Raw genomic sequence first — 57,671 nt, forward strand, 5'->3', positions numbered from 1 at the left:
CCACATTTTTCGAATCATTATCTTACGCCAAACCAAATGCACAACCAGTCTGAATTGAAAATGAAAACATACAAAACAAAAAACCAAAGCAAAAATGTTTTTGCTTTGGTTTAATTATCTATTTTTGACCTATAATCTGTATCGCATTTTTAGGACCAGACATTTATATATTCAAAATAGGCCTTCAAAACATCGGCACTATTTTTACCATACGTATTCACTTCCAATATTTTAGGTTGTGCATCCGGTTTAAAGAAATTATCTAACACACGGTCAAGCGTTGCTTCATCTTCCACTCTTGTGTAAGAGAATCCGAAATGCTTGGCAAGGTGCTCAGCATTTTTACGGTGCTTCGTTGCAATAAATTCGTCTAAAGTATTTGGGTTAGCATTTCCAGGTCCCGGAATGATTTTAAAAATATTCCCTTCTCCATTATTGAAAATCATAATTCTTACAAATGGCGGAATATATTGATTCCAAAGACCATTAATATCGTAGAAGAAACTTAAGTCTCCGGTAATTAACAATGTCGGATTCGCATTTTTAATAGCAAAGCCCATTGCTGTAGATGTAGAACCATCAATACCGCTTGTTCCTCGGTTACAGTATATTTTTCTTTTTCCAAAATCAAATAACTGCGCATATCGTATTGCCGAACTGTTAGTGACATGAATATTATAATTCTCAGGAACCGTTTGCGAAACTCTATTAAAGAAATAGAAATCAGAATACTCTACGGTATTTAAAAAACCTACATGTTTAGCATCTTTTTTATCACGTAAAACATCCCAGAGATTAAAATAAGGTTTTGGCTCTAGATTAATAAATTTCAACAATTTAGAAAAAAACAATTCTGGCTTTATTTCTATCTTCTCCGTTAAAGAAAAATAAGTATCAGGCTGCCAAACTTCATCCAAATGCCAATGCTGTTTTGGTCTTGCACTTCTTAAAAACTGTTTTACTTTTTTGGAAACTACATTTTGCCCAATGGTTATTAATAAATCAGGAGCATAGGTTTTATAGTCTTCCTCCGTAAAATTAAAGATATAACGATCAATATGTCTAAAAAATTTATCGTGATGTAAGTTAGAATTCGCTTCACTCAAAACCACAACAGAATGATTTTTAACCAATTGAGAAAGTTGATTTTCCAATTCAGGGCTGTAATCTTTTGTTCCCACCAAAAGAAGTATTCTTTGTGAAGTATTCCAGTCTGCAATTAAATTAGATGGAATTTCATATTCCTTGTGCTTAATTGTTTTTTCAACCGTAGGAAAAGTGGGTAGCTCGGACACCAATTCATACAATGGTTCCTCTAACGGGATATTAATATGAACCGGACCTTGTTTTTCAAAACAAAGCTCAATTGCTTTTTTAATAATATCAAAATTAATTTCCTCGGCGTTTTCCTTACTGTCTTCTAAGAGCTGGAAATCACCATAAGAATGCTGATGAAAAATATCTTTCTGCCTAATTGTCTGTCCATCAAAAATATCTACAAAATCTGTTGGTCTGTCAGCACTTAATATCAAAAGTGGAACATTCTGATAAAATGCTTCCGTAACGGCAGGATAATAATTTGCTACAGCCGAACCACTTGTACAGGTAATTGCAACTGGCTTTTTCTCACTTTTTGCCATTCCTATCCCAACAAAAGCCGCACTTCTTTCATCCACAATACTGAAACAGTTAAAACTATCCACTTCTGAAAAATGAATTGCTAACGGAGCATTTCTAGACCCCGGTGAAATAACAATATCTAAAATTCCGTACTGCTGAAGAAGATGCGCAAGTATTTGGATACTTCTCTTAGAAGAATATTTTTTCATAAGTACAAATTTAACTTATAAATCCTTAATTCTAAAAAAATTTAATTCAAAAAAGATGTAATTTTGCACCACGTTAAATTTCTAAAAATGGATAAAATACCTAGTGTAGACCTGCGTGATTTCCTTTCGGGTGAACCGGAACGCAAACAGAAATTTGTAAATGAAATCGGAAAAGCTTACGAAGAGATTGGTTTTGTGGCCTTAAAAGGACACTTTCTTAATGACCAATTGGTAGAAGACCTGTACGGAGAAGTGAAAAACTTTTTTGAACTTCCCACAGAGACTAAACAACAGTATGAAATTCCAGGAATTGGTGGCCAAAGAGGCTATGTAGGATTCGGTAAAGAAACTGCAAAAGGATTCAAAAAAGGAGACTTAAAAGAATTTTGGCATTTCGGACAATATGTGTCTGATGATTCAAAATACAAAAAAGAATATCCTGACAATGTAATCGTTGATGAACTTCCAAAATTCAATGAAGTAGGTAAAGAAACTTACCAAATGCTTGAAAAAACAGGAAAATCTGTTTTGCAGGCGTTGGCATTGTATCTTGATCTTGATGAGTTCTATTTTGACGACAAAATCGCAGAAGGAAACTCTATTTTAAGACCAATTCACTATCCACCAATCACTCAGGAGCCTGATGATGCGGTAAGAGCAGCTGCTCACGGAGACATCAACCTGATTACTCTTTTGATGGGATCTCAAGGAAAAGGACTTCAGGTTCAAAACCATAACGGTGAATGGATTGATGCTATTGCTGAGCCAGATGAGTTGGTAATCAACGTTGGAGATATGTTATCAAGACATACCAACAACAAATTGAAATCTACGATTCACAGAGTGGTAAATCCACCAAGAGAATCATGGGGAACTTCAAGATATTCTATTCCTTTCTTTATGCATCCGGTAAGCGGAATGTCATTAAACGCTCTTGAAAACTGTGTTAACGAAGACAATCCTAAGTTATATGAAGATACAACGGCAGGAGAGTTTTTACACGAAAGATTGATTGAATTAGGGTTAATAAAAAAATAACCCCAAAACCTAATTTGGTATATAATTTTTTAATTATATTTACTTTACTATCAAAATTTTAATTAAAACAATATGAAAAATTTAAAGAAATTAAGTAAAGGCCAATTAAAAGGTATTTCAGGAGCAGAAGGAATTAAACTTCCAGAACCTGAATTTTGTAATTATTACTGCAGCGGAGTTGTAATTTGTGCAGCTTGCAGCAATGATTTCAAATGCCCAGACAATTCAATGTAATTGAAATTCAAAAACATGTATAAGAAAACCGTTCCTTTTTGGAGCGGTTTTTTGTTTTCCTCTGTAATGATTAAACTAAAATATAATAAGCTTTAATTCAATTTTAAAACAAAATTCTAAATAAACTCCACGACAATAATCTTTTTTAGAAAAGCTTTACTTAAAAATAATTCAAAAAAGATTGACATATTATTATTTTAAGTATCTTTATTTTACCATCAAACTAAAAATCATATGAAAAATCTAAAGAAACTAAGTAAAGACAAATTAAAAAGCATTTCAGGAGGAGAAAGTTATCCTTTCCCTGGAGAATGTTTTTATATGTGCAATGGGGTTTTGTATCGTGAATTGTGTCGACGAGAATTTATCTGCCCTGAAATTGAGCTACTATAGAATTAGCTAACGCTTATATAAAATGCCGTTCTTTTAAGGAGCGGTATTTTATTTTTTGTCATAAATAAACACAAAAATTCGTGTAATCTGCGGGACAAAAAAAATCAATCAAACAACCTCAATTGCTGATCTTTAGCTCCTGTAAAATTAGCCGTCGATAATTTAGGAAACTCTTTACCTTCAAAAAATTTCTTTCTTCCTATTTTAAAAGTGTTATGAATCATTTCCGCAATATTCCCTTGTCCATTCTGTCTTTCAAAATATCTTTTATCTCCTAAGTTTCCCCCTCGTGTTGAGCGAATTAAGTTTAATACTTTCTGAGCTCTGTCCGGAAAATGAGTTTCAATCCATTTTACGAAAACGGGCTCTACACTATCATTCAACCTTACTAAATTATACCCAAAACTTTGAGCGCCAGCATCTGAAATTGCTTTTAAAATACGTAAAGGTTCATCACTATTCAGCCCCGGAATCATTGGTGCAACCATTACATGCACGGGAACTTTATTCTCAGAAAGAACTTCTATCGCCTTTAACTTATTCTTGGAAGAGCTGGTTCGTGGCTCCATTTTCCTTCTCAGCTCTTCATTAATTGTTGGAATACTTAAAGAAACGGAAACTAAATTCTGCTCAGCAAGCGGTTTCAGAATATCCAAATCTCTCAAAACTAAAGCATTTTTTGTCAAAATATTAACAGGGTGTCTGTAATCAAGACAAACTTGCAGCAATTTTCTGGTGATTTCAAATTGGCGTTCTGCAGGCTGGTAGCAATCCGTATTTCCAGAAAGCAAAATTGGTGCAGGTTTATATCCTCTTTTTTGGAAAAATTTTTCTAATAATTCTGGTGCGTTTTTTTTCACCATGATTTTTCTTTCAAAATCAATTCCCGCACTATAACCCCAAAATTCATGAGTAGGTCTTGCAAAGCAATAGGAACATCCATGCTCACATCCTTGGTAAGGATTCATTGAATATTCCATTGGCAAATCTTCACTCTTCACCTGGTTCACAATCGTTTTCGGAAAAATTTCAGTGAAAGAAGTCTTTACAGATTCAAAATCTTCATCATCTGGCTCATAGGTAAACCTGTCGAAACGATTGATAACATTTCGCTGAGCGCCTTGACCTTTTATACTATGTTCGTTCTGCATTTTCTGATGTAAAAATAGAATGGATTATGTAAAAACTAATGAAATTTAACACTAAAGTTTTCCACAAAAATATCCAACACTAAATAAGCATTGGATATTAAAAAAAACTGATTAAATATATGTTTTTACTACTTCAGTGCATAAAATTCTATTCCATGATACTCATCATCTTGATTTTTACCATCAAAGTGTCTGTGATAATCTGAATAAGAATCACTGTATTTTTTATTTTTTTTACCTAATATTTTTTTAATGCCTATAAAACTTAATACTGCCAGTAGCCCAACACTTCCTGCCAGTATAACTCCGACTTCTTTTTTCATATTTTGCCCGATTTATTAATTGGGATATTGCAAAAAGTGTACCCATTTTATTTATTTTAATTATAAATTTTGTTAACATTAAACTTAATTTTCAAGAAAAATATAATTCATCAAAAAACCAATGATTTAGTGCTAATGGTTTAATTCTTGTAGTAAATCAATAAAATATTATTATGGATAGCTCAGAATATATGGATCGTATGACAACTCTAAGCCAGGTAATGAAAACCCTATCTGAGCGAGGCATACACCGAGAATTCAGAATGAATGAAAAGTGTGAAATGAAGCTAGATAACTCAGAAAAAAACTATGCACCCGCTGACCTAACGATCTTAAAAACCTATCGTTTTGAAGGTGATAGCAATCCGGATGACAATGCCGTGCTGTACGTTTTAAAAGATAATGCCGGGAACCGTGGAATGATTATAGACTCTTATGGAGCCGACAGTAATTATCCCGGAGAAGACTTCGATAAATTTTTAAGAGACATTCCCGTTCACGAAAGCGAAGAATTTAATTTTTAAAATCAAACATAATTGGCTTGGCAATTAATTGGTAAGCAATTATTCAATAAGAACAATTTTAACATATTTTTAAAGATAAACCCGAAATTATTCAGTTTCGGGTTTATCTTTTTTCTTGAATATATTCTTTAGAAAGCCTTTCTTTTCTTTAGGATCTTGTTCAGGTTTTTTAGAATTTGACTTTATATTTTGTTTCAATTCTTTTACTGATTTCTTCATTTCCTTAACGGAAGAAACTGCCTTTTTTACTTTTTTCTCTGTTTTATCAACATTAATTCCAATCAAAGTTTTCTTCAAACCTTGCTCAATCCCTTTCCAGAACAAATTAAAGAAAGATTTTGTAGGATCTCTTTCTACATTTTCTACAGCAACATCTTCAGGAAGACTTCCAGAGCTGGATTTCACCACCAAATTGGCAATTGCAGTTAGAATACCTTTTTTCTGCTGATTATCTTTATTTAAAACAGCAATCTTTAAATCTTTATGCTTTAAATTAAAAGTTCCGCTTAAACCTTTTGGATTCCCCTTAAAATTAAAAAGCATTTCATGAATTGTTCCCGACGTGGCCATCACATGAAGATAGGGTTTGATAAAAGGATTAATTCCATTCGCAGGAAGGTTTGCAGCACGGCCTGAAATGGTAAATACATCATTTGGATTGGCAACATCAAAGCCCCAGTTTACAGACAAAGGAGCAAGATTCATAAATGAACAGTTGATCTTAATATCAACCTTTGTTGGCTTTCCTTTCATTTTGGCAGAATTAAGGTTTTTGACATTCATATTAAAATTACCGAATATCAATTTCCCCGGCCCTGTACTTTCCGGCGTATCTTCTTCATATACTAAAACGGAGTTCTTCAGATCTAAATTAGAGACATACATCGGAATTTTAATAGACCGTAACAATTTAGAATACAATGGTTTTTCTTTTAAATCATCATTAGGAATTTTACTCCTGAAAATATTGGCATCGGCAGATTGAATTACCACATTTGATGCATTAATACTTTTATTCTGTGAAAAAAGATCCCAATTTCCTTCTGCTGTAATTTGCTTTGCTTTAAGATCATACAAATCTCTTTCTACAGGAATCATTTTAATAAACTGAGCTCTAGAAACAAGTGGTTTCATCGCGAAATTACTGATCTGAACTTTATTTTTATTAAGCTTTAAAAGTCCAACGCTCATCATATAGAACTGCGTTTTGTAAGCAAAATTTTTGGTGGTTAAAAAATAATCTTTGGCATTAAAAGTGTGTCCTAAATTATTAGGCTTAGACTTTACTTCTATATCATTAATTGTTGCATTCAGATCGTTAAAAACCAGAGGCTGATTTCCCTTATCGTAGGTGATATTAGAATTTTTAAGAGAAACTTTTCGAATTAAAATAGAGTTTATCTTATTTTCTTTCGGCGTTTTGTTTGCTTTAATTTCACCTTCTTTGATGATGCCATTTACATGATCTACTAAAACGTCTTTAATATCAAGATTTAACTTTTTATCGATAAATTGTAAGGCATTGATATTAAAAGCAGCAACATTTGCTTTAAAAGTCATTGATCTTCTTCCCGGATCTAAGGTGTTTGGAGTAACAGAAATATCTCTTAATTCTCCACTCTTAGGATTCAGCGCAATACTTCCCACACTAAAATTCTGATGATTGGAGTACAAAATATCTTTTCCTGAAAACTGAAAGCTTTTATATCCCACAGGAATTACTTCCTCTCTTGTTTCTTTATCAAATTTTAGTTGATCAACATTAAGCGTAAGATTCTTAGCCCATAAAAGTTTATTTCCATCAGCCTTCAGAACCTGAACAGTTGCATTTATTATTTTAATCATACCTAAGTTGACTTCATAATTCAAAGGCTTTTCAGATTTCTTAGCAACAGCATTCGTATTATAAACTGTTAGATTAGGATTTTCAAAATTGGCATTGGTTAAAGAGATTTTATTCTTCGCCAGAACGATATCTTTAAAAGCCATTTTCCGAATCGAAAATTCAAATAATTTTGGCTTCTTTGGATAAAATCTCGTAAACTGGTTAAAGCTCAATAAAGGAATAACCCGAAAATTATCTACAGACATTTGCCCATTAACCGTCGTTATCTGGCTTATTGTTAAGGCATATACATTATCTGGCCGAAAAAAAAAGTTCTTTCCTTTAACATCATATTTATCAAAAGTAAAGGGTAATTGATCTCCTACAGACTCTTCTGTCATCTGTAGATTTTCAACGTACACATCGAGTTTTTGAACCGATAAAAACTTCTGTTTTGTATGTTTAAAAATATTGAAGCTTCCTCTATTAATCCTAATACTTTCAAAAGCCAAAGCATTTCTTTTTTTAGTTGTTTTAAGATTTGCCGGCTTAGGAAGGATTATATTCAAATTCGGGCCAGACAATACAATATCAGAGGTGCTTATCTGTTTATTAAAAATAGCATCGTAAATTCCAAAACGATTGATCTTTAAAGTATCAATCGTTCCTTGCAACCCCAAAACATTGATATTTTGAGGATTTTTGCTATTCACAGAAATTCCGATAGCAACAATATTTCCCGTTCCCAAATCGACATCGAATACTTTATAGGAAACTTTATAATCTGTATTATTTTTGATATAATCAGGAAGTTGGGTTTTAAGCCAAAAATTTAAGCCAAAGTTTCCCAGCAAAAAAATCACTGTCAAAACTCCGAGACTAATTAGTAACTTCTTAACCCATTTGTTCATATTTACATATTTTGGTATTCTGTGTTATTTTTATATTCCTTTTGAGAAATCTCTTTTATTATTTTCCCTTTTAAAGTTATTTCAAAAAATTTATTTCCTTTTTTGGAATAAAATATTTTACCATTACTATCTCTATATCCAAAAGATTTATCCGGTTTAATTTCATCAAATACAAAAGGACAAATTTCTTTATTATTTATATCTAAAATTCCTGATTTCCCTTTATGGCTAGCAAAAATTATATTTTGTCTCAACATAAATTTATCATAAATAGGAGGAATAATTATTTTAAAAGTTTCAAATTCCACAAGTCCGTATTGCCCATTTTTCATAATAAAATGTCTTTCTTCAGGACCATACTCTACCCAATTTGTTATCTCATCATATTCCAGAGGAAGAAGTATTTTATTATTTACATCTATTACGCCAAATTTTTTGTTTTTTGAGACAATTATCTTTTTAACATTATAATAAATAGGCTGAATTGTTTCATATCCATCAAGAACTACTCTATTCTTTAAATTGATTATCTTTTTTTCATCCGCAATAAACAAAATTTGATCCCCGGATCCATCAAAACTATATAAACTGTTATAGATGAAAGGTATTTTTAAATGTCCACTTTCATCAATAAGACCATATTTTCTATTCTTTATGGCTATTAATAATTTTTCATTTTCAATCTTCGTAAGTTCATCATACTCAAAAGGAATTAAAGTTTTTCCCTGCCAATCAATAATACCGACCTTTCCCTTTAAGTTTTTATAAGTAAGGGTAGGGTCTGAATTTGAAAAATCATTAAAAACTGGCTCGTATGATTCCCCAATCTTTTTTAAATCCCTATTCAAGATAGAATAAATTTCACCTTTTCTTACATTATAATATTCTGAAAAGGCATGATTTGTATCAAAATATCCAATATGATCATACTCTAATGGAACCTTAAAAGTTCCATCCGTTTTTATAATCCCATATTTCCCGTTTCTCTTTACAATGGCATTTTTGAAAGTATCGAAAACGCTTGCAGAATCAAATTTGTTATTTGGAAATGCTGCTCGAGCTTTAGCGTTTATAAATTCATACTTCCCATCAATCTCAACTAAAGCTGCCCCATTTTCGAAATATGTAGATTGATCTCTTGTAAAAATGTCTTTTGAAAAATCCGAAATATCAGTTCTCTTGACATTATCATAAATAAAATCCGAAAGTTGTCTTCCTAAATTATCAAAAATTGCCCATTTATTATTTTTTTTAACAATTACATTTTGATCCTTCATTTGCTGATTAACTTCAGGATAGATGATAGCAATAACTTCTTTCCCAAATTTGTCAATAAAGCCCCACACCCCATTTCTTTTAACCGCACATAACCCACTTGGTCTAAAATAATCAACTTCATCATATTTGGGAGAAATAACAAGTTTTCCACTTTCATCAATAAACCCCCATTTATCATTTTTTTTAGCAGAAGCAAGCCCTTCGGAGAAAATATTCACAGCATCAAAATCTCCTTCTAATTTAAGATTCCTTTTTGTTATAAAAAATTCTTTTCCTTTATTTTTCGCATATGCAAGACCATTCTCAAATGGATTAAGAAAGTCATATTCAAAAGGAATCATTACTAAGCTGTCTTTATTAATAAATCCCCATTTATTGGGATTATTCAATTTTATTCTTATCCATCCTGTTTCATTATCTACTTCTTTATGAGAAATATTTTTCACTGAAAAGTCTAATTTATCCTGAGATTTTGATTGACAAGAAATTAAAACAACAAAAAAGAGAATGATAATATTCTTCATATTTAAGAAACCGTAAGTTCAACAACATATCCTTCATGTCCTCTTACATTGATAAAATCTCCTCCTTCAAAACTTAAATACTGTCCTTTAATCCCAACTAATTTTCCTGTAAATTCAGGCTTTTTGTCTAAAGTGAATGAATTTACTTTTTCTGGCTTTTCATACGGATAATCGAATTTACACACATTTTCCCCTTCACTATAGAACTTTTGGAAGTCTTCAGGAAAATATTGCTTTATTTTTTGTTGAAAATCTACAAGATCCATTTCTCCTTCAAAATCATCCTGCAGCATTTTTCTCCAATTTGTTTTATCTGATAAATGTTCTTTCAGCGCAACTTCTATCATTCCAGCCTCATATCGGTTTTCTGTTCTGGCAATTGGTAATGCGAAAGTTGCTCCCTGATCAATCCATCGCGTAGGAATTTGTGAGCTTCTTGTAACCCCCACTTTCACATCTCCTGTATAAGCCAAATACACGGTGTGCGGCTGAAGTTGGATTTGTTTTTCCACTTCCAGATCTCGCTCTGCAACCCCAAGATGTGCGGTAGAAAGTTCCGGACGGATAATCGTATCACTTGCATAGGGACTTTCAAAAAAGCAGCTCTTGCAAAATCCCATTCTATAAATAGGCTTATTCTTCCCACAATTCACACATTGAAAGCCCTTATGCTTTATCGTCATTTCTTTTCCTAACAATTCATTCATGTGAATAAGATCACCCGAAAGGTTTAGATAGTACTGAATTGGCTGAGCATCATAACTCGTCATCTTTAAAATTTGCCCTTGAAACTGCATATTAATTTTATATTACTTTTTTAAGTAAATTTAATGATTATATTTTTCACAAAGGAATTTTATATTTTTGCACAGATAAAAAACACGAATGAAATATCTTGTAACAGGAGGAAGCGGATTTATTGGTTCTCACTTAGTAGAGCTATTATTGAAAGAAGGACATTCTGTCATAAACATTGACAACTTTGATAATTTCTACGATTATCGGATAAAAATTAAAAATACATTAGAATCTATAGCAGATTTTTCTGATTTTACTTTTTCTGACAAAGAGACCGACATTAAGAAATTAACCTCCCTTTCAACATCAAATAATTACACCTTATATTATCAGGACATCAGAGATAAAAAAGGGCTTGAAGACCTATTTAAAACCCATGAAATTGATGTAATCATTCATCTGGCCGCCCTTGCCGGAGTTCGCCCTTCCATTGAAAGACCTTTGGAATACGAAGAAGTGAATGTTCGTGGAACGATGAATCTTTGGGAACTGTGTAAAGAATTCAAAATTACCAAATTTGTTTGCGCCTCTTCATCAAGCGTTTATGGAAACAACGAAAAAATTCCTTTTGCTGAAACAGACAATGTAGACAATCCTATTTCACCATATGCCGCTACTAAAAAATGTGGGGAAATTTTAGGACATGTTTATCATCAATTATATAATATCGACATGATCCAACTAAGGTTTTTCACTGTTTACGGGCCTAGACAAAGACCTGATCTTGCGATACATAAATTCACAAAATTAATTTCTGAAGATCAGGAAATCCCTTTCTACGGGGATGGAAGTACGGCAAGAGATTACACTTACGTTGATGACATTATTGATGGTATTACAAAATCTATCCGCTATCTGGAAAATCATTCAAAAGTATATGAGATCATCAACCTTGGAGAAAGCCAGGTTATTAATCTTAACGAAATGCTTTCTACCATTGAGCAAGCTTTAGGAAAAACTGCCATCAAAAAAATTCTGCCAATGCAGCCCGGAGATGTGCAGAAAACCAATGCTGACATAGGAAAAGCGAAGATTTTAATTGATTATAAACCAACCACAGACTTCCAAAATGGCATAAAAAAATTTGTGGAATGGTTTTTGAGAAAATGACATCGAACAAGTTGCTGACACAGCTGTAACACGGTCTGTGAGGTGCAAGGAGTAAAAAATTAATAAAAAGAATTGAAAATCAGGTATAAAAAAGCTTATAATATAGCCTATTTTTATACTTTTGCAAAAAAAATAGAATATTATGTACTGGACATTAGAATTAGCCTCATATTTAAGTGACGCACCTTGGCCAATGACAAAGGCTGAGCTTATTGATTATGCAATTAGAACTGGTGCACCCATGGAGGTAACAGAAAACCTTCAGGCTATTGAAGACGAAGGTGAAATGTATGAAGCCATTGATGAGATCTGGCCAGACTATCCTACGGACGAAGATTATCTTTGGAACGAAGACGAATATTAAATAAAGCAATAAGCTTTAAGCTTATTCCCCTTTTTATAATATCAATTTTTGCGCAGTAAGCGTATTTAGTAAAACGCTTAAAGTATATTGCTTTAAGCATAAAGTAAAAAATTTATGAGTTTTTTAAACAAAGTTCTTAAAGGGTTTTTGGGAGACAAGAAAGCGCAGGACCTAAAGGAAGTAAAAAAAGTTGTAACAAAAATCAAAGCTGTTGAACCCAATATTCAGCAATTGTCTGATGATGGCTTAAGAGAGAAAACTGCTGAATTTAAAAATAAAATAAAATCAGCAACAAGTACCATCACAGCGCAGATAGAACAGATTAAAGAGCAGATAAAAAATTCGGCTAATGTTGATGAAAAAGAAGCTCTTTTCTCACAAATAGAGTCTCTTAAGAAAGATTCATACGAAATCGAGGAGAAAGTTCTTAGCCAAGTTCTTCCTGAAGCTTTTGCACTAGTAAAAGAAACAGCAAGAAGATGGGCACAAAACGGAGAAATTCGTGTAACTGCCACTCAATTGGACAGAGAACTTGCTGCAACTAAAGATTTCGTTGAAATCCAGGGAGACACTGCCGTTTGGAAAAACTCATGGGATGCAGCCGGAACTCCTGTAGTTTGGGATATGGTCCACTACGATGTTCAGTTTATTGGAGGGGTTATTCTTCACAGCGGTAAAATTGCCGAAATGGCAACGGGTGAAGGTAAAACTCTAGTAGGAACATTACCTATTTACTTAAATGCACTTCCTGAAAGAGGGGTTCACGTGGTAACCGTGAATGACTATCTTGCAAAAAGAGACTCCGCTTGGATGGGCCCATTGTATCAGTTCCACGGAATGAGAATCGATTGTATCGATAATCACCAGCCGAACTCAGATGGAAGAAGAAAAGCATACAATTCAGATATTACGTATGGAACAAATAACGAATTCGGGTTCGATTATTTGAGAGATAACATGGTAACTTCACCTTCAGAATTGGTACAAAGAGAATTAAACTTTGCTATCGTGGATGAGGTTGACTCTGTTTTGGTAGATGACGCGAGAACTCCATTGATTATTTCTGGTCCGGTTCCTCAGGGGGACAGACAGGAATTTGATGTTCTTAAACCTTCTATCGACAGAATTGTTGAAGTTCAAAAGAAAACCGTTTCTGCAATTTTTAATGAAGCTAAAAAATTAATCGCTGCAGGAAACACTAAAGAAGGAGGATTCAAATTACTTCAGGCTTACAGAGGTTTGCCTAAAAACAGACAACTCATCAAGTTCTTATCTGAAAGCGGAAACAGAGCATTACTTCAAAAAGTAGAAGCTCAGTATATGCAGGATAACAACCGTGATATGCCGATCGTTGATAAAGATCTTTATTTCGTAATCGAGGAGAAAAACAATCAGGTTGACCTTACAGACAAAGGTGTTGAATACATGTCTCAAGGAAACTCTGATCAAAACTTCTTCGTTCTTCCGGATATCGGAACTGAGATTGCGGAAGTTGAGGCTAAAAATTTATCTAAAGAAGAAGAATTCGAAGCTAAAGAAAGACTTTTCTCTGATTTTGCAGAAAAATCTGAGCGTGTTCACACGATGAGTCAGTTATTGAAAGCATACACATTATTCGAAAAAGATGATGAGTATGTGGTAATTGATGGTGAAGTAAAAATCGTTGACGAGCAGACAGGTCGTATCATGGAAGGACGTCGTTATTCAGACGGTCTACACCAGGCGATTGAAGCTAAAGAAAACGTAAAAATTGAAGCGGCAACGCAAACTTTTGCAACAGTAACGCTTCAAAACTACTTCCGTATGTACAACAAACTTACGGGGATGACGGGTACTGCAGAAACTGAAGCAGGCGAACTTTGGGAGATCTACAAATTAGATGTTGTGGTAATTCCTACCAACCGTCCTATTTTAAGAGATGACAAACAAGATTTAGTTTTCAAAACTAACAGAGAAAAATATAACGCAGTAATTGAAGAAATTGAAAAATTAACAGCAGCAAGAAGACCTGTATTGGTTGGTACAACGTCTGTTGAAATTTCTCAGTTGCTTTCAAAAGCGTTACAATTAAGAAAAATCCCACACCAGGTATTGAACGCGAAACTTCACAAGAAGGAAGCGGAGATTGTTGCTGGTGCAGGACAGCCGGGAGTTGTAACTATTGCAACCAACATGGCAGGTCGTGGTACGGATATTAAACTTTCTAAAGAAGTAAAAGAAGCTGGAGGTTTAGCAATTATTGGTACAGAAAGACACGATTCAAGACGTGTTGACAGACAGTTAAGAGGTAGAGCGGGACGTCAGGGAGATCCGGGAAGTTCTCAGTTCTATGTATCTCTTGAAGATAACTTAATGCGCTTGTTCGGTTCTGAAAGAATCGCTAAAATGATGGACAGAATGGGTCATAAAGATGGTGAAGTTATTCAGCATTCAATGATCAGTAAATCTATCGAAAGAGCACAGAAAAAAGTAGAAGAAAATAACTTCGGAACAAGAAAGAGGCTTCTTGAGTATGATGACGTAATGAACAAACAACGTGACGTTATCTATAAGAGAAGAAAGAATGCTTTATTCGGAGATCACTTGAAATACGATATCACTAACATGATTTTCGATGTTTCTAACTCTATTGTTACAAAAGGAAAAGCAAACGGAAGTTATAAAGATTTTGAATTTGAAGTAATCAAACATTTCACAATGGCTTCTCCTGTTTCTGAAAGTGATTTTAGCAATAAGCAAATTCCGGAATTAACGGATATTTTATTCAAAGCTGCTCAGGAAGATTATAGCATGAAGCTGAACTTATTGAAAGAAAAATCATTCCCTATTATTGAGAATGTATATCAAAATCAAGGTTCAATGTTTAAAATGATTCAGGTTCCTTTCACAGATGGTCATAAAACAATGACGATTGTAGCTGATCTTAAAGAAGCTTACGATACGAAATGTGAAAGTTTAATCAATGATTTTGAAAAGAATATCACTTTATCAATCATCGATGAAAACTGGAAGCTTCACCTTCGTGAGATGGATGATCTTAGAAGATCTTCTCAGGGAGCTGTTTACGAGCAGAAAGATCCACTTGTTATTTACAAACAAGAATCTTTCCACTTATTCAGCGAAATGATGGATAAATTAAACAAAGAAATTATTTCATTCTTATATAAAGGAGAAATTCCTGCATAAGAAATAAATTAATTATAGAATAGAAACCGCTCCAGCACTGCATGGAGCGGTTTTTTGTATTTAATGGATAATAATTGTATGATAAATATCAATACTGAAACTTATTTAGAATAATTAAAAACAATATATTTGCAGAAAATTTGGATTTCATGAAAAATGTACTGATCTGCGCCTCGCTGTTAGGTTCCGTCCTGACTTTAGCTCAAGAAAAGGATTCTACTAACACAAAACGCATTGATGAAGTGATTATAAATACTTACATCAAAAAAGACAGTGACTATTCAAATAAGATGACCTTAAAGGCTATTGAAAACCCGCAGGTTTATTCTAGCATAGATAAAGTAATCTTAGAAAACCAAGGGATTTATACGGTTGATGAAGCATTTAGAAACATTCCGGGTTTGCAAACTATGTGGACAGCCAATGGAAGAGCCGGTGACGGTGGTGCTTATGTAAACTTAAGAGGATTTGTTTCTTCAAACTCTTTGAGAAATGGGGTGTTAGGATCTGTAACCGGAGCTATAGACGCCATTAATCTAGAAAAAGTAGAAGTTCTTAAAGGTCCATCAGGAACATTATTCGGAAGTTTATTAACAAGTTATGGAGGAGTAATCAACCGAGTTACCAAAAAACCTTTTGAAACTTTTGGAGGAAATATCAATTTATCAGGTGGTAGCTACGATACATACAGAGCCGCTGTAGATGTTAATACTCCCCTTACGCAAGATAAAAAATTATTATTCAGGCTAAATTCGGCTTATACTAACGAAGGAACATTTCAAACAGAAGGTTTCAAAAGAAATTTAGCAATTGCTCCAAGCCTTACTTATAATCCTACAGATCGTTTAAATATCAACTTTGAGATGGAATTATTCCAGATGAAAAGCATGAGCGATCAAACCTTTTTCTTTTACTCAGGAAAATATTTACAGAAAGTCAACAATATTAAAGATCTGAATCTCGATTATAAAAACTCTTACTTAGGAAAAGATTTAACCAATACAGGAAGAAGCATCAATTTTTTCGGACAGGTTAATTATAAAATATCAAACAATATTAAGTCTTCTACAAACATCAGTACTTCTTCCAGTTATTCTAACGGATTTATGCCTTATTTATTCTTTACAGGCGATGATGCTACCAGCATGTACAGAAGTGACCAATCAACCAGAGACAGTAGAAAAAAAGCAATTAATTTCCAACAAAATTTCAATGGAGATTTCCGTATCGGAAACTTAAGAAACCGTGTTGTTTTAGGATTCGATTATTTAAGAGTAAATAATGATCAGAATTTTTATGACATCAATGGTTTTGACAGAAATGCTGCCGGAGAACCAATACCGGTACCTTTACACCAACCAGGTTTTAATTATACCAATTTTAACGGTACCGCATTGCAGGCAAAATATGATGCTGTAGCAGGAAACGAAACTCCATACCTCATCAACGGAACTCAGGAAAATTATGCGGTGTACCTTTCCAACGTTTTAAGCATCACCAATAACTTAAATGTTTTAATGGCATTGCGTGTTGATAATTTCAATAACAAGCCAGGAGTTCCGGCAACTCCAGAAGCTGAGGAGCGCAAAAGTTTTAATCAGACCTTCTTTTCTCCAAAACTTGGAATCGTTTATGAAGTCGTTAAAGATAAATTTTCAGTCTTCGGAAACTATCAAAACAGCTTTAAAAATCTAGATTATTATACTGACGCTGCAAAAGTTACAAGAACACCAACTCCAGAACAGGCTAACCAGATGGAAGGAGGGATTAAAACCAGTCTTTTCAATGGGAAAATTTCTTCTACGTTAAGTTATTATAATATCAAGGTAAAAGATGTTTTAAGAAATATGCCAAGTCCCGGCAATGCTAATGCACAAGTACAAGATGGTACCATTGTAAGCAAAGGAGTTGAGCTTGAAGTAAATGCTTATTTGGTAAAAGGCTTCACGGCAATTGTTGGTTTCAGTTATAATGATTCAAAATACACCCAAGCAGATGCGTCTGTAGAAAACAGAAGACCTAATACTTCAGGAGCTCCTTATTTGGCTAATCTATATGCAAGTTATCAGTTTTTAGATGGAAATTTAAAAGGCTTAGGATTCGGAATTGGTGGAAACTACGCCAGTGAAAATAAAATTGTAAATAATCTAGATACGACTACAAATACAAATAATGTCTTCACATTACCTTCTTATATCGTATTGAATGCCAATGCTTATTATGACACCAAGAAATTCAGAATTGGGATCAAGGCAGACAATTTTACCAACGAACATTACTGGATTGGTTATACCACAGCAAATCCACAAAAGCTGATGAATATAATCGGAAGTGTTACTTATAAATTCTAATCAAATAATTACAGGACAGCTGTCTTACAAAAATAAACAATGAAGAAATTAACAATAGGAGCTGCTTTATTAGCAACAATGATGACCTTTGCACAGGAAAGAGATTCTATCAAATCTAATGATATTGAAGAAGTTGTTGTAAAAGGAAAATATTACAATAAATATGTAGAAAAAGAAGGTTCTTCTTCTATGCGTTTAGATGAAGCTTTAATAAAAATTCCACAAAATATTTCAATCATTACAGGCAGAGCATTAGAAGATCAACAGGTAACAACTTTGAGTGATGGTGTTCTTAGAAACGTAGCCGGAGCACAAAGACTAGAGCACTGGGGAGACATGTATACAAGAGTAAACATGAGAGGTTCTAGAGCTGCTGCATTTATGAACGGAGTAAACGTTACATCAAACTGGGGACCTTTAAGTGAAGATATGTCTTTTGTAGATCATATTGAGTTCATCAAAGGGCCGTCAGGATTCTTAATGTCCAACGGAGAACCAAGTGGTATTTACAATATTGTAACTAAAAAGCCAACCGGACAAGCCCTAAATGGAACAGCAAGAGTAACTCTTGGAAGCTTCAATATGTACAGAGGAGAAGCCGACATTGATACTAAAATTACCGATAAAGTAGCTTTCAGATTGAATTTAATGGCTCAGAACAAAAACAGTTTTAGAGATTATGAATTCAATGACAGATATATTATCAACCCTTCATTGAAAGTAAAGCTTTCTGACAAAACAACTTTAACAGCAGAATATATCTATCAAAAGGCAAAAATGTCTGAAGTAGGTTCTGCTTATGTTTTTAGTTTTGATGGATATGCAACAAAACCTGTAGGATATACAGCTACAGATCCAGGTGTTGATCCTACAAAAGTAGATAACAATACTGTAAACATTAATTTACAACATAAATTCAACGAAAACTGGAAACTAACTTCTCAACTAACGTATGTGAATGAATATACGATGGGAAGTAATCTTTGGCCAAGTAGCTTCGAAGGAAACTATATGATTCGTCGTCTTGGATATTGGGAAGCTGATAACACCATGAAATTCGGACAGGTTTTCTTAAACGGTTTTGTAAAAACAGGTTCTGTTTCTCACAAAATCCTAGCAGGGCTTGATTTAGGAAGCAAGAAATATATGGCGGATTGGTCTCAGGGTTACAATTTAGATAAGTTTAATGCTAATGGAGATTACAAAGCAGCAACACCAACAGATCCTGGTAACACAGTTGCAGATCATAGCTATTGGTATAATTTAAATACAAATAACTACGATAACAATGGTACTGGTCTTTATTACGGGCCAAACAATACCAACGCTTACAAACCTTTCGATAAGTCAAAACCTCTTTCTGTAAGAGCGGGAGCAGGAAGTACAATTGAACAGAACTATACCGGGTTATATTTACAAGATGAGTTAGGCTTTTTTGATGACAAATTAAGACTTACTCTTGCGGCCCGTTACACAACCGTAAAAGAAAATAATTATGCTACTAAATCTGAAGCTAATAAAATAACTCCGCGTATCGGTATTAGCTACTCTATAGATGAAAGTATGTCAGTTTATGGTTTATATGATCAGGCATTTGTACCACAAGCTGCTATATTCAGAGATGGAAGTGCAGTGAAACCAATAACAGGGAATAACATGGAATTGGGTGTAAAGAAAGATTGGTTTGGAGGAAAATGGAATACCACGTTATCTGCATATAACATCATCAAAAACAATTCTACGGTAAACGATCCTTCTAACAGCCCACTTGAGCAATTCTCAATTTTACTTGGAAAAACAAGAGTGCAAGGAGTTGAATTTGATTTGAAAGGAGAAATTACAAAAGGGTTTAATGCAATCTTCAACTATGCATTTACAGAAAATAAGATTATAGAATCTAACGATCCTGCAAATAACCCGAAAGGAAAAAGAGTTCCGGGATATGCTAAACACACAGCAAATGCTTGGTTGAATTATACATTTACTGACGGATTATTAGAAGGATTCGGATTAAGCTTCGGAGGAACTTATCTTGGCGATAGAAGTAGCTGGGATTGGGGAGGAACCAATACTCAACAAATGAATGATTATGTGAAATTTGATGCAGGTGCCTCTTGGGAAAATTCTAAATTCAGAGTAGGTCTAAATGTATTTAATGTGTTCAACAGATACTTATATTCTGGTTCACCTTATGCAAATTACTACTACTATCAAGCAGAAGCTCCAAGAAACTTTAGAGTATCAATAGGATATAAATTTTAAATAAATAAAAGTTAGCCCTTCAAAGGGTTAACTTTTTTGATATGAAGAAAAAGCATCACCATAAAAAGAAGGTTTCTTCAACGAAAAAATGGTCTGCCAAACTGCATTTGTGGTTTGGTTTATCCGTTGGTCTTATCGTTTTTATTGTTTCATTATCGGGAACTTTATATGTTTTTAAAGATGAGGTTCAGAACAGTTTACGCAAGGAAGCAATTTATGTAAACAAAGAAAACGTAGGTAGCAAACCCCTATCTATCGAGGTTCTTCGTGAGAAAGTAAGTTTAGAACTTAATGAAAAGTTTCCGCTGAGTTCTGTTGAGATTCCTTTAGACAAAGCAAAATCCTACAAGTTTCTGTATTACGAAAAAAATAAAAAAGGATGGAACTATTTTGATGAAGTTCTCATCAATAAATTGGTGTATGTAAACCAATACACAGGAGAAATTCTTTCTGTTTATAATGAAAAGTATGACTTCTTTACCCTTTTAAAATACATCCATTGGGGGCTTCTTCTGAACTCCGACTGGGGAAAATATGTGGTAGGAATTCCGGTTGTGTTATTCATCATCATGCTCATCACAGGAATTGTTCTTTGGTGGCCACAGAATAAGAAGATGAGAAAAGGACGTTTTTCTTTCGATTGGAAAAATGTAAAAACCTGGAAACGCAAAAACTACGATCTTCATAATATCTTAGGATTTTATGCTTCATTTATTGCCTTATTAATGAGTGTTACAGGAATTTACTTTGCCTATCCTTGGGTGAAAAACACATTCAACGTTGCCTTATCAGGTTCAACCGAGCTGCCTAAGGAAAAGGAAATAAAATCTCCGGATTCGCTGTTAGTAAAAAACAATGCAATTTTTGATCTTACCGCAGGCGAAACAAGAAAACTATATGCAACCTCATCAAGTTTTAGAATTCCATTAAACGGAAAAACTAAAAAAGGGAAAGAATTAAAAAACATTCCCATCTCAGTGTATGGGCAAGATGGAAGATTTAGTGAGCGTAATCAATTGGTTTTTGATAAATACTCTGGGAAATTATTAGCCAATAAACCTCATCAAAAATTAAACAACGCCGAGAAATACGCCAACGCCAACTATGACATTCACACAGGATCATACTTTGGACTGTTCGGGAAAATTATTTGGTTTATCACAGGACTCATTTGCACATCATTACCTGTTACAGGGTTTTTAGTATGGCTAGGAAAACAAAAGAAAAAGGGAATTAAGAACGTACAATGAAAAAATTAACTCTATCTGTAGCTTGTTTAGCTACTATTTCAGCATTTGGACAGGTAAAAGACAGCATCAACACAAGAGATGTAGATGAGGTTGTGCTAACAGCATCCAGAAAAAGAGAAAATATTAAAGAAATACCAAGTTCTATAACCGTTGTTGGCGAGAAGCAGGTGCAGTCGCAATTAACGGTAAACTCAGATATTACAAGCATTTTACAATATACCGTTCCGAGTTTGGCAACAAGTTCCGGGCAAACTTCTAATACAGGACAAACCCTTCGTGGACGCCAGGTTTTAGTTTTAATTGATGGTATCCCACAATCTACTCCACTACGAAACGGAGCAAGAGATTTAAGATCTATCGACCCTTCAGTTATCGAAAGAATTGAGGTGATTAAAGGTGCTTCTTCCATCTACGGAAATGGTGCAGATGGAGGTATTATCAATTATATCACAAGAAGAAGCAAATCCGACAAGAAGATCTCGGGAATTTCACAAGTTGGAATTACCGGTCAGCCATATGGTGGTACTTTAGGCTATAGAGCAAGTCAGCTTTTATCCGGAAAGATCAGTAAGTTTGATTATGTGGTTTCAATGGCTTATGAAAAAACAGGTTATATGAAGGACGCAGATGGCGTAAATCTGAGTCCGACCTACAGCACAGCCAAAATGAATAACTATAACGGAATGTTGAAATTAGGCTACGCTATTAATGATAATCAAAGAGTTGAAGCATCTTATATAGGTTATGCAGCCAAATCCGATTTAAATTTAGCCTTAAAAACAGGTAAATATGGCGTTACTCCAACAATTGGAGAAGGAGAAGGAAAAAACCTGGAAACCACTCCGCAAGGAACTCCAAGAAACCACAATTTCAAGGTAAGTTATGATAACAAAAACCTGTGGAAAGGAACTTCATTAAACGTAAACCTTTACTTACAGGATTTCAGAACTGTTTATGGATACAGCGATACTTTCCTGAATGGTGGACAATCGAATGTCATTTCAAAAAAATCAGGCGCAAGAGCCAATTTTGACACTCAGCTTTGGAGTGGTAAAAATTCTCAGGCTGAAATGATTTACGGATTGGATGTTTTGAATGATCAAACCGTTCAAAAACTGGAAGACGGCCGTTACTGGACGCCGGATATGAACATGACCAACATCGCTCCTTTCCTTTTGGTTAAAGTTGATTTAATGAAAAAATTAACGATAAAAGGAGGTTTGCGATATGAAAACATTGCCGTAAAAGTTGGAGATTTCAACACGCTTTCAACGATTAAAAGTGACGGAACATTCACCAAAAGTATTTTTGTAACAGGTGGAGATTTAAAATACAATGCCTTAGTCGGAAATATCGGAGTTCGTTATAACATCAATCCGATGATTAATCTTTTTGGAAGCTTTTCTCAGGCCTACTCTATCAACGAGTTAGGAAGAATTTTAAGAAACTCAACAGAAGGAACGATTCAAAACCTTGAAACAAAACCTATCATTGTCAACAACTATGAATTGGGGACAACAGGGCAAATCTCAAAATGGATCAACTACGAGATCACTTCTTATGTAAGTACATCCAAATTGGGAGCAACCTTTGTTCAAAGTCCGGACAGAGCTTTAATGATTCAAAGATCACCGGAAGTGGTTTATGGTGTGGAAGGGTTTTTACATTTCACTCCCACAAAATGGATCAACTTCGGAGGAAGCTACAGCTGGATGGAAGGGATTACTTCTGTAAAAGATGACGGAGATTATTCAACCAAAATCAACAACAGCAGAATTTCTGCACCGAAAGTCTTAGCTTATGTTCAAGTGAGACCAATTCAAGCTTTATCTGTGGGTCTTGATATGTTACATGCTTTTGGACAAAACAGATTCGAGCCCAATGCCAAAGGAGTGTATGCTTATGGAGAGGGAAAAGTACCGGATTATACTGTTTTCAACCTAAGATCAAGCTATGAAGTTAACCAAAATTGGAAAGTTTCTTTAGGGATCGAAAACCTTTTCAACAAGACCTATCAACCTGCAATTGCATGGTGGGCAGCAAGAGATGCCGACTTTACCAACTCGCTAGGATTAAGAGGAACCTTTATGGTGGAATATAAATTTTAATTGAAGCTTTTTCCCGCTTTCCACTATATCTTTTTCGCCCACGCTTTTTTTAAGCCATTTCAGAAAAAGGATGTCGTTGCAAAACGAGGAACAAATTTCGACGACTCCATTAAAAAAAATAAAATACAGGAGTCAATCGGGGCTAGGGTATTTGTCTGGTTATCATTTTTTCATCGCAAAATCAACCCTCAGTTTGTCATCCCGTAGGGATCTAAACTCGAATCTTTCCACTCTATTGTAAACCTAACAGGTTTTAAAAACCTGTTAGGTTTGTTATAACACCCAGAAAAATAATGTTTCAACATCTCATTTTTACGCCTCTTAACTCCACAACAAACGCAATACTTATCACAAGCTAATCCGGCTGATTTTTAGTTTTAAAAATTTAGTCTAAATAATTTGCATATTAACATAGAACATCGAGACTAAAGAGCAATCATTGATCTAAACATTTGAAAATATCCATTCAGTTTGTCATCCCGTAGGGATCCAAGCATAGTATTAGAAAATTGTATGGAAAGATTCGCGTCTAGATCCCTACGGGATGACAAACTAGATGAAAATAATTTGAAGAAAAAATAAACAACACTCAAATAAAACTAAAGGCATTTCACTTAAATACAATAAAACTTTGCGTCAAAAAACAGCTAAATTATTTAATAAAAAAAGAATAATATTTTCCATTCTAATCCCGTTAATTATAAATATTCTAAATAAAAATTAAAAACTTATCTTTGCGGAACTTAAAAAAATTATGAAAAAGAAACATCATAAAAAGAAGCCAAACGTATTTAAAAAATGGACAGGAAAACTGCATTTGTGGTTTGGTTTAGGTATTGGATTTTTGATTTTCATTATTTCCATTACCGGCGCACTGTATGTTTTTAAAGATGAAATTGAGAACATTACCCGAAAAGATGTCATCTATCATAATACACAAAATATTGACCAGAAGCAGATTCTTCCCATCCGAGTGTTAGAAAAGTCTGTGGACGCTCAGGTGAAAGAGAAATACCCTATTCACTGGGTAAATATTCCTATCGACAAAAAAATGTCTTACCAATTTTATTGGTACGAGCACAATACAAACGCCTGGAACTACTTTGATGAATTCCCTATTTATAAAGTAGCATACGTAAATCCTTACGACGGAAAAGTCTTAAGAACCTACGACGAGAAAAACGGATTCTTCCAAATTGTAAAAATGATTCACTGGAGTTATTTGTTGAAACAAGACTGGGGAACGTATGTCGTTGGAATTCCTGTTATTATCTTTATCATCATGTTGATATCGGGAATCGTTTTGTGGTGGCCTAAAAACAAAGCAGCGAGAAAGCAACGTTTTTCATTCAAATGGAAAAATATCAAAAGCTGGAAGAGAAAGAACTACGATCTTCATAACATCCTAGGTTTTTATGCTTCTATCTTTGCTTTGATCTTCTCTATCACTGGGTTATTCTATGCCTTTTTTATTGTTCAGGCAACTATCTATGTGATCTTCTCAGGAGGCGAAACAAAATATCCGGATTTCTCTCACATCAAAACCAAAGCTCCGATAGAATTAAGAACAGAAGGAACATTAGATAAGATAAGCAATACCGTTAAAGCAAAATACCCGGATTCTTTTGGCTTTGCTATAGACTTGGGACACGAACACATGGATGATCATGAGCACCCGAATTTCGAGGTTTATGTAAAACATTTATCTTATTCTTATCATAAAAGCAGCAGCCTAATTTTTGATGAAAACTCAGGAGAACTTCTTCATACTCACGACATGAAAGACAAGAATTTCGGAGAAAAAGCAGTAGGTGCCAATTATGATATTCACGTAGGATCTATTTTAGGACTGCCAACAAAGATCATTGCATTTGTTGTAAGTTTGATATGTGCCTCATTACCAGTTACTGGCTTCCTTGTTTGGTGGGGAAGGCGAAAAAAGAAAACGGCAAAAATAGCGTAAAAAAAAATAGCAATAAATGTTGAGTTAACCATCCATTAATACAATCTTTTTTATATTTTTAACCCTTTAGAATTTATAAGAATAGAAATGTCATTAATAGATTTATCAAAACACGTTGCCCTAGGAATTGATATTGGTGGTACAAATACTAAGTTTGGTGTTGTAAACCACAGAGGTGAAGTTCTTGAAAAAGGCAATCTAAGCACTGATGCCTACGCTACAGTTGAAGAATTCATAGATGCTTTGTATGAAAAAGTGCATCCGCTGATGGATAAATACGGAAAAGAGAAAAACTTTGACGGAATTGGCGTGGGTGCTCCCAACGGAAACTACTACACTGGGACCATAGAACAGGCTCCCAATTTACCTTGGAAAGGCGTAGTCCCGTTTGGTGAATTGATGCAGAATAAATTCAACTTACCATGTACTATTACCAATGATGCTAATGCAGCAGCTTATGGTGAAATGCTTTTCGGAGCAGCACGCGGAATGAAAGATTTTATCATGATTACATTGGGAACAGGTGTAGGAAGCGGAATTGTTTCCAGCGGAAAACTGATTTACGGACATGATGGTTTTGCAGGAGAGCTTGGTCACACGATTGTAAAACCAGGCGGAAGAAAACACTGGAGCACAGGATCTGAAGGAAGCCTAGAAGCATATGCCTCAGCAACAGGAATCGCGATCACTGCAAAAAAGATGAGAGCAGAGTTTCCGGAATCTATGTTAAGTCAATATCCTGAAGAATCTATCAACTCCAAAACGGTACATGAATGTGCATTGAAAGGCGACCCCATTTCTATTGAAGTTTTCAGATATACAGGTCAGAAATTAGGAGAAGCATTGGCTAATTTTGTGATGTTCTCTTCACCCGAAGCTATCCTTTTATTTGGAGGCGTAATTAAAGCCGGAGATTTCATCCTGAAACCTGCTAAACTTCATATGGAAAGAAACCTTCTTCCGATATTCAGAAATAAAGTAAAATTGGTTTTCAGTGAACTAGACGAAGCAGACGCTGCTATTTTAGGAGCAAGTGCTTTGGTTTGGGAAAAGTAATTGAAAGCTATTTTAAAATATATTTGAGCATCCTTTTTAGGGTGCTTTTTTTATCTCCCACTGATTGCACAAATTTTCACAGATGTTTGTTGTTTTATCTATTGTCTTTCATTCGTGGAAATTATTTGTTTTATCCTTGAAAACATTTCTGCTATTCGTATTCTATTCATCCTTGTCAAGGTTTAAAACCTTGACAAGGATCATTCTTGAAAACATTTCTGTTATCCGTCTACTTTTTCAACGCAAAGATTAATTTCTATTACATATAATTTTATGTTGGAAAATCTCCCACAGATTGCACAGATTTTCACAGATGCTTGTGTTTTATCTATTGTATTTCATTCGTGAGAATCATTTGTTTATCCTTGTCAAGGTTTAAAACCTTAACAAGGATCATTCTTGAAAACACTTCTGTTATCTGTATACTTTTTCAACGCAAAGATTAATTTCTATTACATATAATTTTATGTTGGAAAACTTCTCGCAGATTTTGCCGATTACGCAGATGTTTACGCTATATTTTTCTTGTGATTATTTGTGAAATCTATTAGTGTAATTTGTGTTTAAACCACTCTTTTCAACATAAAATGAAAAACTTTTTCTTACTTTTGATTAGTTTTTTTAATACAATAATCAACCTAAAATGGATAACAATAATTTAGAGCAAATTACTTTCGGAGGCGGATGTTTCTGGTGTGTAGAAAGCTGTTTCAATATATTAAAAGGCGTTGAATCTGCAATTTCAGGATATTCGGGAGGTCATAAAGATAATCCAACCTACGAAGAGGTTTGCACAGGAGAAACAGGTCATGCAGAAGTAGTACAGATCACGTATGATCCTAAAATCATTTCTTACGAGCAATTAATGGATGTATTCTTTTTCCTTCATGATCCAACTCAATTAAACAGACAAGGAAACGATATCGGAACGCAATACCGTTCAGTAATCTATTATAAAGACGATGCTGAAAAAACAAAAGCAGAAGAAGCCATTAAAGCATCTCAAGAATCAGGAAGATGGTCAGGAACTTATGTTACAGAATTAACACCTTTCGAAAAATTCTGGTCGGCAGAACAATATCACCAAGGATATTACAACGTAAACCCTAATCAACCCTATTGTAGTGCTGTTGTAGGACCAAAAATTCAGAAGTTTAAAAAACATTTCGGAGAATTGGGAATGTTGAATGCAGAGTAAGATTTAAAATCTTTTTAAGTTTGGCTAAAACCCATTCCTATTGATAAAATAAAAGCGAAGAGAAAAACCTCTTCGCTTTTTGTTTACAAAAAATAATCGTTTTATATGAAGAAAACTAATACCCTGAATTTTGAGTAAAATCTTTCGAGGCATCAATGGTTGCCTGAGGAATCGGGAATATTCTTCTGTAAGGTTGAGAAGCTGGTTTTGCTGTTCCCGCCTGATCAAACTTTTTGAACCTGATCAACGCTTTTCTTCTGTACATTTCCCAATACAATTCAAATCCAGATTCTTTCAATAAAGTATTTGCATCCAGAGAAGCAAGCGCAACGCCAGGAGCATTTCCTTTTAAAGCATCATTCGTTCTACTCGTTCTCAATCTATTGACATCTGCTAAAGCAGCCCCAACATTTCCATTTCTAAAATACGCTTCTGCTCTCATCATGTAGATTGTTCCTAATCTGTACAACGGCACATCCATCCCGCTGGTTCCATTATTTCCATAACCAGGGTCGAATTCAAACTTGAAGTTTCTTACTCCTCTGTTGATCTGTGCTTGTGTAAATACAGCTTCCGAAGGATTATCAAAGTTTAATTCTGGTGTAAAATCTGCGGCCAGCGTCGTATTTTTTTCTGTGAATAGTTTATAGACCTTAATTCTTCCATCCGCAGTTAAATCAAAGTTTCCGTTCGATAGAATCTTAGGGCCATATTGCTGACCAACCTGCAATCCCCTGTTGAAATGAAACCAAGGTTTTCCTGTTCCTTCCACTTTGCTTGTTGAGGGTACACTTACGTCTGTTCCGTCATTTCTAAACCATGTTCCATCTTCGTATTGATAGGTTCTTTGGAAACGAGGGTCATTGTGGTTCCCATCCCAAGAATAATAGAATTCCGGAGTAATACAAGAAGCGTTCGTTCCTCTGTTATCCGGAGAAGGCTTCTGAATTCTTTCCATTGACATATACGCCAAATCATTATCCGAGCCTTTGTCCGAATTCGCAATTTTCTTCTGAACAATCGTAAAGATCATCTCCTTGCTTGTATCATTATTGATATCAAAATTGTGGAAATAATTAGATTCTAAACTGAAATTTGGATTATTAATCAACAGATTAGAATATTCAATTACTTTATCCATATCCGTTCCTCCTCCATTCACAGCCTGTTCTAGAAAATTGAAATCACCTGCCGTTTTATTTTTCAAAACTGCTCTGTTCAGATACATGTCCGCCAACAATGCATAAGCTGCCTGTTTTGTAAATCTTCCCGCGTGGGTGTTTTGAGTTTTAATATCTGCTAAGTTTGGAATAAGCCCCTCCACTTCTTTAATTAAATCATCAATTGTAGTTTCTGCCTTTCTAATTTGGATGGGAGCATTAATATTATCTGGATCTCTGTAAGGAGCCTGCCCAAACAAATCAATCGTTGTATAGGTATAATAAGCCAATAATCCTTTTGCTTCTGCTAAAAATAACGCTTTATTGGCTCCACCACTTTTGCTTGCACTCGATATTGCCGTTAACGATTTTGTAATCCCGAAATTTAGCTGGTTCCAGGTTGTTTTTACAACATCACTATTCGCATCCCAAGAAAATTCGTGCATGGCTCTCCACTTTCCACCGTCTCCCCAGTCGCTTCCTCTTGTTGGTAAAAGCGCTTCATCTGTAGAATATTCCTGTAAAGCGAACACACTTCCGTGGTCTACAAAAGTTCCCTCTCCAAGCTGGCTGTAAGCCGCAGCCAAAGCTGCTTCTGGATCTGCTATTTCAGAACCTAAAACCTCATCGATTACTTTTTCATCCAGATTTGTACACCCAACTAAAGCCAGTACAGCAACGGATAAAACAATTTTATTAATATTTAAAAATTTAGATTTCATGATTTCTTTTAACTTAAATTAAAATTTAACAGTTGCTCCCAAAATGAAAGTTTTCGCAGATGGATATGTCGTGTAATCAACCCCCAAAGACTGATTTCCTCCCACCTGTTTATTGGTATCAACAAGCGGATCATAACCTGTATAGCTGGTAATTGTAAATAAATTCTGTGCGCTTACATACAGATTAATACTTCTCAGGAATTTCAATTGACTCATATCGAAAGTATATCCTAATCTTACATTGTTCAGACGAATAAAATCTGATTTTTCAAGATATAAAGAAGATAATTGCGGTTGGTTTGTAGGGCTTGCTCCTGAATCATAAAAGTTTTTCAAAACGTTTCTGTCTGAAGCTAAGTTGTTGATATTTAAATCCAATGCCGTATTGTTCACCAAATAACCTCCTGTCTGTCCGATAAAAGAGAATGAAAAATCAAACTTTTTGTATTTCATGTAAGAATTGATCCCGAAAGTGAAATTAGGAATTGCACCTTCAAAGATTTTTCTATCATTCTGATCTATTCTTCCATCCCCGTTCACATCCTCATAAATATATTTTCCGTTGGCGTCAACTCCTAAATAATTGTACATGTAGAAAGATCCTGCTTCATAACCATTTTTGTAAATATTCGCAGTAACACCTGAAAGTCCAGGCCCAGAAACTTCTCCCGAATAAATTGCTGAAACCGGAAGATCTTTCACCACATTATTTACTGTTGCTCCGTTTACATCAAAATTCCATGTGAAATTTTCATTTTTAATAATTTCTGAACCTAAAGAGAGTTCAAAACCTTTATTTACAATCTTGGCATCTACATTTCTCCAAACATTACTTGTAGGACTTAACGGACTTGAAGGAATATTTAAAATCGGATCTTTTGTTGTTTTATGGTAATATTCCAATGATCCATACAATTTGTTTTTCCATAAACTAAAGTCTGCACCAATGTTCGTCTGCTCAACAACTTCCCACTTCAAATCCGGGTTTACCGTTCTGTTGATAGAAACCCCGTTGATCAAATCTAAATTAGGATACAAATAATACCCCGCAGCCTGCGTCAATGAAGAACTTGCCTGTGTAATTTTATTCGGAACTTCCTGATTACCTGTTTGTCCCCAGCTTCCTCTTAATTTTAGTTCGTTAACGATTTGAGAATCCTTCAGGAAATTTTCATTAGAAACCGTCCAACCTACTGCAACAGAAGGGAAATATCCGTATTTGTTATTCTTTCCGAAACGTGTAGAACCGTCCGCTCTTAATGAAGCCGTTAATAAATATTTTTTATCAAAATTATAATTTACCCTTCCGAAATAAGATTGTAATTCATTTTCCTGAGCGTAACCGGCTCCAGGAACAAACGCCGTTCCTGAATATCCGGGATTTATTTCCGGAGGAATCCCTGCTCCTTGAGTTGCAATATCTTTTACCCCAAAGTAAGTTCCGGTAGACTTGAATTTCTGATAAGAAAAACCACCTAATAAACTGAAATTATTTTTATTTAAGCTAAAATCATAGGTTAAATAATGTTCCAAAAGTACATTATAAGAATCTAAATTTGCTTGAACGTACATTCCTTTAGGTGTTCTGTCGGTAACATTCGGATAGATGGTTGTATTTCTTTCCGACATTGTTTTATCGATCCCTAAATTGAATTTATAATTTAATCCCGGTAAAATTCTCAACGTAGCTTCTGTATTCCCTAACACCCTGAAAGTATTGGTTTTATCATTATAAATACTCAACAAATACAACGGATTGTAATGGGCATTCATGTTGAAATTGGTATAATTTCCATTATCATCATACACAGAACGTGTAGGATTCGCCATCAAAGCGTGGATAATCACCTGACCATCAGATCCTGCATTTCCACCATTTGGAATACCGGTTTCTTTGATGTCACTCGCCGTAAGATTTACTTTAACCTTTAATCTTTTGTTATCAAAGAAAGATTCTTCAGCATTCAAACGAGCCGTTGTTCTTTTAAAGCTACTATTCAGAACGATACCATCCTGATCCATGTGAGAAATTGACGCAAAATAATTCCCCGTTTCTGTAGCTTTTGAAAATGATACTGAATGATTTGATGAAACTGCATTTCTATAAATTTCATCCTGCCAGTCTGTATTTCCACCGTGATCATATAGTTTATTTATTCCTGCTGATCTGTATTCATCAGCGGTCATTAAGTCTAATTTTTTAATAACCGAAGAAAAACCTAGATACGTATCATACGTAAACATTGGCTCTCCCTTCTTTCCTCTTTTTGTCGTTACCAAAACAACACCGTTAGACCCTCTTGCACCATAAATAGCTGCTGCAGAAGCATCTTTCAATACAGTGATTGATTCAATATCCGATGTATTTAAAAAGTTTAACGGGTTTTTCGCCTGAGCATTTCCTAAACCAACGTTCGGGCTTTGTGCACTTACTGCATCATTACTCAAAGGAACACCATCCACAACAAATAAAGGCGTACTACCACTTCTGATAGAACCAATTCCTCTGATGGAAACATTCACTCCTGCACCGGGCTCTCCACTCGACTGAACGATACGAACACCCGCGATTTTTCCCTGCATCAAATTATCAACAGAAATATTCATTCCTTCTTTGAAGTTCTCTGCCTTCAATTGACTTACCGCACCCGTTAAATCTGATTTTTTTTGAGAACCATAACCCACCAAAGTAACCTCTTCAATAGAAGTTGCAGCCTTTTTAGATTGAAGTTTAATGGAAACTGAAGAAGAAGTAATCTTCACTTTTTGTACTTCGTATCCATCATAAGAAATAGATAACGTTTGCCCTACAGAAGCTGAAATAGAAAAATTTCCCAGAGCGTCTGTAGTTGCTGTAGCCCCTGTTTCTACAACAGAGATCTTTGCGCCTTCAATGGCCGATCCTTCCTGATCCTGCACGAGGCCGGAAATAGTTTCATTCACCTGCGAAAAAGCAGGATGACTTGTTGTAAATCCTTCTGCATTGGCGTGATTGGACACCAAAAAGATCAATGCGATCGGAATTAGCTTTTTAAATTTAAAAAAATTAATTTTGTGGTACATATCATTAAGTAAAGTAAATTGTAATAAACGTTGCTTTGCTTAGTAAAAAAGCCGCTGTTATTCCCGTAACAGTGGTTTTTTTTAACCTCATCTTCGTTTCATTTTCGGCATACAAAGTAAAATGATCTTCCACGAAATCACTTTAACATAATATTATCTTAAAATCAACAAAATATAAATATCTCAAAAAGAGAAAATAAAAACACACTCATTATCAACGGTTTAAAAAATCATGTTTTTTCTCATTCACACAATCTTAAAGAACACTTAACATAATATGTAAATCGCCAGAAACGAAGAGTCGTTAATTTCGCCATTACAAAAATTGACGAAATGAAAAAGACCGTTTTTATAGTCTTGTACCTCTCTTCTTTAAACCTATTTTGGTCGCAATCACAGAACCTTAATGATTTAAAAATTAATGAAATTCAGGTAATTGGCTCTCATAATAGCTACAAAAAAGCTATTCTTCCAGAGGTTTACAGCTATTTATCGAAAAAAGATTCTATGAATTTTTTGCCTAGAATTCAATATGAACATATCCCAATACCCCAACAATTAGATTTAGGGCTTCGAAATCTTGAAATTGATGTATACGCAGATAGTAAAGGAGGAAAATATGCTCATCCAAAGATCTTAGACCTTGTTAAAACAACACAGCCTTTCGATCCTGAAGGAAAAATGAAAAAACCAGGTTACAAAATGATCCACATTACAGATATTGATTATCAGACTTGGTATTATACACTGGAAGATTGCTTGAAAGATCTTAAAAAATGGTCTGATGCTCATCCTGATCATGATCCTGTATTTATTACATTGGAGCCCAAAGACGGAGAACCCAATAAATTTGGAACAGAGCCTGAACATTATACTCCTCAGCTATTTGATGATTTAGATAATGAGTTGAAAAAATATTTAGGTAAAAATAAAATCATTACTCCTGATGACATCAGAGGTTCTTATAAAACATTGAATGAAGCGGTTCTTAAAAAAAATTGGCCAAAAGTAAAAAACGCGAAAGGTAAATTTCTTTTTGTCTTGGACAATAACAGCGAAAATAGAGACCTTTATATGAAAGATCATCCTTCGTTAAAAGGAAGAATGGTCTTCACCAATTCTACCCCAGGAACGCCCGAATCTGCAGTTTTATTTATGAACGACCCAAGTCCTGAGATTAATGCTCTTGTAAAACAAGGCTATATCATTCGTACCAGAGCCGATGCCGATACGATGGAAGCCAGAAAAGAAGATTATTCAAGGTTTGAAAAGGCTAAAGAAAGTGGAGCTCAGATTATCACTACAGATTATTATCTTCCTAGCAAACTTTTTAAATCAAACTATAAAATCAGCTTCGATAACAATACGTATGAAAGGAAAAATCCTGTGACTGGAAAATAATTAAAATCATATTAAAGGAGAGACTGTCTGATTTTTAGGCAGTCTTTTTTTATTGCTTTTGGTTAGGAATTTAACGCAAAGTTTTAACTTAATAATAATTCATCTCAAGTGAGCAAAGATGAATCAACAAGTTGATTTTATGAAGCTAATGTTTCAGCTTCGCGCAGCAAATTTATTTGCCTTTGCTTTCTAAAATTAAAAGTTTAAATGATTAAATCTTTGCGTTTAGAACATTTTAAACACAAAGATGAAGCGCAAACATCTGTGTAAATCTGTGAAATCCGTGGGAAATAAAAAACTATAACCTTTCTATCATTTGCTTTTTCAAGTCAATTTCAAAATGATCTGCAGGATCTCCATTTGATAATAAAGAAAGAATTTTAAAAACCGATTTTAATTGTTTGATAAAAGGATCTAGAGAAGTATTAGATTCATACAGCTTTTCCAATAGCTGATATTGCTGCAACCTTTCTTTTGGAATATCTTTTTTAGCCAATTCATCAGCAGATTGGAATTTATATAAATCAAATAACAGATCTTCAAAACTCCATTTCTTGAATCCTTTTGATTGAATGTCTTTTTGTGTTACTTCAGATCCTGACTTTTGCGCCATCACAAGCAAATCTTCTCCATTTAAATATTTCGCTTTCTCTATAAATTCTTTAGGCCAATCATTCGGAACCATCCTTAAACGAACTAATTCTTTTAAATGAAATAACATAAAATCATGGTAAGATTTGGTTTTCAAAATGTCCTTATTCCAAAGCTTTGTGTTTTTATTTTGGCTTAATGCTTCGTATTCCTTTTCATACAAAGGAAAAAGGTCATCAAAATGAGGAACATCATTCAAAACTTCTGTCTGTACCTCCATTTTGTCAGAAGAATGGATGGTGAGAATTTTATAACTCGGCAAATAGGCCGCCAATGAAGGAACCTGAACATTGACTAACATTTTACCATCGATCTTTCTTGTTCCTGTATCATTGATATGCATATGTCCCGCAAAATGAATTTGTAAACCCGCACCTGCAAATACTTTGGCTACTTCTTCTTCAGGAACACGCTCCAATTGCCATTTCTTTTCACCCAACAAATTTTTGATTTCGTGAGTGGCTCCATCATTGAAATCAATCATTGGATAATGAGTAAACGCGATTAGTGTCTTCCCATTCAATTTAGCTTCTTCTGCAATTTTTTTCACCCACTTGATCAAATGCTGCTTATTCGTCAAGACATTATTATACCCAATACTTGCGCCATTGTAGTTAGAAGGATTATTAGAATTTTCGTTGAGGTTTTTAGGAATATAAGTATTTCCATCAATGGCCAACATCCAAATTCCTTTTACAGGCTCAACAACACAACTTAAATCCGGTACAGAAAATCCTTTGGTAACTTCATACATTCTTTGGGTGTATGCAGCTTGTTGAACAGCTTTTGGATAGGAATAATTTATATATGAATCTTGGCTAAAAGGAGTGCTCCAAAACATATCTTTTTCTTTCGGATAAAATCCAAAGTCTTTTAATTCATCCAAAATTTCCAAATACCCTGATTCTGCAATATCTTTTGTGATAATCTTAGATGTTGTTTTTCCCAGATTCTCTTTGCTGTAAATCCCTAATGGACTTCCCTTCTCCCCTAAAAAATCATCTTTTCCTGCGTCCTGTCGAAACGGACCAACAGGATCATGGTTTCCTGTGGTTAGGTAAAAATCAATTCCATATTTCTTATGATACTGATCTAAAATTTTACGGAGTCCACGCAAGTTATAGGCTTGTCCATCATCCGAAAAATCTCCGGGCATAGCTACTATTTTAATCCCTTTTGTGGCAATATCATCTAATGCTTTTAGAAAGGCAAAATAATTTTCATTAAAAACCCTTGTGGAATGTAGTTGAGAATCCATTGTTCTCAGAATCGTTGGCTTTCCTGTTTTCGGGTTGATAATTCCTTTAAAATCATTATCCGAAAAGCTTCCATACAAATCCTGAAAATGCACATCTGAAAGAAATGCAATTTGTACAGGTTTCTCCTGAGCCGAAAATAAAGTAAAAGCAAAAAGTAAAAGTGAGAATATTCCTTTGTTCATCTTAAAATAAGACGAAAGTAAGTGATTCTAATGTGAATTGTTTTAATTGAATTTTAAATAATTGTGAATGAAATTTATTCTTGCACCTCTATAGAGTCTTGGGGCTTTCCTGCATATTTAAATATAATAAGAGGTGTTGCTCTTCTTAATTCTCTACCGGTTTCCGGATCTACTCCATCATCCGTAAAAAATTCTACTCCGCTGTTATATTTTGAATACCATGTTTTTCCAAGAGCATTCATTTCAGTCAAAGTATCTTTTCTCATGATCTTTTTAAAGTGCAGAAATTTGTGCGCATTCATCGCAACGATATCAATCCCAGGATTAATATAACTGCTGTCTGTTGCCATATATCTTTCGCCATCCCAATACATATACTTTTTCTCAATAGCCGGATTTCCACTTGACATAAAACCCATAGGAGTCATCTTTTTATTATTAGAAAAAACAACATTTCCTGTTACAAGACACAACAACAAGCCGATTTCCATAATACCCAGTCCATTTTTCTTCATCAAATCTGGCATTTTGAAGTGCTGTTCATTCGTTATGTTGATAATAATTTTTGAAAGCTTTTCTGTTAAAGACTCCTCATCTTCATCCACACTTATTTTGACTGTGGTCTTGTTTGCTTCATCGTCTTTCTTAATAAAGGTACTGGAAAAGTCTGCGAAATCCATATAGCCAACATATTGGCTGAATTTATCAAGAATATCAGAATCTATATTTCTGTCTTCATTATCACGTATAAAAGTATCATAATACCTAGACAATGTTTTATCAGTAATATAATTTGGAAATCGTTCATCAAAATAAGACCATAAATAAGCTGCTAGCCCATTTTTCGTTTTCTTCCCGGTTTCTTCCTCAGCTTTTCTGAATACTTCATGAATTAATAGTTTTTTCTTGGACATAATTAGTTTTTATAGGCTATTACAAAATAGGTGATTTTTCATCATGTCGCATTACGGGTTTCCGTAACAAAACTCCTGTCCATTTCTTGTCTATCGATGTCTATGTTTTGTCTAACACCTGCCTCACTCATTGTCGCATCTTTGCTTCAGAAATCAGTGACAAACAAAACATTACAAAAACAAATGTACAAAACTGATTTCTAAATCACCAGATAAAACGGAAGAAAACTCCGGGTTGGGAAGCAGATGTTTCTCTTCCGTTTTTGAAGGTTCACTTCCCAAAAAATTTTAGAAGCGCTTCAATTTTTTTAACCGTGTCAAACTATCTGCGATCTGTTTCGCAGGGAAGAACACGAATGCTTTAACAATAAATTTTTTGAAAATATGTTACAATTTATATTAATGCTACTAGGTTTAGCATTCTCACATAACAACGCTAATGCAACAACGTGTAATAACAACCAAGATCCGGTTACAATACAAAGTGGAGGACCGAGTAATCCGGGTGGTGGAGTAGATCCGGGAAATCCAGGTGATACAGGAGGAGATACTGGGCAAACCCCTCCTAGAAAATAAATAATGATATTAATAAGCGAAAGAGTACTCTTTCGCTTATTTTTTTTAAATTAGTTAAAACTAATTTACATTGAAACCATATTCTCTTATTTTTCTTCTACTATTCTACTCTTGCTCTAAAAATAACACTGAACAAATCAAGCAGATCTCAAATCAAACTTCATTTTTTGAAAAAGCTTGGGAATTTAAAGATAAAGGAGATACAGATAATGCTGTTGCCAACTTTTATAAAGCAAAAGATGCTTTTTTACAAGAAAAAGACAGTGCTGGAGCTGGTAAATCTTTAGTGAATATCGCCATTATTTTAACAGAAAAAGGAGACTATTTTGGAGCACAAGAAACTTCTTTGGCTGCATCTAATTTCTTTAATTCCCAAAAGAAATCAAACTATGAATACATAAAATCAAACTATAATAATCTTGGTATAGCCTCGTATAATTTAAAAGACTTTCAAAATTCTTTGAAATTTTATGATCTTGCCATTAAGTTTTCAAATGATGCTTTAGATACCCGTATTTATTTAAATAATAAAGCCAAAACTCTCCAAGCAACTAAAAATTATAAAGAAGCCTTAAAAATATACAATCAAATTTTTAAAGAAGTTAGTAAAAATAAAAAAGAATATTCCAGAACTCTAACCAATCTTGCAAAAACAAAATGGCTTGAAGATCCAAAATACAATCCAGTTCCTGAATTAACCCAAGCATTAGATATACGACTAAGAGAAAAGGACTTATGGGGATTAAACTCTAGCTATGCTCATCTTTCCGACTACTATATTAAAGAGGAGAAATATGATTTCGCTTTAACTTTTGCGAAAAAGATGTATGAAGTAGCTAAGTTAATTAAAAGTCCTGATGATCAAATCGAAGCTCTTCAAAAGCTTGTCATCTCAGAAAGTCCTCAAAACTCAAAAAAATATTTCTTACTGTATCAAAAATTAAATGATAGCATCTATATTTCACGAAGCAAAGCAAAAAATCAATTTGCGGTGATAAGATATGATGTTGAAAAGAATAAGGCAGAAAATGAATTATTAAAAGCAAACACTGCCGAACAACAAAATCAAATTTTAAAACAGTATTTTCTCGTAGCTTGTTTAGTCTTAGCATTAATTATCATTATCATTTGGTATCGTAGAAGGCAAATAAGACTCAAACAAGAAAACGAATTAAAAATAAAAAACAACCAACTTAAACTCTCCAAAAAAGTTCACGACGTTGTTGCCAATGGCATCTATCAGGTAATGGCCAAAATTGAAAATCAGGAGAATATTGATAAAAATGAAATGCTGGATGAACTGGAATTCGTTTATGAAAAATCTAGAGATATTTCTTACGAAAAAATAGATTCAAAAGAGGATGAGGAAGATTTCAGTAAAAAAATATCACAGCTTGTTGCTTCCTTTAAAAATGAATCAATTAATACCTATGTTGCCGGAAATGATGAAACAATTTGGAAAGATTTTAAGGTATCAAGCCAAGATGAAGTTTACCAAATCATTAGAGAACTGTTAGTGAATATGAAAAAACACAGTCAGGCAGACAGAGTGGTATTCAAATTTGAAAGAGTAAATAATTTCATAACCATTTCCTACACAGACAATGGTATAGGCATCTCTGGAGAATTAATTTATAAGAATGGCCTCACGAGTACGGTTTCCCGTATTGAAAATATCCATGGAGAAATTATTTTTGATACCGAAATCGAAAAAGGATTGAAGATTACTATTTCATTTCCTATTTAAAAAAGAAAACAATGTTTAAAAAAATTTTAATATCCGAAGACCACGAAAGTATCAGTATCTCTATACAAAAAACATTAGAAGAATTGAATGTTCCCAATGTTGACTATGTTTCCTATTGTGATGATGCTTTAGCTAAAGTTCAAAAATCTATCCGAGAAAAAGATACCTATGATCTATTAATCACCGATCTTTATTACGAAGAAGATCATCATCAACAGAAAATAAAAAACGGAATAGAACTGGTAGAGCAATTACGAGCGATTCAGCCTTCCCTAAAAGTGATTGTTTTTTCCGCAGAACATAGATCCGGGGTGATTGATTCTCTTTTTACAGAATCTAAAATCAACGGCTATGTACGCAAAGCAAGGAATGATTCAAAAGATTTGAAAAAAGCCATTGCTTCTGTCTACGTTAATGAGAACTATCTATCCTTGGACCTTAAACAGGAAGTAAAAAAGCTCAACAATTATGAGTTTTCTGCTTATGATATTACGCTAGTCTCTCTCCTATCACAAGGTGTTTTGCAAAAAAACATTCCTGTTTATCTTCAAAACAACAACATCAGACCCAATAGTTTAAGCAGTGTAGAGAAAAGATTAAATAGTTTAAAAGAAGCTTTGGAAGTCACCAGCAATGAGCAATTGGTTGCTTTTTGTAAAGATCTGGGGATTATATAACAAGATTTCTAAAACATATTCTATTAAACCTTTCTATTTTTTTGGAAGGTTTTTTGTTTTACGGGAACCCGTAAGGATTGGTTTTTATATAGTTCTATTTTTGGAATATTAAATAAAACGAATCATGGAATATAAAGTAACCCCATTTGTAGCAACAGCAAATCATCAAAATATGAGCTCAAGTAACATTGCTCAACAATTAGAAGACTTAATAGCAGCTCAAAATAACCAAGGTTGGAATTATGTAAGATTAGAAAGTGTTTCTACTTATGTTCAACCCATAACAGGGTGTTTTGGATCTGAAACTCAAAAAGGCTACATGACTTCATATCAAATGGTTGTATTCTCAAAAGAAGAAAATGAAAAATCTACTTATTCTTCTCATTAAAATATACTGGTTTTGCATTCCTGCCCAAAAGAGGAGAAAATGTATTTTCAGAATAAGCTGTTCAAAACATGTTTATGAAAAAACAGTACATCAAGGCTTTATTGCAGGATTAAAAGCATTCAAATATAGGTTTCAAAATTGCAGATCTGGAGCTCATATTATTGAAAACCCAATAACAAGAAAACTTCAAATTATTTTACCTGGAAATCAAATCCTTGAAGAAGAAGAAATTTCAAAAAGATTTTTAAACTAAAACAATATTAATCATGGGAAAATTTATTATCACCAAAAGAAAAGACAACGAATATCAATTCAACTTAAAAGCAGGAAACGGCGAGATTATTTTAGTGAGTGAAGGCTATGTTCAAAAAGCATCTTGCCTTAAAGGAATAGAGTCTGTAAGAATCAACTCCATAGATGATACTAGATATGATAGAAGAGTTGCAGTAAATGATAAAGATTACTTTGTACTGAAAGCTAAAAACGGTGAAATTATTGGTAAAAGCCAATACTACAGTTCAAAAGCCTCTATGGAGATTGGTATTGTTTCCGTGAAAACCAATGCACCATACGCTGAAATCATTGATGAAACTATCTAAAACAAACTAATGGATTTAAAAATAAAACTTGAACAATTACATCAGAAAGTAGTTGGTTTAAAAGATCATATCGGTACTGAAGAAGCAACAAAAAACGCTTTTGTTATGCCTTTTATACAAATTTTAGGGTATGATATTTTTAATCCTACCGAAGTTATTCCGGAGCATACTTGTGATATTGGAACGAAGAAGGGTGAAAAAGTAGATTATGTAATTAAGCATAATGATAATCCTATTTTCATTATAGAATGTAAACATTGGAAAGAAAGTGCTGATGCCCATAATTCTCAACTTCACAGGTATTATCATGTATCAAAAACAAGACTTGGGGTTCTTACGAATGGAATTGTCTATAATTTTTATACTGATCTTGAGAAACCAAATATTATGGATGAGAAGCCTTTTTTCACCATTAATATTGAAGACTTAAAAGACAGCTCAATTAAAATTTTAGAAAGCTTTACTAAAAAAGATTATAACCTTGAAAGTATTTTAGATTCAGCAGAAGCATTAAAATATATCAAAGCCATCAGGAAAGAATTCGAAAAAGAAATTGAGACTCCATCTGATGAATTGGTAAAACTTCTGGTAAGCCGATTTTTTGAAAAACCAATGACTGCCAACAGAATGATTTCTTTTAAAGAATATACAAAAAAAGCATTAACAACCTCTATCAATGAATCTATCAGTTTCAGGCTTAAATCTGCATTAAGTATTAATGAGCAAATTGAAAAGCAAGATGAAGGAGTAAAAGCGGCCCAATCTATTGATGAAAATAATGATTCTAAAATTGTCACCACAGAAGAAGAGTTAGAAGGATTCCAAATTATAAAAGCTATTTTAAGAGAAAGAATACCATCTTCAAGAATTGCCTATAGAGACACATTATCCTATTTCGGAATTCTGTTAGATGATAATAACAGAAAACCTCTGTGCAGGTTACATTTTAATACGGCTAATAAATATCTGGAAACATTCCATAATGGTAAAGAATCAGGAGAAAAAGTTTTACTTAATAACCTTGATGAAATTTATAATTTCAAAGAGGAACTTCATAAAACACTAGAAAACTATAACTAATGAAAACCATTTAAAAACTAATAACCATGAAAACACTAATTTTTACAAGCCTTTTAGGTTTAAGCTTATTATTGCCATCCAGCTTTTCAGCAGCAACCAATAACACTATTTCTAAAACAGAATACGCAAAGAAAGCTTCAAAGAAAAAAAGCACAAAAGCTAAAAGAAGTAAAACAAGAAGTTCTGGATCATATTATACTCAGAGTAAAGGATGTACCTATAATGGAAACGCTCTAAATGTAGGCTCAAGAGGAGGTTGCTATTACTATTCGGGAAGTAGTAAAGTATATGTAGACAGATCCTATTGTTCAGGTTGTAATTAACCTTATCACGCAAAAAAACTAAAAACACTCAACATATATCAACAAAAAAGCGAAGATTAATTTCTTCGCTTTTCTTTATTTTCTGATCATTTCCGTGTGGGGAATATCATCTTCTAAATATTTTTTTCCGGTATCTACAAAACCAAAATCTCCATAGAATTTTAATAAATAATCTTGCGCTGAAATTCTGATTTCAGAAGTATGATAACGGTTTTCTATCGTTTCAACGGCGTATTGTATAAGTTGTTTGCCCAAGCTTCTACCTCTTCCTTTTTGCGTGGTTATAACACGACCTAATGAAGTTTCTTCAAACTTAATACCCTTGTCGAAAACTCGGCAATAGGCTAAAATTTCACCATCTTCTTCCTCTGCCCAAACGTGAATCGCCTGCTGATCATAACCGTCAGCATCCAGATATACACAATTTTGCTCTACTACAAATACTTCACTTCGAGCTTTAAGAAGATTATACAATTCAGGAACCGTAAATTCCTCAAACGTTTTAATTTTCCAAATAATATTACTCATCGAAATTTACACTGTTATTTTTTAAAAATTCATTGGTTGTTTGTATAAAATCTAGGATTTCATCACATCCTTCTTTCTTTTCGGCAGAAGTCACATATATTTCCGGAAGATCTTCCCAGGTCTTATAAAGCTCATTCCTGTAATCTTCTACATTTTTTATTGCGATATTGGGTTTCAGTTTATCAACTTTCGTAAAAACAATTGAAAAAGGAACACCACTTTCTCCACACCATTCAATAAATTCAAGATCTATTTTCTGAGGACTGTGTCTCGAATCTATCAAAACAAAAAGGTTCACAAGATTCTTTCTGTTCAGAATATAATTATTGATCAGTTTCTCAAAATCCCTTCTCATCACTTTTGAAACCTTAGCATAACCATACCCCGGTAAATCGGTAAGATACCAGTCTTCATTAATTATAAAATGATTAATCAGCTGAGTCTTCCCTGGGGTTCCCGAAGTTTTCGCCAAATCTTTCCTGTTCAGCATTGCATTGATCAATGATGATTTCCCAACATTTGATCTTCCTATAAAAGCATATTCAGGGATTGTCGCTTCCGGGCATTCCTGCCATTTACCACTACTCTTTACGAACTCTGCTGTCTTAATAACCATTTTGAATATTTTTTAGAAAATTAAACCATTAAGAAAAACTCTTAATGGTTTAATATATTTTTTTAAACTTTATCTTTTAACCAGCTGTAGAGAATCTCATTGAACTCGTCTGGTTTTTCCATCATTGCGGCATGCCCACATTTATCAATCCAAAACAAATCTGAATTAGGGATAAACTTGTGCATATCAATTGCAACTTCCGGAGGTGTTACATTATCCTGTTTTCCCCAAATTAAACACGTTGGTGTTACAATTTTAGGAAGATCATTCAACATATTGTGTTTGATGGCACTTCTTGCCAACATCACGGTTTTTATTCCCTTCATTCTATCATTCACCACTCCAAAAACCTCGTCTACAAGATCTTCAGTTGCCACAGCAGGGTCATAAAAAACCTCTTCCGTCTTCTTCCTTATATATGATTTATCATTTTTTCTTGGAAAACTGTCTCCAAATGTTCTTTCATATAATCCGGAACTTCCGGTTAAAACCAAATTACTTACTAAATCCGGTCTTGCCAAAGTTAAGATAAGCCCAATGTGACCTCCCATTGAATTTCCAACAATGGTTACAGGCCCCTCGATGTGGCTCTCTATAAACTTTATAATATATTTTGCTAATGTGGTAAGATTAGTATTGAGTACCGGCAAATCATAGATAGGCAATTGAGGTACATAGACCTTAAATCCTCTATCGGAAAAAAAATTCACCATCTTATCGAAATTACTCAAACCACCCATTAAACCGTGCAATAGCACTAATGGATGTCCTTCTCCCGCCTCTACAAAAGTATATTTCTTTTCTTTTTTTGTACTAAATATCATAAAATGCCTTAATAAAGCCTTGCAAAAATACAAATTAAACCTCAAAAATATTTTGATATGCCTAATTTAAAGTAAAAATAATATAATAACACGCTTTTTATTTTTTTTTTTCAAAATCTCTTTATTAAAGCCCAAATAAGAGCATATACAAAATGAATAATATCAACAACTTACCCCCAAAGTCTTCAATCTTTAATAAAACTTATTAACATTAAGTCAAAAAGTGGGAAAAAGTGGGCGATTTTGGAAATTATTATATAAATTTGTCCCAAATGAAAAATTTCATTGGAACATATGAGTGCAAAATTGACGACAAAGGCCGTTTAAAAGTTCCTTCATCTTTAATCAAACAGATGGAAGACTTTGAAGACAAGGCGTTTGTAGTCAAAAGAGCTGTGTTCCAATCCTGCTTAGAAGTTTATCCTATGAATGCGTGGGATAAATTGATGGGCAAAATTAATAAGCTAAACAGATTCATTAAAAAGAATGCTGATTTCATTAGAATGTTTACGGCAGGTGTAAAAACTGTAGAATTGGACAATGCAGGTAGATTACAGATTTCAAAAGACCTGACGCATTTCGCAAATCTTCAAAAAGATATTGTGATAACGAGCGCAGGTGAATTGTTTGAGATCTGGGATAAAGACGCTTATGAAAAAGTGATCTCTACCAACGAAGAAGATTTTGCCAGCCTTGCCGAAGACGTGATGGGCTCTTTAGATGAAGAATAACCGCTAAATAATAAAAGCGAAAAAAAACACAACTTAAACATGTATCATAACCCCGTTTTGTTAAAGCAAAGTGTTGATGATTTGGTAACGAATCCAGACGGAACATACGTGGACTGCACTTTTGGTGGCGGTGGCCATTCAAGAGAAATATTGAGTAGACTTTCTGATAAAGGAAAATTATTCAGTTTTGACCAAGACTTAGACGCACTTAAGAATACGATTGATGATCCGAGATTTACTCTGATCAATCAGAATTTCCGATTTTTAGAAAACTCCTTACTGATGTATGGAGCTTCTCAGGTTGATGGAGTTCTTGCAGATCTTGGAGTATCTTCTCATCAGTTCGATGAAGCAGAAAGAGGATTTTCTACAAGAAGTAATGCTCCCCTAGACATGAGAATGAATGTAATGCAGGGGCTTGATGCCAAAAGAGTCATCAACGATTACGAAGAAGAGCAGTTGGCAGACATATTTTATTACTATGGCGAATTAAGAGAAGCTAGAAAATTAGCTAGAGATATCGTTCACCACAGAAAAAATAAAAGCATCAATACCACGGAAGATTTGAAAAAACTTTTCAGTTTTCTTCCTCCGCATAAAATCAATAAGTTTTATGCACAGCTTTTCCAGGCGATAAGAATTGAGGTAAACCAAGAATTGGAAGTTTTAAAAGAAATGCTTGTTCAGGCATATAATGTTTTAAGACCAGACGGAAGACTGGTAGTAATCTCTTATCACTCTTTAGAAGATCGTTTGGTAAAAAGATTTTTGAAAAACGGAATGTTCGAGGGTGAACCCACAAGAGACATTTACGGAAATTATAAAAAAGTATTTGAATTGGTTAAGAGCAAAGCAATAATTCCTGATGACAAGGAAATTGAAGAAAACTCAAGAGCCAGAAGTGCTAAAATGAGAACAGGAATAAAAATATAAATAATGAGCAATGGGTAATAAGCAATTTTTACATATTACCTATTACTAATAAATAAAGTGGCAAAAAGAACAACAACATCTCGCCCTCAGAAGAAACTTACTTTTATAGATATTATAAAAGGGAATTTCCTGAATCGTGATGAGATAAAAATACATTACAAGTATTTTTTACTGTTGTTTGTCTTAATGATGGCGATGATTTACAGTAATCATCTCGTCAATAAGAAAATTAAAATTGTAAACGCCTTAAAAGAAGAAACAGAAGAATATAAATCTCGAAACGCTTACGCACAAAGTAAGCTGATTAAAGTAAAAATGGAATCTCAATTGGGAAAAGAAGTCGCCCGAGATTCTTTGATGACACTGGAAAACCATCCTCACAAATTGTTAATAAAATTGGATAGTACAGATGCAAAAGCAAAATGAATACGATAACAAACGTAAAAGAACCTTAAGGTGGGGCTACCTCTTCGCAGTGGTGGCTTTGTGCGTATTTGTAATGTTCATTGCAAGGATCATCATTCTTCAAAATACCAATGTTCAGGAGATCAAAGACGATTATATCAATAAAAATTACCGCGAAGCTACCCTAAAAGCAGCTCGTGGAAATTTATTTGCTTCTGATGGTTCCATTTTGGCAACTACCGTGATGCGTTATGATATCTATTTAGATTTCAAAACGATGAAAGATACCATCTATCAGAACAACATTGGCGCTTTATCGGATTCTTTAAGTAAAATGTTCGGAAAACCAAAAACTGAATTCAGACAGAAATTTGATGAACAAAAGAAAAAGAAAAATCAATATTACACTTTAGTTAAAGGGCTTGATTTTGACGAATACGACAGAATCAGACACTTCCCAATTTTTGTAAAAGGGAAAAACAAAGGAGGTTTTATTGTTGACAGAAATTATAAAAGAGAATTAGCCACTTCAGAAATCGGTGCCGGAACAATCGGAATCGATAACGGTGAATTAAAAGCTGGTCTGGAAGGTGCTTTCTCAAAATATCTGACAGGAACTGACGGAAAAAGACTAGAACAGAGAATTAATTCTTCTCAATGGAAACCCATCGACTTCTGGAAAGTTCAGGAACCTATTGACGGTGAAGATGTTTATACCACGTTAGATCTTAGAATTCAAGACATTGCCCATTCTGCATTAGAAAAACAGATGGTCTCTTTCGAAGCAAAACACGGAACCGTGATTGTAATGGAAGTTGCAACTGGAAAAGTTCGTGCTATGGTTAATTTAAGAAGAAATGAAGAGGGTAATTATGAGGATTCTTACAACTATGCGATAAAGGATAATATCGAACCGGGTTCTACATTCAAAACCATTTCTTTATTGGCAGCAATGGATGATGGTTTTATTGATGAAAATACAACCGTAGATGTAGGAAATGGAGTTTGGACGTATGCGAAACAAAGGATTTCAGACGGTCATGGTGGTGGAGTTTATGACATCAGTGATGTATTAGCAAAGTCCAGTAACGTAGGAACTTCAAAACTGATCACAAAGTATTATGCCAACAAACCACAGATTTTCCTTGATCATCTGAGACGTTGGAAATTGTTTGATAAAATGGACATCGAGCTTCCGGGAATCACAAAACCGAAGATCCTAACGCCTGAAAATAAAAGATGGAATGCAGCTACATTAGCGTCAATCTCTTATGGATATTCATCTAACATTAATTTATTACAATTAACAACTTTCTACAACGCAGTTGCTAACGGTGGTAAAATGCTAAAACCATTATTCATAGACAAAATCATGAAGGACGGAAAGGTAATGTATAGTGCAAAACCTGAAGTAATGGTGAATAAAATCGCATCGGAAAAGGCGATTAAAATGATGACCAGCGCATTAACTAAAGCGGTAGAAAAAGGAACAGGACGAAGTATTTTTACTCCTAACCTAAAAATGGCAGGGAAAACAGGAACCGCAAGGTTTGAATATTGGCTTCCCGGTCCAATGAAATACCGAGCTTCTTTTGCGGGGTTCTATCCAGCTGACAATCCAAAATACACATGTTATGTGATGATCAGTGAGCCCAATACGGCTAAAAGTTTTTACGGAGGAGCAGTTTCTGCACCAGTGTTTAAAGAAATAGCTGGAAAGACGTTCTTAAAGACGCCTCAAAATGTTGAAAAAGAAATGCTTGTAGACAGAAAGGTAAACCTTAACAAAATGGTGGAGCCTAATGTGAAAATAGCAGTAAACAATAAGCAAATGCCAAGCGTAGTAGGATTAATTGGTAAAAATATTATTCCACAATTGGAAAACTTAGGATACCGTGTAGATTATAAAGGAGTTGGTAGAATAAAAGAACAATTTCCATTAGAAGGTACAACAATTAGTAAAAATCAGAGAATTTATTTGTCTCTGCAGAATTAAGGAAAGAGTCTCAAAGGGACAATTTAAATAAGGATAGGATGATAATCCTATTAAAAAAAGGAAGAAAATAAAATGATAAAGAACCCGAAGGGTTCAATATTAATAGCCATAAGTAAAACTTATGGAATTGAATTCCGAAAAGACAATTAAATATAGACAGGATAAAAATCCTGTTAAAATTATTAAGAATATAAAGCATCAAAGAAATGCAATTAATTGAATTATTAAATAGAATTCCAGTCCTAGAAATTCACGGTGAAAACACTCGTGAAGTTTCTGAATTGGTTTTCGACAGCAGAAAGGTTACGGAAAACTCTCTTTACATTGCAATGAGAGGAACGGTTGTGGATGGACATTCATTTATTGCACCTTCTATTGAAAAAGGAGCAAAAGCAATTGTTTGTGAAGAGTTTCCTGAAAATTTAGATGAAAATATTACCTATGTTAAAGTAAAAGATTCTTCTAAAGCTTTAGGTCATTTAGCTTCTAATTTCTACGGAAATCCTTCTGAAAAATTAAAATTAATTGGAGTTACAGGAACAAACGGAAAAACATCTGTTTCTACATTACTTTTTGATGTATTTAAAAATTTAGGCTATGATTCTGCTCTACTTTCAACCGTTGAAATCAGAATTGGAGAAAAAATAATTCCGGCAACACATACAACTCCTGATGTTATTACAATTAATAAAATTTTAGCGCAGGCTGTTGAAGAAGGTTGCGAATTTGCTTTCATGGAAGTAAGTTCTCACGGAATTTCCCAAAACAGAATTGAAGGTCTGCATTTTAAAGTAGCCGGATTTACCAATCTTACCCACGATCATTTAGATTATCATAAAACTTTTGATGAGTATTTAAAAACGAAGAAAAGATTTTTTGACGAGCTTCAGGATACCGCAATTGCTATCACCAATGTGGATGATAAAAACGGCATGGTTATGCTTCAAAATACAAAGGCTACCAAAAAGTCTTATGCTTTGAAAACCATGGCAGATTTTCACGGAAAATCATTGGAAATTGATTTCAACGGAATGTTATTGAATTTTAATGGTAAAGAATTCTGGACAACATTAACAGGAAAGTTTAATGTTTACAATTTATTACTTGTTTTCGGAATTGCTTCTGAACTTGGTTTTGAGCAAGATGAAATTCTTCAGGCAATTAGTAAATTAAAAAGAGTTTCAGGAAGATTTGAAACATTTAAATCAGATGGTGGAATTTTCTTTATTGTAGATTATGCACACACTCCGGATGCGTTGGAAAACATTCTGGACAGCATTAATGACATCAGAACAAAAAATGAAAGACTGATCACAGTTTTTGGTTGCGGAGGCGATAGAGATCACTCTAAAAGACCTGAAATGGGAAATATTGCCAGTAAAAAATCAACATTGGCGATCATCACTTCAGACAACCCAAGAACAGAAGATCCGACAGCAATTATAAAAGAAATTGAAGCAGGCGTTGAACCTCAAAACTTCAGCAAATACACTTCAATTCCCGATAGAAGAGAAGCCATAAAAATGGCGATAAAATTCTCAGAACCTAAAGATATTGTTTTGGTTGCCGGAAAAGGACACGAAACGTATCAAGAGATAAATGGTGTAAGACATCATTTTGATGACAAAGAAGTAATTATTGAGCTCTGGAAGTTAATGAGTAAGTAAATTAAAAAGAAAACATGTTATACTACCTATACGAATATTTAACCGCCCATGGAATTCACATCCCGGGACTTGGAATGTTAAAATACATTTCATTTCGTGCCGGAATGGCTGTTCTATTGTCTTTAACGATAGCTCTTGTTTACGGAAAAAGAATCATCAACTATCTGAGAGCAAAACAGATGGGAGAACTAGTTCGTGATTTAGGTTTAGACGGACAAAAACAAAAAGAAGGAACTCCTACCATGGGAGGTCTTATCATTATTTTGGCAACGCTTATTCCGGTTCTGCTATTTACCAGAATTACCAATATCTACATTGTTCTTCTGATTGTTACCGTAATCTGGATGGGAGCAATAGGATTCTTAGATGATTATTTAAAAAAGGTAAAGAAAAATAAAGACGGTCTAAGTGGTAAATTTAAGATTGTAGGACAAGTCGGATTAGGGCTAATTGTCGGAGTTACAATGTATTTCCATCCCGACATTACGGTTAAAAGAAAATATGCAGACGCAAAGGTAGTTAACAGAAATAATGTAGAGCAGAATTTTATGCCTACAGAAAAAATTACGGTTTCTACAGTTCCTTTTGCTAAAAACAATGAGTTCGATTATAGCGGAATGTTATTTTGGATGAACGATAAAGATGCTCACGAATGGGCATGGATTGTTTTCATCCCAATTGTTATATTCATTGTAACAGCAGTTTCCAACGGAGCCAATATTACCGATGGAATTGATGGTCTCGCGGCAGGAACAAGTACAGTCATATTAATGGCTTTAGCATTTTTCACCTACGTTTCCGGGAATATCATTTTTGCAGATTATCTCAATATTATGTTTCTCCCCAATATGGGTGAAACCACCATTTTTGTGGTCGCAATGGTAGGGGCTGTAATCGGTTTCTTCTGGTATAATACCTATCCGGCGCAGGTATTCATGGGCGATACAGGAAGTTTGATGCTAGGTGGAGTAATTGCTGTTTTAGCCATTATTTTAAGAAAAGAATTAATGATTCCTGTATTATGTGGGATCTTCTTAATAGAAAACATATCTGTGATGTTACAGGTCGTGGTTTTCAAATACAGAAAAAGAAAATATGGGCTGGAATATGCTCAGAACAATAGATTTTTTAAGATGTCACCTCTACATCATCATTATCAGAAAGAAGGTTTTCACGAAAGTAAAATCGTAAACAGAATGATAATTATTGGTGTAATGTTGGCAATTGTATGTCTTATCACCTTAAAAATGAGATAAGATTTGTAAAAAAAGTAAAATGTATCAGCGTATTAATGATTCACCAAATACATTAATACAATGTACATAAATACCAAAAGATTAATATGAAAATAGTTGTTTTAGGAGGAGGAGAAAGTGGTTGCGGCGCTGCTTATTTGGCTAAAAAAAAGGGTTTGGAAGTATTTCTTTCAGACAAAGGAGTCATTAAGGATAACTATAAGAAATTTCTAACGGAGAATGAGATTGATTTTGAAGAAGGAAGCCACGATGAAGAAAGAATTTTAAATGCAGACTGGATCGTAAAAAGCCCAGGAATTCCGAAAAAAGCGGAAATCATTAATAAAATTCATTTGAAAGGAATCAGACTTTCCTCTGAAATTGAATTTGCATCGGAATTTACGAATGCTAAGATCATTGCCATTACAGGAAGTAATGGAAAAACAACGACAACCTCTTTGATCTACCACATCCTGAAAAATGACGGATTGAATGTAGGTTTAGGCGGAAACATTGGTTACAGTTTTGCAAAACAAGTTGCAAATGAAAATCATGAGTATTATGTTTTGGAGGTTAGCTCATTCCAATTAGATGATATTCAGAATTTTAGACCATACATTTCTTTATTGTTGAATTTATCTAAAGATCATTTAGATCAATATAACTACAACTATGAAGAATATGCATTAGCAAAATTCAGAATAGTTGAAAACCAAGAGAATGATAATTTCTTCATCTATAATAAAGATGATGAAATGAGTAAGACCATTCTTGAAAAATTGGAAGTAAAAGCGAAAATGATTCCTTTTTCTACTAAAGAAAGTTTATCTGAGGGAGGTTTTGTAGACCAAGACCACCTTACCGTAAAGTTAAAAGATGAATTCTCAATGAAAATTGAAGAACTGTCATTGTTGGGAAATCATAATGTTGCCAATAGTTTAGCAGCATCTATCGCGGGTAAAATATTACAGATCAATAATGAAAGTATTAGAAATTCATTAATGACTTTCCAGGCTGTAGAACACAGACTGGAACTGGTGTCTGAAATTGATGGCGTAAAATACATCAACGACAGCAAGGCAACCAACGTTAATGCAACCTATTACGCGTTAGAAAGCATGAAAACACCAACCGTTTGGATCGTTGGAGGACAGGACAAAGGAAATGATTACTCAGAAATTGAGGAACTCGTTAAAAGAAAAGTAAAAGCAATTGTTTGTTTAGGAATTGATAATCAAAAAATTATAGATTTCTTTAAAGACAAAAAAGAATATATTTATGACACTTCGAGTATGGAAGAAGCGGTAAGAATATCAAAATCTTTAGCCAAAAATGGGGACACTGTTTTATTATCTCCATGTTGTGCAAGTTTTGATTTATTCAAAAGCTACGAAGACAGAGGTTGTCAGTTTAAAGAACAGGTATTAAAGTAAATGTAAAAAGCAGTACATAGAAAGTACATTTTACATCAATACAAAAAAATATGGACGAACAGAACACAGATAGCAGATTTGAATTTCTAAAGGGCGATAAAGTACTTTGGATGGTCATTCTTGTGATCTCCATTTTCTCTATTTTCCCTGTATATTCTGCGAGTTCAAATCTGGAATATATTGTAAATAATGGGACTACAACAGGTCACATTATGAAACATATGTTCTTTGTACTTCTGGGCTTAGCCATTATGAGAGTTGTGGGAACAATAAAATACGAATACATCGGAAAGCTCAGCAGCATCCTGCTTGGATTAATGATTGTTTTATTGATTATCACAATGTTTACAGGTCAAACCATTGATGGAGCCAGTGCATCCAGATGGTTGAAAATTCCGGGAACACCTATTTCATTTCAGCCTTCGTCCTTTGCTTTTTTAATGTTGATCATCTATTTGTGTAGATATTTAACCAAGAAAATAACACGGGAAAGGCTTCCGATAGAGAACATCATGTACATCTTCGGTCCTATTCTACTGGTTTTTGTATTGGTTGCAAAAGATAATGGTTCTACGGCATTAATGATTTTAATGGTTTCCGTAGTTGTTTTGGTTATAGGCCAATTGCATTGGAAATATATTGCAGGATTTATTTCTTCTTCATTTATAGCTATCATCTTCTTTTTAATAGTTGCTTTAAACACCAACATGATCGGTGGAAACCGTGTACATACATGGATGAGCCGTATAGAAACATTTACATCAAGTAAAGCGAAAGCGGCTGATGTAGATGATGAAAGCTTAAAGGCAAAGAATTATCAGGTAATGCAGGCCAAAGCGGCCATCGTTAATGGTGGGATTACCGGAATGGGACCAGGAAAAAGTGCCTTAAAACAAATGCTTCCTCAGTCTGCATCCGATTTTATTTTTGCAGTAATTGTTGAGGAATATGGCGTTATAGGAGCCGCGTTTCTTATTTGTATGTATCTGATTATGATGATCAGGATTGTGATGATTGCCAGTAAAATGCCCGCCTTTTTCGGGTCTTTACTCGTCCTCAGTCTCGGGGTCATGATTTTTATACAGCTGTCGGTAAATATTGCAGTAGCCATCAACTTAATTCCGGTAACGGGGCAGCCATTACCGCTGATAAGTTATGGAGGAACATCCATGTTGGTGACGTATTTACAATTAGGAATTATTTTAAATATAAGCTCAAGAATACAGATATACGATGAAGAAGGAATGGGCAAAAAACAAAGCATAGCAGAAATAAACGATATCGCGTAATGGCATTGCGAGGAGCGAAAGCGACGAAGCAATCTCAAAATTTATATAAATGGACAAAAAGTTAAGAATATTATTATCAGGCGGCGGAACAGGAGGACACATCTTCCCGGCCATTGCTATTGCAGATGAGATCAAGAAAAGATTTCCTGTTGCAGAATTTTTGTTCATTGGTGCCAACGGAAAGATGGAAATGGAAAAAGTTCCACAAGCTGGCTATAAAATCGAAGGAATAGATATCGCAGGAATCGACAGAGGAAATATGTTATCCAATTTAGGTTTGCCTTTCAAAATTTTGAAAAGCTTATCTAAATCGAAAAAAATTATTAAAAACTTTGCTCCCGACTTTGCGGTTGGAACAGGTGGTTTTGCAAGTGGACCCGCTTTGTATGAAGCAAGTAAAATGGGAATTCCTATTTTTATTCAGGAGCAGAATGCACACGCAGGAGTCACAAATAAGATTTTAAGTAAAAAAGCAAGAGCCGTTTTTACAGCCTATCCAGCAGTGGAAGGTTTTCCTGCAGAAAAAATAAAATTCTTGGGAAATCCGATTCGTGAAAACATTATTTCAGGAATGCAGGAAACAACTCAGGCAAAAGAAAAAATGGGATTGAATAAAGACAAACTAACGATACTTTCTGTTGGGGGCTCTTTAGGTTCAAGAACATTAAATAATGGTTGGAAAGAAAATCTTGAAAGCCTTAAAGAAAAAGGATATCAACTAATCTGGCAAACCGGAAAACTAGATTATAAAGAAATTGTTGATAGTTGTCAGTTACCAGTTGATGGAAATTCAAACAACCAGATACAAATCAAGGAATTCATAAAAGATATGGAAATCGCTTATTCAGCAGCCGATATCATTGTTTCAAGAGCAGGGGCCATTGCTATTTCAGAATTGGCCGTAGCACAAAAACCTGTTTTATTGGTTCCTTTCCCTTTTGCGGCAGAGGATCATCAAACAAAGAATGCGCTGAATCTGGTTGAAAAAAATGCAGCCAAAATGGTAAAAGACTCTGAAATGCAGGAGAAATTCTGGAATACATTATCAGAAATCTGTGAAAATGAAAGCTTAAGAAAAGAAATGTCTGAAAATCTAAAATATTTTGCCAAGCCAAATGCAGCAAAAGAGATTGTAGATGAGATATTTAAATTAATGTAAAGGGAATGAAAAACTTAGAAACATATCAAAATTTTTACTTCGTTGGAATCGGAGGTATCGGGATGAGTGCTTTGGCACGCTATTTCAATGCTTCAGGTAAAAAAGTTTTGGGCTATGATAAAACCAACACTAAACTCACTCAGAATTTAATGAATGAGGGAATTGATATTGTTTTTGAAGATCTTATTGACGAAAGACTTACGTCTCTTGAAAAAGAAAATACATTGGTAATTTATACTCCGGCCATTAAAACGTTGGGGATCTTAGATTATTTTAATCAAAATAGTTTTGAAGTTTTAAAGCGTGCAAAAGTTTTAGGGTTAATTACTGAAAATACAAATTGTATCGCCGTTGCCGGAACGCACGGAAAAACAACAACTTCTACTCTAGTCGCTCACTTGTGTAAAGAAGCTGATTTACCTTTTTCTTGCTTTTTGGGCGGAATTTCCGAGAATTTTAAATCCAATTTTTTATATAACGGAACAACCTATTCTGTAGTAGAAGCCGATGAATATGACAGAAGTTTCCTTAACCTTTCTCCGGATTGGGCTGTGATAACTTCCACAGATGCAGATCATTTGGATATTTATGGCGATAAAAATACAATTGAAGAAGGCTTTAAACAATTTGCAGCTTTAGTTCCAGAAGACAAACAGCTTTTTGTAAGAAAAGGAATTGAGATCGGAAGACCTCATATTACTTATGCGGTCAATGAAAAAGCAGATTATTATTCAGATAATCTTCGAATGGATCATGATAAAATCTATTTTGATTTTCATACACCAACCGAAACGATAAAAGATTTGGTTTGGGAAATTCCGGGAATTCATAATGTAGAAAATGCAACGGTTGCATTAGCTATTTTAAGCAATTTAGGCGTTGATTTCGAAACATTAAAGAAAGCAATTGCTAATTTTAAAGGGATTAAAAGAAGATATACTAAGCATATTTATAATACCGGTAAAATTTACATTGATGATTATGCACACCACCCGACAGAAATTAACGCTGTAGTGGGATCTATCAGAACCTTTTACCCTGAAAAAAAATTATTGGTGGTTTTTCAACCCCATTTGTTTAGCAGAACCAGAGATTTTGCAGACGGTTTTGCAGAAAGTTTAAGTGATACTGAAGAATTAATCTTACTAGATATTTACCCTGCAAGAGAACTTCAGGAAAATTTTAAAGAAATAACTTCAGATTGGTTATTGAAAAAAGTTAATTTAGATAAAAAAGAAGTATCAAATTTATCAGATGCTTTTGAAAAGATAAAAGAAAAAGATTTTGATATCCTTCTCACAGTAGGCGCAGGAAACATTGACACCCTGTATGATCCTATTTGTGAATGGTTGGAGAAAAATTAATTAAAATAAGCTTAACGCAACGAGCGCAATGATTTTTTTTGGAAAGCGTATTAATTTCGTTCGCAAGGGCGTTTCACTCAGCAAATGATAGCAGAATTATCATTTAAGAGTAAAAATATATAATATGACAGAGAATGAAATTTCAAATTTAGTTTTTGATGCAGGAATGAAAATTCACCGCAAACTTGGAATTGGTCTCTTTGAAAATGTTTATGAGCGATGTTTAATTCACGAATTGAAAAATAAGGGAATGAATGTTGAAAGTCAAAAAGATATTTGTGTCAATTATGAAGGTTTAGTCATAGAAAAAGCGTTCAGAGTAGACTTATTAATTGAAAATAAAGTAATTATAGAAATAAAAGCGGTTCAGGATATTAATGATTATCATTTTTTCCAGCTTTTAAACTATTTAAGAATAGCTGATATGAAGTTAGGAATGATTTTAAATTTTCATTCAACATTATTTAAAAATGGAGTAAGAAGAGTTGTAAACAAATTATAAAAGTTAAAGCCATTGCTGAGTGAAACGCCCTTGCGAACGAAGAAATATAAAAAAAGAAAATCTTTGCGAACATAGCGTTAAAAGAAAAAAAGAAAATGAAAAATAAATACAGAATATTAAAAATTGCTATCACAGTGATCCTTCTTGGGTTCCTGCTAAGTTTCTCATTGAAGAAATTTGGGGGTCAGAAGATCACGGATAATAATATTTCTGTGAAAATGAATGAAAAAACTCCGGTGTATTTCGTTGATGAAAAAGATATCAGAGCCATCGTAAACAAAGAAAATCCATCAGGAAAAGTAGGAGACCTTAATATTCCGGCGTTGGAAAAAAAGATCAATGCACTTCCGGCTATAGACAGTGCCAATGTCTACTTAAACCTTAATGGGAAACTTAATCTTGATATTAAACAAAGAGTCCCTATTTTCAGGTTAAATAAAGATGGAAGAGATTTTTATGTAGATGATAAAGGAGTTGAATTTCCGATCTCTAAAACGTACTCACACCCTTGTATGTTGGTTACTGGAAATGTAAAAACCGATGAATATGGAAAATTAGCGGAACTGGTTGA

Annotated in this window: 48 protein-coding genes (1 of these 48 running past the window's edge); 35 read left to right on the forward strand and 13 right to left on the reverse strand. The window is 34.1% G+C overall.

Annotated elements, in window-relative coordinates; all coding sequences use genetic code 11:
* Positions 1–149: 149 nt before the first annotated feature.
* Positions 150–1,829, reverse strand: a complete 1,680-nt coding sequence (gene menD / locus BUB80_RS10635) for a 2-succinyl-5-enolpyruvyl-6-hydroxy-3-cyclohexene-1-carboxylic-acid synthase (protein WP_073292913.1) — start codon at positions 1,827–1,829, stop codon at positions 150–152.
* An 87-nt stretch (positions 1,830–1,916) separates the two neighbouring features.
* Here menD and BUB80_RS10640 point away from each other — a divergent pair, with 87 nt between their 5' ends.
* From BUB80_RS10640 to BUB80_RS24120, 3 genes are all read left to right on the forward strand, one after another.
* Positions 1,917–2,867, forward strand: a complete 951-nt coding sequence (locus tag BUB80_RS10640) for an isopenicillin N synthase family dioxygenase (RefSeq protein WP_073292914.1) — start codon at positions 1,917–1,919, stop codon at positions 2,865–2,867.
* Positions 2,868–2,939: 72 nt separating this feature from the next.
* Positions 2,940–3,101, forward strand: a complete 162-nt coding sequence (locus BUB80_RS23630) for a bacteriocin-like protein (protein ID WP_175549599.1) — start codon at positions 2,940–2,942, stop codon at positions 3,099–3,101.
* 234 nt (positions 3,102–3,335) lie between these two features.
* A complete protein-coding gene (locus tag BUB80_RS24120) occupies positions 3,336–3,494 on the forward strand; it encodes a bacteriocin-like protein (RefSeq protein ID WP_139262657.1) in 159 nt (52 codons plus the stop codon).
* A gap of 104 nt (positions 3,495–3,598) precedes the next feature.
* Here the strand turns inward: BUB80_RS24120 and BUB80_RS10645 are convergent, their stop codons facing one another.
* Positions 3,599–4,645, reverse strand: coding sequence for a PA0069 family radical SAM protein (locus BUB80_RS10645; RefSeq protein WP_073292915.1), 1,047 nt, complete (start codon positions 4,643–4,645; stop codon positions 3,599–3,601).
* 128 nt (positions 4,646–4,773) lie between these two features.
* Entirely contained in the window at positions 4,774–4,968 is a 195-nt protein-coding gene (locus tag BUB80_RS10650) for a hypothetical protein (RefSeq protein WP_073292916.1), read from the reverse strand.
* A gap of 173 nt (positions 4,969–5,141) precedes the next feature.
* Between BUB80_RS10650 and BUB80_RS10655 the strand changes: the two genes are divergently transcribed.
* The gene (locus BUB80_RS10655; RefSeq protein ID WP_073292917.1) at positions 5,142–5,492 is read left to right on the forward strand and encodes a hypothetical protein; all 351 of its coding nucleotides are present in this window, start codon (positions 5,142–5,144) and stop codon (positions 5,490–5,492) included.
* 87 nt (positions 5,493–5,579) lie between these two features.
* Here BUB80_RS10655 and BUB80_RS10660 read toward each other — a convergent pair whose 3' ends face one another.
* Genes BUB80_RS10660 through BUB80_RS10670 form a run of 3 tightly spaced genes read right to left on the reverse strand, consistent with a single transcriptional unit; the run spans position 5,580 to position 10,827 of the window.
* A complete protein-coding gene (locus BUB80_RS10660; protein ID WP_073292918.1) occupies positions 5,580–8,228 on the reverse strand; it encodes a hypothetical protein in 2,649 nt (882 codons plus the stop codon).
* A gap of 2 nt (positions 8,229–8,230) precedes the next feature.
* Positions 8,231–10,030 carry a WG repeat-containing protein gene (locus BUB80_RS10665; RefSeq protein WP_073292919.1) on the reverse strand — a complete coding sequence of 600 codons (1,800 nt, stop codon included), beginning with the start codon at positions 10,028–10,030 and terminating at the stop codon, positions 8,231–8,233.
* A 2-nt stretch (positions 10,031–10,032) separates the two neighbouring features.
* Positions 10,033–10,827, reverse strand: coding sequence for a DUF2797 domain-containing protein (locus BUB80_RS10670; RefSeq protein ID WP_073292920.1), 795 nt, complete (start codon positions 10,825–10,827; stop codon positions 10,033–10,035).
* Between the two features lie 88 nt (positions 10,828–10,915).
* On the opposite strand from BUB80_RS10670, the gene BUB80_RS10675 reads away from it, so the two are divergent.
* The 10 genes from BUB80_RS10675 to msrA all read left to right on the forward strand — a co-directional run bounded on the left by BUB80_RS10675 (position 10,916) and on the right by msrA (position 27,676).
* Positions 10,916–11,938 (forward strand): GDP-mannose 4,6-dehydratase, encoded by a 1,023-nt coding sequence (locus BUB80_RS10675; RefSeq protein ID WP_073292921.1) that lies wholly within the window; start codon positions 10,916–10,918, stop codon positions 11,936–11,938.
* A gap of 142 nt (positions 11,939–12,080) precedes the next feature.
* Positions 12,081–12,302: a DUF2795 domain-containing protein gene (locus BUB80_RS10680; protein ID WP_034756280.1), complete on the forward strand. Its 222-nt coding sequence runs from the start codon at positions 12,081–12,083 to the stop codon at positions 12,300–12,302.
* A 114-nt stretch (positions 12,303–12,416) separates the two neighbouring features.
* Entirely contained in the window at positions 12,417–15,488 is a 3,072-nt protein-coding gene (secA, locus tag BUB80_RS10685) for a preprotein translocase subunit SecA (RefSeq protein WP_073292922.1), read from the forward strand.
* 149 nt (positions 15,489–15,637) lie between these two features.
* Positions 15,638–17,839: a TonB-dependent siderophore receptor gene (locus BUB80_RS10690; protein WP_073292923.1), complete on the forward strand. Its 2,202-nt coding sequence runs from the start codon at positions 15,638–15,640 to the stop codon at positions 17,837–17,839.
* 39 nt (positions 17,840–17,878) lie between these two features.
* Positions 17,879–20,101 (forward strand): TonB-dependent siderophore receptor, encoded by a 2,223-nt coding sequence (locus BUB80_RS10695; protein ID WP_073292924.1) that lies wholly within the window; start codon positions 17,879–17,881, stop codon positions 20,099–20,101.
* A 41-nt stretch (positions 20,102–20,142) separates the two neighbouring features.
* Positions 20,143–21,351, forward strand: a complete 1,209-nt coding sequence (locus BUB80_RS10700) for a PepSY-associated TM helix domain-containing protein (protein ID WP_073292925.1) — start codon at positions 20,143–20,145, stop codon at positions 21,349–21,351.
* Positions 21,348–23,459, forward strand: a complete 2,112-nt coding sequence (locus BUB80_RS10705; RefSeq protein ID WP_073292926.1) for a TonB-dependent receptor — start codon at positions 21,348–21,350, stop codon at positions 23,457–23,459. Before BUB80_RS10700 ends, BUB80_RS10705 begins: the two co-directional genes overlap by 4 nt.
* A gap of 754 nt (positions 23,460–24,213) precedes the next feature.
* The gene (locus BUB80_RS10710; RefSeq protein ID WP_073292927.1) at positions 24,214–25,422 is read left to right on the forward strand and encodes a PepSY-associated TM helix domain-containing protein; all 1,209 of its coding nucleotides are present in this window, start codon (positions 24,214–24,216) and stop codon (positions 25,420–25,422) included.
* Between the two features lie 87 nt (positions 25,423–25,509).
* Entirely contained in the window at positions 25,510–26,478 is a 969-nt protein-coding gene (locus BUB80_RS10715; protein ID WP_073292928.1) for an ROK family protein, read from the forward strand.
* A gap of 643 nt (positions 26,479–27,121) precedes the next feature.
* Positions 27,122–27,676 (forward strand): peptide-methionine (S)-S-oxide reductase MsrA, encoded by a 555-nt coding sequence (gene msrA, locus BUB80_RS10720; protein WP_073292929.1) that lies wholly within the window; start codon positions 27,122–27,124, stop codon positions 27,674–27,676.
* A gap of 115 nt (positions 27,677–27,791) precedes the next feature.
* Here msrA and BUB80_RS10725 read toward each other — a convergent pair whose 3' ends face one another.
* On the reverse strand, positions 27,792–29,558 hold the full coding sequence (locus tag BUB80_RS10725) for a RagB/SusD family nutrient uptake outer membrane protein (protein ID WP_073292930.1): 1,767 nt from the start codon (positions 29,556–29,558) through the stop codon (positions 27,792–27,794).
* 18 nt (positions 29,559–29,576) lie between these two features.
* Entirely contained in the window at positions 29,577–32,621 is a 3,045-nt protein-coding gene (locus BUB80_RS10730; RefSeq protein ID WP_073292931.1) for a SusC/RagA family TonB-linked outer membrane protein, read from the reverse strand.
* Between the two features lie 333 nt (positions 32,622–32,954).
* Between BUB80_RS10730 and BUB80_RS10735 the strand changes: the two genes are divergently transcribed.
* A complete protein-coding gene (locus tag BUB80_RS10735; RefSeq protein ID WP_073292932.1) occupies positions 32,955–34,022 on the forward strand; it encodes a phosphatidylinositol-specific phospholipase C1-like protein in 1,068 nt (355 codons plus the stop codon).
* A 298-nt stretch (positions 34,023–34,320) separates the two neighbouring features.
* Here the strand turns inward: BUB80_RS10735 and BUB80_RS10740 are convergent, their stop codons facing one another.
* Positions 34,321–36,114, reverse strand: a complete 1,794-nt coding sequence (locus BUB80_RS10740; protein WP_073292933.1) for a metallophosphoesterase family protein — start codon at positions 36,112–36,114, stop codon at positions 34,321–34,323.
* A 74-nt stretch (positions 36,115–36,188) separates the two neighbouring features.
* Complete coding sequence (locus BUB80_RS10745) at positions 36,189–37,028, reverse strand: hypothetical protein (protein WP_073292934.1); 840 nt, start codon at positions 37,026–37,028, stop codon at positions 36,189–36,191.
* A 384-nt stretch (positions 37,029–37,412) separates the two neighbouring features.
* Between BUB80_RS10745 and BUB80_RS23390 the strand changes: the two genes are divergently transcribed.
* The 8 genes from BUB80_RS23390 (at position 37,413) to BUB80_RS10780 (ending at position 42,418) form a co-directional block, all read left to right on the forward strand.
* Positions 37,413–37,604, forward strand: a complete 192-nt coding sequence (locus BUB80_RS23390) for a hypothetical protein (protein WP_139262659.1) — start codon at positions 37,413–37,415, stop codon at positions 37,602–37,604.
* 70 nt (positions 37,605–37,674) lie between these two features.
* Complete coding sequence (locus tag BUB80_RS10750; protein WP_228433770.1) at positions 37,675–39,351, forward strand: tetratricopeptide repeat-containing sensor histidine kinase; 1,677 nt, start codon at positions 37,675–37,677, stop codon at positions 39,349–39,351.
* 11 nt (positions 39,352–39,362) lie between these two features.
* A complete protein-coding gene (locus BUB80_RS10755; RefSeq protein ID WP_073292935.1) occupies positions 39,363–40,028 on the forward strand; it encodes a response regulator in 666 nt (221 codons plus the stop codon).
* Positions 40,029–40,152: 124 nt separating this feature from the next.
* Entirely contained in the window at positions 40,153–40,416 is a 264-nt protein-coding gene (locus BUB80_RS10760; protein WP_073292936.1) for a hypothetical protein, read from the forward strand.
* A complete protein-coding gene (gene yidD, locus BUB80_RS10765) occupies positions 40,388–40,669 on the forward strand; it encodes a membrane protein insertion efficiency factor YidD (RefSeq protein WP_073292937.1) in 282 nt (93 codons plus the stop codon). Before BUB80_RS10760 ends, yidD begins: the two co-directional genes overlap by 29 nt.
* A 13-nt stretch (positions 40,670–40,682) precedes the next feature.
* On the forward strand, positions 40,683–41,015 hold the full coding sequence (locus tag BUB80_RS10770; RefSeq protein WP_073292938.1) for a YegP family protein: 333 nt from the start codon (positions 40,683–40,685) through the stop codon (positions 41,013–41,015).
* 9 nt (positions 41,016–41,024) lie between these two features.
* On the forward strand, positions 41,025–42,095 hold the full coding sequence (locus BUB80_RS10775; RefSeq protein ID WP_073292939.1) for a type I restriction endonuclease: 1,071 nt from the start codon (positions 41,025–41,027) through the stop codon (positions 42,093–42,095).
* A gap of 26 nt (positions 42,096–42,121) precedes the next feature.
* Positions 42,122–42,418 carry a hypothetical protein gene (locus BUB80_RS10780; protein WP_073292940.1) on the forward strand — a complete coding sequence of 99 codons (297 nt, stop codon included), beginning with the start codon at positions 42,122–42,124 and terminating at the stop codon, positions 42,416–42,418.
* Between the two features lie 75 nt (positions 42,419–42,493).
* Here BUB80_RS10780 and BUB80_RS10785 read toward each other — a convergent pair whose 3' ends face one another.
* The 3 genes from BUB80_RS10785 to BUB80_RS10795 all read right to left on the reverse strand — a co-directional run bounded on the left by BUB80_RS10785 (position 42,494) and on the right by BUB80_RS10795 (position 44,386).
* On the reverse strand, positions 42,494–42,946 hold the full coding sequence (locus tag BUB80_RS10785) for a GNAT family N-acetyltransferase (RefSeq protein WP_073292941.1): 453 nt from the start codon (positions 42,944–42,946) through the stop codon (positions 42,494–42,496).
* Entirely contained in the window at positions 42,939–43,562 is a 624-nt protein-coding gene (gene yihA, locus BUB80_RS10790; RefSeq protein ID WP_054512596.1) for a ribosome biogenesis GTP-binding protein YihA/YsxC, read from the reverse strand. Before yihA ends, BUB80_RS10785 begins: the two co-directional genes overlap by 8 nt.
* A gap of 62 nt (positions 43,563–43,624) precedes the next feature.
* Positions 43,625–44,386 (reverse strand): alpha/beta fold hydrolase, encoded by a 762-nt coding sequence (locus BUB80_RS10795; protein ID WP_073292942.1) that lies wholly within the window; start codon positions 44,384–44,386, stop codon positions 43,625–43,627.
* A gap of 272 nt (positions 44,387–44,658) precedes the next feature.
* Here BUB80_RS10795 and mraZ point away from each other — a divergent pair, with 272 nt between their 5' ends.
* The 12 genes from mraZ to BUB80_RS10855 form a co-directional block, all read left to right on the forward strand.
* The gene (gene mraZ / locus BUB80_RS10800; protein WP_073292943.1) at positions 44,659–45,117 is read left to right on the forward strand and encodes a division/cell wall cluster transcriptional repressor MraZ; all 459 of its coding nucleotides are present in this window, start codon (positions 44,659–44,661) and stop codon (positions 45,115–45,117) included.
* A gap of 39 nt (positions 45,118–45,156) precedes the next feature.
* Complete coding sequence (gene rsmH, locus BUB80_RS10805; RefSeq protein ID WP_073292944.1) at positions 45,157–46,050, forward strand: 16S rRNA (cytosine(1402)-N(4))-methyltransferase RsmH; 894 nt, start codon at positions 45,157–45,159, stop codon at positions 46,048–46,050.
* A 57-nt stretch (positions 46,051–46,107) separates the two neighbouring features.
* The gene (locus tag BUB80_RS10810; protein ID WP_073292945.1) at positions 46,108–46,476 is read left to right on the forward strand and encodes an FtsL-like putative cell division protein; all 369 of its coding nucleotides are present in this window, start codon (positions 46,108–46,110) and stop codon (positions 46,474–46,476) included.
* Positions 46,460–48,451 (forward strand): penicillin-binding transpeptidase domain-containing protein, encoded by a 1,992-nt coding sequence (locus BUB80_RS10815; RefSeq protein ID WP_073292946.1) that lies wholly within the window; start codon positions 46,460–46,462, stop codon positions 48,449–48,451. The genes BUB80_RS10810 and BUB80_RS10815 overlap by 17 nt, the downstream gene beginning before the upstream one ends.
* A gap of 206 nt (positions 48,452–48,657) precedes the next feature.
* Positions 48,658–50,118, forward strand: coding sequence for a UDP-N-acetylmuramoyl-L-alanyl-D-glutamate--2,6-diaminopimelate ligase (locus tag BUB80_RS10820; RefSeq protein WP_073292947.1), 1,461 nt, complete (start codon positions 48,658–48,660; stop codon positions 50,116–50,118).
* Positions 50,119–50,132: 14 nt separating this feature from the next.
* A complete protein-coding gene (mraY, locus tag BUB80_RS10825) occupies positions 50,133–51,374 on the forward strand; it encodes a phospho-N-acetylmuramoyl-pentapeptide-transferase (protein WP_073292948.1) in 1,242 nt (413 codons plus the stop codon).
* 86 nt (positions 51,375–51,460) lie between these two features.
* Complete coding sequence (gene murD, locus BUB80_RS10830; RefSeq protein WP_073292949.1) at positions 51,461–52,786, forward strand: UDP-N-acetylmuramoyl-L-alanine--D-glutamate ligase; 1,326 nt, start codon at positions 51,461–51,463, stop codon at positions 52,784–52,786.
* A 50-nt stretch (positions 52,787–52,836) separates the two neighbouring features.
* Positions 52,837–54,075 (forward strand): FtsW/RodA/SpoVE family cell cycle protein, encoded by a 1,239-nt coding sequence (locus BUB80_RS10835; protein ID WP_073292950.1) that lies wholly within the window; start codon positions 52,837–52,839, stop codon positions 54,073–54,075.
* A gap of 49 nt (positions 54,076–54,124) precedes the next feature.
* Complete coding sequence (murG, locus tag BUB80_RS10840) at positions 54,125–55,234, forward strand: undecaprenyldiphospho-muramoylpentapeptide beta-N-acetylglucosaminyltransferase (RefSeq protein ID WP_073292951.1); 1,110 nt, start codon at positions 54,125–54,127, stop codon at positions 55,232–55,234.
* Positions 55,235–55,239: 5 nt separating this feature from the next.
* On the forward strand, positions 55,240–56,598 hold the full coding sequence (gene murC, locus BUB80_RS10845; RefSeq protein WP_073292952.1) for a UDP-N-acetylmuramate--L-alanine ligase: 1,359 nt from the start codon (positions 55,240–55,242) through the stop codon (positions 56,596–56,598).
* Between the two features lie 124 nt (positions 56,599–56,722).
* Positions 56,723–57,100: a GxxExxY protein gene (locus BUB80_RS10850; RefSeq protein WP_073292953.1), complete on the forward strand. Its 378-nt coding sequence runs from the start codon at positions 56,723–56,725 to the stop codon at positions 57,098–57,100.
* 95 nt (positions 57,101–57,195) lie between these two features.
* Positions 57,196–57,671, forward strand: the 5' end (the start) of a protein-coding gene (locus BUB80_RS10855; RefSeq protein ID WP_073292954.1) for a cell division protein FtsQ/DivIB. It continues 511 nt past the right edge of the window; only the first 476 of its 987 coding nucleotides appear in the window; it begins with the start codon at positions 57,196–57,198; the stop codon falls past the right edge of the window.

Source organism: Chryseobacterium polytrichastri, assembly GCF_900142445.1.
Taxonomy (GTDB): domain Bacteria; phylum Bacteroidota; class Bacteroidia; order Flavobacteriales; family Weeksellaceae; genus Chryseobacterium; species Chryseobacterium polytrichastri.

Coding starts and splice junctions, on each gene's coding strand:
- menD (WP_073292913.1), bottom strand. CDS start 1,829: ATGAAAAAATATTCTTCTAAGAGAAGTATCCAAATACTTGCGCATCTT.
- BUB80_RS10640 (WP_073292914.1), top strand. CDS start 1,917: ATGGATAAAATACCTAGTGTAGACCTGCGTGATTTCCTTTCGGGTGAA.
- BUB80_RS23630 (WP_175549599.1), top strand. CDS start 2,940: ATGAAAAATTTAAAGAAATTAAGTAAAGGCCAATTAAAAGGTATTTCA.
- BUB80_RS24120 (WP_139262657.1), top strand. CDS start 3,336: ATGAAAAATCTAAAGAAACTAAGTAAAGACAAATTAAAAAGCATTTCA.
- BUB80_RS10645 (WP_073292915.1), bottom strand. CDS start 4,645: ATGCAGAACGAACATAGTATAAAAGGTCAAGGCGCTCAGCGAAATGTT.
- BUB80_RS10650 (WP_073292916.1), bottom strand. CDS start 4,968: ATGAAAAAAGAAGTCGGAGTTATACTGGCAGGAAGTGTTGGGCTACTG.
- BUB80_RS10655 (WP_073292917.1), top strand. CDS start 5,142: ATGGATAGCTCAGAATATATGGATCGTATGACAACTCTAAGCCAGGTA.
- BUB80_RS10660 (WP_073292918.1), bottom strand. CDS start 8,228: ATGAACAAATGGGTTAAGAAGTTACTAATTAGTCTCGGAGTTTTGACA.
- BUB80_RS10665 (WP_073292919.1), bottom strand. CDS start 10,030: ATGAAGAATATTATCATTCTCTTTTTTGTTGTTTTAATTTCTTGTCAA.
- BUB80_RS10670 (WP_073292920.1), bottom strand. CDS start 10,827: ATGCAGTTTCAAGGGCAAATTTTAAAGATGACGAGTTATGATGCTCAG.
- BUB80_RS10675 (WP_073292921.1), top strand. CDS start 10,916: ATGAAATATCTTGTAACAGGAGGAAGCGGATTTATTGGTTCTCACTTA.
- BUB80_RS10680 (WP_034756280.1), top strand. CDS start 12,081: ATGTACTGGACATTAGAATTAGCCTCATATTTAAGTGACGCACCTTGG.
- secA (WP_073292922.1), top strand. CDS start 12,417: ATGAGTTTTTTAAACAAAGTTCTTAAAGGGTTTTTGGGAGACAAGAAA.
- BUB80_RS10690 (WP_073292923.1), top strand. CDS start 15,638: ATGAAAAATGTACTGATCTGCGCCTCGCTGTTAGGTTCCGTCCTGACT.
- BUB80_RS10695 (WP_073292924.1), top strand. CDS start 17,879: ATGAAGAAATTAACAATAGGAGCTGCTTTATTAGCAACAATGATGACC.
- BUB80_RS10700 (WP_073292925.1), top strand. CDS start 20,143: ATGAAGAAAAAGCATCACCATAAAAAGAAGGTTTCTTCAACGAAAAAA.
- BUB80_RS10705 (WP_073292926.1), top strand. CDS start 21,348: ATGAAAAAATTAACTCTATCTGTAGCTTGTTTAGCTACTATTTCAGCA.
- BUB80_RS10710 (WP_073292927.1), top strand. CDS start 24,214: ATGAAAAAGAAACATCATAAAAAGAAGCCAAACGTATTTAAAAAATGG.
- BUB80_RS10715 (WP_073292928.1), top strand. CDS start 25,510: ATGTCATTAATAGATTTATCAAAACACGTTGCCCTAGGAATTGATATT.
- msrA (WP_073292929.1), top strand. CDS start 27,122: ATGGATAACAATAATTTAGAGCAAATTACTTTCGGAGGCGGATGTTTC.
- BUB80_RS10725 (WP_073292930.1), bottom strand. CDS start 29,558: ATGAAATCTAAATTTTTAAATATTAATAAAATTGTTTTATCCGTTGCT.
- BUB80_RS10730 (WP_073292931.1), bottom strand. CDS start 32,621: ATGTACCACAAAATTAATTTTTTTAAATTTAAAAAGCTAATTCCGATC.
- BUB80_RS10735 (WP_073292932.1), top strand. CDS start 32,955: ATGAAAAAGACCGTTTTTATAGTCTTGTACCTCTCTTCTTTAAACCTA.
- BUB80_RS10740 (WP_073292933.1), bottom strand. CDS start 36,114: ATGAACAAAGGAATATTCTCACTTTTACTTTTTGCTTTTACTTTATTT.
- BUB80_RS10745 (WP_073292934.1), bottom strand. CDS start 37,028: ATGTCCAAGAAAAAACTATTAATTCATGAAGTATTCAGAAAAGCTGAG.
- BUB80_RS23390 (WP_139262659.1), top strand. CDS start 37,413: ATGTTACAATTTATATTAATGCTACTAGGTTTAGCATTCTCACATAAC.
- BUB80_RS10755 (WP_073292935.1), top strand. CDS start 39,363: ATGTTTAAAAAAATTTTAATATCCGAAGACCACGAAAGTATCAGTATC.
- BUB80_RS10760 (WP_073292936.1), top strand. CDS start 40,153: ATGGAATATAAAGTAACCCCATTTGTAGCAACAGCAAATCATCAAAAT.
- yidD (WP_073292937.1), top strand. CDS start 40,388: ATGAAAAATCTACTTATTCTTCTCATTAAAATATACTGGTTTTGCATT.
- BUB80_RS10770 (WP_073292938.1), top strand. CDS start 40,683: ATGGGAAAATTTATTATCACCAAAAGAAAAGACAACGAATATCAATTC.
- BUB80_RS10775 (WP_073292939.1), top strand. CDS start 41,025: ATGGATTTAAAAATAAAACTTGAACAATTACATCAGAAAGTAGTTGGT.
- BUB80_RS10780 (WP_073292940.1), top strand. CDS start 42,122: ATGAAAACACTAATTTTTACAAGCCTTTTAGGTTTAAGCTTATTATTG.
- BUB80_RS10785 (WP_073292941.1), bottom strand. CDS start 42,946: ATGAGTAATATTATTTGGAAAATTAAAACGTTTGAGGAATTTACGGTT.
- yihA (WP_054512596.1), bottom strand. CDS start 43,562: ATGGTTATTAAGACAGCAGAGTTCGTAAAGAGTAGTGGTAAATGGCAG.
- BUB80_RS10795 (WP_073292942.1), bottom strand. CDS start 44,386: ATGATATTTAGTACAAAAAAAGAAAAGAAATATACTTTTGTAGAGGCG.
- mraZ (WP_073292943.1), top strand. CDS start 44,659: ATGAAAAATTTCATTGGAACATATGAGTGCAAAATTGACGACAAAGGC.
- rsmH (WP_073292944.1), top strand. CDS start 45,157: ATGTATCATAACCCCGTTTTGTTAAAGCAAAGTGTTGATGATTTGGTA.
- BUB80_RS10815 (WP_073292946.1), top strand. CDS start 46,460: ATGCAAAAGCAAAATGAATACGATAACAAACGTAAAAGAACCTTAAGG.
- BUB80_RS10820 (WP_073292947.1), top strand. CDS start 48,658: ATGCAATTAATTGAATTATTAAATAGAATTCCAGTCCTAGAAATTCAC.
- mraY (WP_073292948.1), top strand. CDS start 50,133: ATGTTATACTACCTATACGAATATTTAACCGCCCATGGAATTCACATC.
- murD (WP_073292949.1), top strand. CDS start 51,461: ATGAAAATAGTTGTTTTAGGAGGAGGAGAAAGTGGTTGCGGCGCTGCT.
- BUB80_RS10835 (WP_073292950.1), top strand. CDS start 52,837: ATGGACGAACAGAACACAGATAGCAGATTTGAATTTCTAAAGGGCGAT.
- murG (WP_073292951.1), top strand. CDS start 54,125: ATGGACAAAAAGTTAAGAATATTATTATCAGGCGGCGGAACAGGAGGA.
- murC (WP_073292952.1), top strand. CDS start 55,240: ATGAAAAACTTAGAAACATATCAAAATTTTTACTTCGTTGGAATCGGA.
- BUB80_RS10850 (WP_073292953.1), top strand. CDS start 56,723: ATGACAGAGAATGAAATTTCAAATTTAGTTTTTGATGCAGGAATGAAA.